The 56950-nt window shown below is 73.5% G+C and carries 49 protein-coding genes and 1 other RNA gene (2 of these 50 only partly in view); 19 read left to right on the top strand and 31 right to left on the bottom strand.

What is annotated here, in order from left to right; translation table 11 throughout:
• The 5 genes in view from coaD to ACT7CP_RS06675 are tightly spaced (at most 26 nt apart) and all read right to left on the bottom strand, a layout consistent with a single transcriptional unit that may run on beyond the window.
• Window positions 1-467 carry the 5' portion of a pantetheine-phosphate adenylyltransferase gene (gene coaD / locus ACT7CP_RS06695; RefSeq protein WP_445443837.1) on the bottom strand. The gene continues 25 nt to the left of window position 1, outside the view, so 467 of the gene's 492 nt are visible here — the first part of the coding sequence; it begins with the start codon at window positions 465-467; its stop codon lies off the left edge, out of view.
• Between the two features lie 26 nt (window positions 468-493).
• Window positions 494-2680, bottom strand: a complete 2187-nt coding sequence (locus tag ACT7CP_RS06690) for an ATP-dependent DNA helicase RecG (protein ID WP_445443836.1) — start codon at window positions 2678-2680, stop codon at window positions 494-496.
• Window positions 2677-5214 (bottom strand): transglutaminase TgpA family protein, encoded by a 2538-nt coding sequence (locus tag ACT7CP_RS06685; protein WP_445443835.1) that lies wholly within the window; start codon window positions 5212-5214, stop codon window positions 2677-2679. The genes ACT7CP_RS06690 and ACT7CP_RS06685 overlap by 4 nt, the downstream gene beginning before the upstream one ends.
• On the bottom strand, window positions 5211-6533 hold the full coding sequence (locus ACT7CP_RS06680) for a DUF58 domain-containing protein (RefSeq protein WP_445443834.1): 1323 nt from the start codon (window positions 6531-6533) through the stop codon (window positions 5211-5213). The genes ACT7CP_RS06685 and ACT7CP_RS06680 overlap by 4 nt, the downstream gene beginning before the upstream one ends.
• A 4-nt stretch (window positions 6534-6537) precedes the next feature.
• On the bottom strand, window positions 6538-7512 hold the full coding sequence (locus ACT7CP_RS06675; RefSeq protein WP_445443967.1) for an AAA family ATPase: 975 nt from the start codon (window positions 7510-7512) through the stop codon (window positions 6538-6540).
• Window positions 7513-7772: 260 nt separating this feature from the next.
• On the opposite strand from ACT7CP_RS06675, the gene rsmD reads away from it, so the two are divergent.
• A complete protein-coding gene (gene rsmD, locus ACT7CP_RS06670) occupies window positions 7773-8438 on the top strand; it encodes a 16S rRNA (guanine(966)-N(2))-methyltransferase RsmD (RefSeq protein ID WP_445443833.1) in 666 nt (221 codons plus the stop codon).
• On the opposite strand, the gene ACT7CP_RS06665 is transcribed toward rsmD, so the two are convergent.
• Window positions 8435-9544, bottom strand: coding sequence for a thiamine-phosphate kinase (locus ACT7CP_RS06665; protein ID WP_445443832.1), 1110 nt, complete (start codon window positions 9542-9544; stop codon window positions 8435-8437). The two genes, rsmD and ACT7CP_RS06665, sit on opposite strands and share 4 nt — an antisense overlap.
• A 24-nt stretch (window positions 9545-9568) precedes the next feature.
• Here ACT7CP_RS06665 and ACT7CP_RS06660 point away from each other — a divergent pair, with 24 nt between their 5' ends.
• The gene (locus tag ACT7CP_RS06660) at window positions 9569-10078 is read left to right on the top strand and encodes a DUF3515 family protein (RefSeq protein ID WP_445443831.1); all 510 of its coding nucleotides are present in this window, start codon (window positions 9569-9571) and stop codon (window positions 10076-10078) included.
• Here the strand turns inward: ACT7CP_RS06660 and ACT7CP_RS06655 are convergent.
• The 9 genes from ACT7CP_RS06655 to ACT7CP_RS06615 form a co-directional block, all read right to left on the bottom strand.
• A complete protein-coding gene (locus tag ACT7CP_RS06655) occupies window positions 10035-10889 on the bottom strand; it encodes a glycosyltransferase family A protein (RefSeq protein WP_445443830.1) in 855 nt (284 codons plus the stop codon). The two genes, ACT7CP_RS06660 and ACT7CP_RS06655, sit on opposite strands and share 44 nt — an antisense overlap.
• Before the next feature lie 177 nt (window positions 10890-11066).
• The gene (locus tag ACT7CP_RS06650; protein WP_445443829.1) at window positions 11067-12176 is read right to left on the bottom strand and encodes a D-alanine--D-alanine ligase family protein; all 1110 of its coding nucleotides are present in this window, start codon (window positions 12174-12176) and stop codon (window positions 11067-11069) included.
• Window positions 12177-12178: 2 nt separating this feature from the next.
• On the bottom strand, window positions 12179-13246 hold the full coding sequence (locus tag ACT7CP_RS06645; RefSeq protein ID WP_445443828.1) for an NAD(P)H-dependent glycerol-3-phosphate dehydrogenase: 1068 nt from the start codon (window positions 13244-13246) through the stop codon (window positions 12179-12181).
• Window positions 13239-13976 (bottom strand): lysophospholipid acyltransferase family protein, encoded by a 738-nt coding sequence (locus tag ACT7CP_RS06640; RefSeq protein ID WP_413963276.1) that lies wholly within the window; start codon window positions 13974-13976, stop codon window positions 13239-13241. The genes ACT7CP_RS06645 and ACT7CP_RS06640 overlap by 8 nt, the downstream gene beginning before the upstream one ends.
• Before the next feature lie 126 nt (window positions 13977-14102).
• Entirely contained in the window at window positions 14103-15473 is a 1371-nt protein-coding gene (murA, locus tag ACT7CP_RS06635) for a UDP-N-acetylglucosamine 1-carboxyvinyltransferase (protein ID WP_307501889.1), read from the bottom strand.
• The gene (gene leuD, locus ACT7CP_RS06630) at window positions 15474-16088 is read right to left on the bottom strand and encodes a 3-isopropylmalate dehydratase small subunit (protein WP_413963277.1); all 615 of its coding nucleotides are present in this window, start codon (window positions 16086-16088) and stop codon (window positions 15474-15476) included.
• A 2-nt stretch (window positions 16089-16090) separates the two neighbouring features.
• The gene (gene leuC / locus ACT7CP_RS06625; RefSeq protein WP_445443827.1) at window positions 16091-17560 is read right to left on the bottom strand and encodes a 3-isopropylmalate dehydratase large subunit; all 1470 of its coding nucleotides are present in this window, start codon (window positions 17558-17560) and stop codon (window positions 16091-16093) included.
• A 72-nt stretch (window positions 17561-17632) separates the two neighbouring features.
• On the bottom strand, window positions 17633-18472 hold the full coding sequence (locus ACT7CP_RS06620; protein WP_445443826.1) for a PP2C family protein-serine/threonine phosphatase: 840 nt from the start codon (window positions 18470-18472) through the stop codon (window positions 17633-17635).
• Window positions 18469-19503 carry a TerC family protein gene (locus ACT7CP_RS06615; RefSeq protein WP_445443825.1) on the bottom strand — a complete coding sequence of 345 codons (1035 nt, stop codon included), beginning with the start codon at window positions 19501-19503 and terminating at the stop codon, window positions 18469-18471. Before ACT7CP_RS06615 ends, ACT7CP_RS06620 begins: the two co-directional genes overlap by 4 nt.
• A 150-nt stretch (window positions 19504-19653) precedes the next feature.
• Between ACT7CP_RS06615 and ACT7CP_RS06610 the strand changes: the two genes are divergently transcribed.
• Window positions 19654-20328, top strand: a complete 675-nt coding sequence (locus ACT7CP_RS06610) for a TetR/AcrR family transcriptional regulator (protein ID WP_413963281.1) — start codon at window positions 19654-19656, stop codon at window positions 20326-20328.
• A gap of 35 nt (window positions 20329-20363) precedes the next feature.
• Here the strand turns inward: ACT7CP_RS06610 and ACT7CP_RS06605 are convergent, their stop codons facing one another.
• On the bottom strand, window positions 20364-21161 hold the full coding sequence (locus ACT7CP_RS06605; RefSeq protein WP_307501902.1) for an SDR family NAD(P)-dependent oxidoreductase: 798 nt from the start codon (window positions 21159-21161) through the stop codon (window positions 20364-20366).
• A 134-nt stretch (window positions 21162-21295) separates the two neighbouring features.
• On the opposite strand from ACT7CP_RS06605, the gene ACT7CP_RS06600 reads away from it, so the two are divergent.
• The 6 genes from ACT7CP_RS06600 to ACT7CP_RS06575 all read left to right on the top strand — a co-directional run bounded on the left by ACT7CP_RS06600 (window position 21296) and on the right by ACT7CP_RS06575 (window position 27987).
• Entirely contained in the window at window positions 21296-22666 is a 1371-nt protein-coding gene (locus ACT7CP_RS06600) for a bifunctional o-acetylhomoserine/o-acetylserine sulfhydrylase (RefSeq protein ID WP_445443824.1), read from the top strand.
• A gap of 76 nt (window positions 22667-22742) precedes the next feature.
• Window positions 22743-23954: a homoserine O-acetyltransferase MetX gene (gene metX, locus ACT7CP_RS06595; protein ID WP_445443823.1), complete on the top strand. Its 1212-nt coding sequence runs from the start codon at window positions 22743-22745 to the stop codon at window positions 23952-23954.
• 119 nt (window positions 23955-24073) lie between these two features.
• A complete protein-coding gene (locus ACT7CP_RS06590; RefSeq protein WP_413963285.1) occupies window positions 24074-24754 on the top strand; it encodes a response regulator transcription factor in 681 nt (226 codons plus the stop codon).
• Window positions 24755-24920: 166 nt separating this feature from the next.
• Window positions 24921-26075, top strand: coding sequence for a sensor histidine kinase (locus tag ACT7CP_RS06585; protein WP_445443822.1), 1155 nt, complete (start codon window positions 24921-24923; stop codon window positions 26073-26075).
• Window positions 26072-27304, top strand: a complete 1233-nt coding sequence (locus tag ACT7CP_RS06580) for a hypothetical protein (RefSeq protein WP_413963287.1) — start codon at window positions 26072-26074, stop codon at window positions 27302-27304. Before ACT7CP_RS06585 ends, ACT7CP_RS06580 begins: the two co-directional genes overlap by 4 nt.
• Before the next feature lie 26 nt (window positions 27305-27330).
• Window positions 27331-27987, top strand: coding sequence for a response regulator (locus ACT7CP_RS06575; protein WP_413963288.1), 657 nt, complete (start codon window positions 27331-27333; stop codon window positions 27985-27987).
• A 29-nt stretch (window positions 27988-28016) separates the two neighbouring features.
• Here the strand turns inward: ACT7CP_RS06575 and ACT7CP_RS06570 are convergent, their stop codons facing one another.
• Both ACT7CP_RS06570 and ACT7CP_RS06565 read right to left on the bottom strand, forming a co-directional pair.
• A complete protein-coding gene (locus tag ACT7CP_RS06570) occupies window positions 28017-29297 on the bottom strand; it encodes an MFS transporter (protein ID WP_445443821.1) in 1281 nt (426 codons plus the stop codon).
• 49 nt (window positions 29298-29346) lie between these two features.
• Window positions 29347-29664, bottom strand: a complete 318-nt coding sequence (locus tag ACT7CP_RS06565) for a thiamine-binding protein (RefSeq protein WP_413963290.1) — start codon at window positions 29662-29664, stop codon at window positions 29347-29349.
• Between the two features lie 208 nt (window positions 29665-29872).
• On the opposite strand from ACT7CP_RS06565, the gene ACT7CP_RS06560 reads away from it, so the two are divergent.
• Complete coding sequence (locus tag ACT7CP_RS06560) at window positions 29873-30556, top strand: YceI family protein (RefSeq protein ID WP_445443820.1); 684 nt, start codon at window positions 29873-29875, stop codon at window positions 30554-30556.
• Here ACT7CP_RS06560 and ACT7CP_RS06555 read toward each other — a convergent pair.
• Window positions 30553-31434 carry an ADP-dependent NAD(P)H-hydrate dehydratase gene (locus ACT7CP_RS06555; RefSeq protein WP_445443819.1) on the bottom strand — a complete coding sequence of 294 codons (882 nt, stop codon included), beginning with the start codon at window positions 31432-31434 and terminating at the stop codon, window positions 30553-30555. The genes ACT7CP_RS06560 and ACT7CP_RS06555 overlap by 4 nt on opposite strands.
• A gap of 142 nt (window positions 31435-31576) precedes the next feature.
• On the opposite strand from ACT7CP_RS06555, the gene ACT7CP_RS06550 reads away from it, so the two are divergent.
• A complete protein-coding gene (locus ACT7CP_RS06550; RefSeq protein WP_445443818.1) occupies window positions 31577-32656 on the top strand; it encodes an NADH:flavin oxidoreductase/NADH oxidase in 1080 nt (359 codons plus the stop codon).
• Between the two features lie 72 nt (window positions 32657-32728).
• Here ACT7CP_RS06550 and ACT7CP_RS06545 read toward each other — a convergent pair whose 3' ends face one another.
• The 3 genes from ACT7CP_RS06545 to ACT7CP_RS06535 all read right to left on the bottom strand — a co-directional run bounded on the left by ACT7CP_RS06545 (window position 32729) and on the right by ACT7CP_RS06535 (window position 36748).
• Complete coding sequence (locus ACT7CP_RS06545) at window positions 32729-33772, bottom strand: hemolysin family protein (protein WP_445443817.1); 1044 nt, start codon at window positions 33770-33772, stop codon at window positions 32729-32731.
• A complete protein-coding gene (locus ACT7CP_RS06540) occupies window positions 33765-35195 on the bottom strand; it encodes a hemolysin family protein (RefSeq protein WP_445443816.1) in 1431 nt (476 codons plus the stop codon). Before ACT7CP_RS06540 ends, ACT7CP_RS06545 begins: the two co-directional genes overlap by 8 nt.
• A gap of 113 nt (window positions 35196-35308) precedes the next feature.
• On the bottom strand, window positions 35309-36748 hold the full coding sequence (locus tag ACT7CP_RS06535; protein WP_445443815.1) for a GMP reductase: 1440 nt from the start codon (window positions 36746-36748) through the stop codon (window positions 35309-35311).
• Between the two features lie 186 nt (window positions 36749-36934).
• Here ACT7CP_RS06535 and ACT7CP_RS06530 point away from each other — a divergent pair, with 186 nt between their 5' ends.
• A complete protein-coding gene (locus ACT7CP_RS06530) occupies window positions 36935-40753 on the top strand; it encodes a multifunctional oxoglutarate decarboxylase/oxoglutarate dehydrogenase thiamine pyrophosphate-binding subunit/dihydrolipoyllysine-residue succinyltransferase subunit (protein ID WP_445443814.1) in 3819 nt (1272 codons plus the stop codon).
• Window positions 40754-40851: 98 nt separating this feature from the next.
• Here the strand turns inward: ACT7CP_RS06530 and ACT7CP_RS06525 are convergent, their stop codons facing one another.
• The 3 genes from ACT7CP_RS06525 to ACT7CP_RS06515 are packed head-to-tail and all read right to left on the bottom strand — an operon-like array spanning window position 40852 to window position 42325.
• Window positions 40852-41292, bottom strand: a complete 441-nt coding sequence (locus ACT7CP_RS06525; RefSeq protein WP_094115595.1) for a GNAT family N-acetyltransferase — start codon at window positions 41290-41292, stop codon at window positions 40852-40854.
• A gap of 35 nt (window positions 41293-41327) precedes the next feature.
• Window positions 41328-41570: a mycothiol system anti-sigma-R factor gene (rsrA, locus tag ACT7CP_RS06520; RefSeq protein WP_307501948.1), complete on the bottom strand. Its 243-nt coding sequence runs from the start codon at window positions 41568-41570 to the stop codon at window positions 41328-41330.
• On the bottom strand, window positions 41567-42325 hold the full coding sequence (locus tag ACT7CP_RS06515) for a sigma-70 family RNA polymerase sigma factor (RefSeq protein WP_413963298.1): 759 nt from the start codon (window positions 42323-42325) through the stop codon (window positions 41567-41569). The genes rsrA and ACT7CP_RS06515 overlap by 4 nt, the downstream gene beginning before the upstream one ends.
• A gap of 131 nt (window positions 42326-42456) precedes the next feature.
• Between ACT7CP_RS06515 and aroA the strand changes: the two genes are divergently transcribed.
• From aroA to ACT7CP_RS06500, 3 genes are read left to right on the top strand one after another with little or no spacing between them, the layout of a single operon-like run.
• Window positions 42457-43911: a 3-phosphoshikimate 1-carboxyvinyltransferase gene (gene aroA, locus ACT7CP_RS06510; protein WP_445443813.1), complete on the top strand. Its 1455-nt coding sequence runs from the start codon at window positions 42457-42459 to the stop codon at window positions 43909-43911.
• Complete coding sequence (gene rsgA, locus ACT7CP_RS06505) at window positions 43908-44972, top strand: ribosome small subunit-dependent GTPase A (protein ID WP_307501957.1); 1065 nt, start codon at window positions 43908-43910, stop codon at window positions 44970-44972. The genes aroA and rsgA overlap by 4 nt, the downstream gene beginning before the upstream one ends.
• Window positions 44973-45008: 36 nt before the next feature.
• Window positions 45009-45821: an inositol monophosphatase family protein gene (locus ACT7CP_RS06500; RefSeq protein ID WP_445443812.1), complete on the top strand. Its 813-nt coding sequence runs from the start codon at window positions 45009-45011 to the stop codon at window positions 45819-45821.
• Window positions 45822-45849: 28 nt separating this feature from the next.
• Here ACT7CP_RS06500 and ACT7CP_RS06495 read toward each other — a convergent pair whose 3' ends face one another.
• Window positions 45850-47334 carry an MFS transporter gene (locus ACT7CP_RS06495; protein WP_445443811.1) on the bottom strand — a complete coding sequence of 495 codons (1485 nt, stop codon included), beginning with the start codon at window positions 47332-47334 and terminating at the stop codon, window positions 45850-45852.
• A 239-nt stretch (window positions 47335-47573) separates the two neighbouring features.
• On the opposite strand from ACT7CP_RS06495, the gene ACT7CP_RS06490 reads away from it, so the two are divergent.
• From ACT7CP_RS06490 to ACT7CP_RS06480, 3 genes are read left to right on the top strand one after another with little or no spacing between them, the layout of a single operon-like run.
• Window positions 47574-48656 (top strand): extracellular solute-binding protein, encoded by a 1083-nt coding sequence (locus tag ACT7CP_RS06490; RefSeq protein WP_445443810.1) that lies wholly within the window; start codon window positions 47574-47576, stop codon window positions 48654-48656.
• Window positions 48656-49684, top strand: a complete 1029-nt coding sequence (locus tag ACT7CP_RS06485; protein ID WP_445443809.1) for an ABC transporter ATP-binding protein — start codon at window positions 48656-48658, stop codon at window positions 49682-49684. The genes ACT7CP_RS06490 and ACT7CP_RS06485 overlap by 1 nt, the downstream gene beginning before the upstream one ends.
• A 2-nt stretch (window positions 49685-49686) precedes the next feature.
• Window positions 49687-51498: an ABC transporter permease gene (locus ACT7CP_RS06480; protein ID WP_413963304.1), complete on the top strand. Its 1812-nt coding sequence runs from the start codon at window positions 49687-49689 to the stop codon at window positions 51496-51498.
• Between the two features lie 94 nt (window positions 51499-51592).
• On the opposite strand, the gene ssrA is transcribed toward ACT7CP_RS06480, so the two are convergent.
• The 5 genes from ssrA to prfB all read right to left on the bottom strand — a co-directional run bounded on the left by ssrA (window position 51593) and on the right by prfB (window position 56404).
• Window positions 51593-51968: a transfer-messenger RNA gene (gene ssrA, locus ACT7CP_RS06475) on the bottom strand.
• Between the two features lie 150 nt (window positions 51969-52118).
• Window positions 52119-52595 carry an SsrA-binding protein SmpB gene (gene smpB, locus ACT7CP_RS06470; protein ID WP_012037997.1) on the bottom strand — a complete coding sequence of 159 codons (477 nt, stop codon included), beginning with the start codon at window positions 52593-52595 and terminating at the stop codon, window positions 52119-52121.
• Window positions 52596-52661: 66 nt separating this feature from the next.
• Window positions 52662-53579 (bottom strand): permease-like cell division protein FtsX, encoded by a 918-nt coding sequence (gene ftsX, locus ACT7CP_RS06465; protein WP_413963305.1) that lies wholly within the window; start codon window positions 53577-53579, stop codon window positions 52662-52664.
• Entirely contained in the window at window positions 53576-55225 is a 1650-nt protein-coding gene (gene ftsE / locus ACT7CP_RS06460) for a cell division ATP-binding protein FtsE (RefSeq protein ID WP_445443808.1), read from the bottom strand. Before ftsE ends, ftsX begins: the two co-directional genes overlap by 4 nt.
• 75 nt (window positions 55226-55300) lie before the next feature.
• Window positions 55301-56404: a peptide chain release factor 2 gene (prfB, locus tag ACT7CP_RS06455; protein ID WP_445443807.1), complete on the bottom strand. Its 1104-nt coding sequence runs from the start codon at window positions 56402-56404 to the stop codon at window positions 55301-55303.
• A 75-nt stretch (window positions 56405-56479) separates the two neighbouring features.
• Between prfB and ACT7CP_RS06450 the strand changes: the two genes are divergently transcribed.
• A protein-coding gene (locus ACT7CP_RS06450; protein WP_445443806.1) for an MFS transporter crosses the window boundary here: on the top strand, window positions 56480-56950 show its start. It continues 843 nt past the right edge of the window; only the first 471 of its 1314 coding nucleotides appear in the window; the start codon lies at window positions 56480-56482; its stop codon lies beyond the right edge, outside the window.

Genomic DNA, 56950 nt, shown 5'->3' with positions numbered 1-56950 from the left:
GCCTCGGCGACGGCCAGGGGCACGTACGGGGTGACGTCGCCGCCGAGCGCCTCGACCTGGCGGACGAGCGAGCTGGAGACGTGGGCGTGCGCGGGATCCGGCAGGAGCAGCACGGTCTCGACGTCGGCGAGGTCGCGGTTGACGAGCGCCATGGGCGTCTCGTAGGCCACGTCGAGCTGCGACCGGACGCCCTTGACGAGCACGGACGCGCCGACCTGCCGGCAGTAGTCCACGAGGAGGCCGGCGCCCCACGAGTCGACGCGCACGGTGTCCGGGAGCCCGGCGTCGCGGATCACGCGCTCGATGAGGGCGACGCGCTCCTCGAGCGGGAGCATGGGCGTCTTGCCGGGGTTGTGCACGACCAGCACGATGAGCTCGTCGTAGAGGCGGGCGGCCCGGCGGACGACGTCGAGGTGGCCGAGCGTGACGGGGTCGAAGGATCCGGGGACGACGGCGATCCGCTGCATCCGGCCAGCCTAGGCCCGGACCCGGATCAGTTCTTGTCGAGGAACGCGCGCTCCTCGTCGTCCAGCCGGCGGGCGAGAGCGCGGGCGAGCGCCGGGTGCCCGGCGAGGTCCGGCGACGCCTCCAGCACGTCGTGCGCGTGCTCGCGCGCGGACTCGATGAGGTCGCCGTCCTGCGCCACGCGCAGCAGCCGGAGGGACGAGCGGCCGCCGGACTGGTTCGTGCCGAGGACGTTCCCCTCGCGGCGGAGCTCCAGGTCGACGCGGGCCAGCTCGAACCCGTCGAGGGTCGCGGCGACCGCGTCCACGCGCTCGCGCGCGACGGTCTCGGGCTCCGCGTGCGTGACCATGAGGCAGAGGCCGGGCACGCCGCCGCGGCCGACGCGGCCGCGCAGCTGGTGCAGCTGGGAGACGCCGAAGCGGTCGGCGTCGAGGATCACCATGGTCGAGGCGTTGGGCACGTCGACGCCGACCTCGATGACCGTGGTGGCGACGATGAGGTCGATGTCGCCCGCGGAGAAGGCGCGCATCACCCGGTCCTTCTCCTCCCCCGACATGCGGCCGTGGAGCACCGCGCGGCGCACGGATCCGAGGCGCGGGTGGGCGGCGAGGAGCGCGTCGACCTCGGTGACGGTCGCGAGCGCGGGGCGCGCGGGCGCGTCGTCCGGGGCGTCCGCGGCGGCGTCCTCGTCCTCCGCGTCGGGGTCCTGCGGGTCGATCGCGGGGCAGACGACGAACGCCTGGCGCCCCTTCTGGATCTCCTCGGCCGTGCGCTCCCACACCCGCTCGATCCAGCCCGGGTGCTCGTGCAGCGGGACCACGTACGACGCGATGGGCTGGCGTCCGCTCGGCAGCTCGGCGATGGTCGACACGTCGAGGTCGCCGAACACCGTCATCGCGACCGTGCGCGGGATGGGCGTCGCGGTGAGCACGAGGACGTGCGGCGGCGTGCCGCCCTTCCGGCGGAGCGCCTCGCGCTGGTCGACGCCGAAGCGGTGCTGCTCGTCGACCACGACGAGGCCGAGGTCGAGGAACTCGACGCGGTCGCCGAGCAGCGCGTGGGTGCCGACGACGATGCGCGCCTGCCCGCTGACGATGCGGAGGAGCGCGCGCTTGCGGTCCGCCGTCGTCAGCTGCCCGGTGAGGAGGGTCGGCATCAGCTCGGCCGCGAGGTCGGGGCCGAGGGACGCGGTGAGCGAGCGGAGGTGCTGGCTGGCGAGCACCTCGGTGGGCGCGAGGAGCGCGGACTGCCCGCCGGAGTCGGCGACCGCGAGCATCGCCCGGAGCGCGACGAGCGTCTTGCCGGAGCCGACCTCGCCCTGCACGAGCCGGTTCATGGGCCAGGTGCGGGCCATGTCCGCCGCGATCTCCTCGCCGACGAGCCGCTGGTCGCCCGTGAGCTCGAAGGGCAGCTGCGCGTCGAGGCGGGAGAGGCGGCCGCCGGGCGACGGGATCCGCGGGGTGGCGGGCAGCGCGCGCGCCGCCTGCCGTCGCTGCAGCAACGCCGTCTGGAGGACGAAGGTCTCCTGGAAGCGGAGGGCGTCGCGGCCGCGCTTCCAGTCGACGTCCTTCTCCGGCCGGTGCACGCCCTCGAGCGCCTCGCGATACGGGACGAGGCCGCGCTCGGCGCGGACGTCGGCCGGCACGGGATCCTCGAGGTCGTCGACCGCGTCGAGCGCGAGCGCCACGGACTTGGCGACCTGCCAGCTGGCCATCGACGCGGTGGCCGGGTAGATCGGGATGGGCATCTCGGCCCAGCGGCGCGCGGCGGCGTCGGGCTCGCCGCCGGAGAGCTCCGGTCCCTCATGCGCGTCGAAGAGCTCGTAGTCGGGGTGGGCGAGCTGCAGGGCGCCGCGGTAGTCGCTGACCTTGCCCGCGAAGATCCCGCGGACGCCCGGCACGAGGTCCTTGGCGCGCCACGCCTGGTTGAAGAAGGTGAGGGTGAGGAAGCCGCGGCCATCGGTGATCCTCACCTCGAGGATGCTGCCGCGCCGCGCGCGCATGGGGCGCTCGCGGACCTCCCGGACCTCGGCGACGATGGTGGCCTGCTGGTCGACCGGCAGCTCGGCGAGGGCGGTGAGCTCGCCCCGGCGGGCGTACCGGCGCGGCAGGTGCTCGAGGAGGTCGGCGACGGTGCGCAGCCCGAAGGCCTTCTGCAGCACGCCGGCGGTGCGGCCGCCCACGACGCCCGCGAGCGCGGCGTCGGATCCGGTCATCCCCCGAGTGTACGAGGGGCGTCCGACGTGGGGCGTCCCGCGGCGGTCGCCTCCGCCCCGGTGCCCACCGCCTCGTCGTCGCCGCGGGGGCGTCGCCGGACGAGCGAGCGCGGGGCCACGAGCGCGAGGACGCGGTCGAGGCGGCCCGCGCGGACGCGCAGCGCGTCGCCCAGCGCGACGAGGGCGCCCGCCTGCGCGGCGCCGGAGGCCCGGTCGACCGGCACGCCGGCCCGGGCGAAGCGCTCGCGCTCGCGGACGCCGACCAGCAGGGCGACCGGGTCGGCGAGCGACGCGTCGTCGTCGGCCAGGCGCCGGCCCAGCTCGCGGGGCGACTCGGTGTCGGGGACGCGGATCCCGAGGTCGACGGCCCGGTCCTCCGCCTCGCGCCAGGCGGTGCCGGCGGGCGCGTCCCCGGCCTCGAGCGCGCGGAGGCGGCCGCGGCGGCGCGCGCGACGGATGAGCGCCGGGGTCGCGAGCAGAGCCAGGACGAGGAGGACGAGGGCGGCGGTGCCAAGGGCGGCCCACGGGATCCGGACGGCGGTCGCGCCGCTCGCGCCGGGTGCGGCCGACGCGGTCGGGACCGGCGTGGCCGTCGCGGTCGGCTCCGCCGCGGCGGTGGGCGAGGCCGACGGGGTGGGCGCGGCGGTCGGGGCGGCGGAGGGCTGCGCGTACGGCGCGGCCTGGCCGCGGCCGGGGGTGGGCTCGAACGCGATCCAGCCGACGCCGGCGAAGTACAGCTCCGGCCAGGAGTGGAGGTCGTGGGATCCGACGCGGTAGGTGATGAGGTCGCCGTCGCGCGCGACCTGGTCGCCCGGGAGGTAGCCCACGGCCACGCGCGACGGGATGCCCGCCTCGCGCGCCATGATCGCCATGGCCGAGGCGAAGTGCACGCAGTAGCCGGACCGCACCCGCAGGAACTCCCCCACGACGTCGACGCCGCTGCCGTCGTAGCCCTGCTGGACGGGCGCCTCCTCCGAGTAGAGGAACTCACCTCCCCGGAAGAACTCCTGGAGGGCGATGGCCTGGTCGTACGGCGCGTCGAGCCCGGCGAGCACGTCGGCCGTCGTCGACGCGATGACGTCGGGGGTCCCGTCGGGGATCTGGAGGAACGGGCGCAGCTCGTCGTCGGTCACGGGCGCCACGTCCTCGAGCTGCTCGCGCGTGGGACGCGGCAGCTCGGAGCGGACGGTGTAGCTCTGGCGTCGGCTGTCGGAGTCGGACGAGCGGATCGCGAGACCCTGCTCCGACCAGCGCCAGGAGCCCTCGAGCCCGTCGACGCTCCGGGGCGCGTACGGCACCGGCAGCCAGGCGCTCGAGGAGCCCTCCACCTGCACGCGCGTCTCGACGTCCTCGACCGGCACGTCGGATCCCGCCCCGAGGTCGGGGCCGATCGCGTCGACCGTGTTCCCGTCCGGCGGGCGCAGGGGCGACGGCGCCCACTCCTCGCCCTCGAAGCGCGAGAGCGTCGTGACCTTGAAGTAGAGCGCCGTGGGCGACTCGGTGGTGTACCGGAGCGCCTCGACGTCGACGGGGCGGCGGAGGTCGTCGCCGAGGTCGAGGATCGGGTTGACGACGCGCGAGCCGCCCGCGCCCGAGCCGGAGGCCGCCGGGAACGTGGCGGACGTGAGACCCGGGACGATCGCGGGGACGACGAGCGAGAGCACGACGGCGCCGCCCGCGAGGGCGCCCGCCGAGGCGAGCGCCGTGCGCGCGGAGGCGGCGGCGCGCCCGGACGACGACCGCGCGCGCGGCACCGGGTCGGGGCGCGGACCGCCGAGCAGGCCGGATCCCCGCCACCCGCCCTCGCGGTCCGCGTCGCGCGCGTCGGCCGCGAGCACCGCGAACCAGGCGAGGACCGTCACGGCGAAGGACGCGAGGGAGAACTCGCCCACGAGCACGGCGCCGGGCACGGACACGAGGACGAGGAGCGGCAGGCCGGTGACCGCGGGCAGGCGGAGCGCGTGCGCGAGCACGTCGAGCACGACCGCGAGGGCGCCGACGGACGCGACGACCACGAAGACGATGGAGGCGATCGGCGGGACGGGCGCGGAGCGGCGGTAGATCTCCTCCCCCGCCTGCTGCCCCACCGCGACGAGCGTGCGCAGGGTCTCCGGGGTGGGGATCACGCCGAGCACGGCGGTGCCCCCGGCGAACACGAGCGTCACCAGGAGCACCAGGACCACGAGCCCGCCCGCCGACGCGAGGAGGCGCGGCACGCCCGCGGCACGGAGGAGCGCGGCGGATCCGAGGACGGCCGCGACGAGCACGACGCAGATGACGAACCAGGGACCCGGCTCGACGAGGAGGTGGAGGCTCGCGGCCGCGGCGAGGAGGGCCGCGCCGAGCGCGGCGGTGAGCGGCCAGCGGGCGGCGGCTCGACCGGCGCCCGGCGTCCGGCGGCCTCCGCCCGCACCGGATCCGTCCTCGTCGCGCCTCCGAGCGCCGGGCCCGCCCGCGCGCTCGCCCGGGAGCGGGCGCGGCTCGACGGCCCAGTGCTCGCGTCCGCCGAGGCCCACGGCGTCCAGGTCGGTCATCGGGCCATCTCCTCGGCGCGCGCGGCGCGCCACGCGGCGGCGGGGGTCGTGTCCTCGCCGAGGACGACGGTGCGCCAGCCGGCCTCGCGGAGGATCCGGACGGCCTCCCAGTCGTCGTGGCCGTCGACGCGCCCGGCGTGCGCGAGGAACGCGACCGCGGGGCGGCAGGCGGCGCCGAAGCCCGCGAGGCGACGGGCCTGGTGCTCGTCGAGGTGTCCGAGGACGGCGTGCATCGGCACGGCCCGGCGGCTCCGGCGGATCTCCGACAGGGCGTCCTGCACGCCGTCGCGCGCCGGATCGGGCGCGGCCGGGCGCACCTCGGCCAGGTGCAGGAGCAGCTCGGCCTCCGCCGCGGCGCCGTCGCCCGGGCGGGTGGCCGCGGCGCCGGATCCGCCCGCGGTCTCGACGAGCTGCACCGCGTATCCGCCGCGCTGCAGGTGCACGCCGACGGACGCGGCGAACGCGACCGCGCGCTCGAAGGCGCGGTCCGCGTCGCCGTCGTCGTCCGCGTGCAGGGGGAAGCCCGCGGCGCGCGTGTCGAGCAGCACCAGCGAGCGCGGGCTGGAGCGCTGCTCCTCCTGGCGCACCATGAGCTCGCCGTGGCGCGCCGTGGCGCGCCAGTGCACGCGGCGCATCGGGTCGCCCGCGCGGTACTCGCGCGTGCCGAGGTCGTCCTCGCCGCCGTCGGAGCGGCGCTGCACGCGCTCGGACTCGCCCTCGGAGGAGAGCTGCCCGCCGGGCTCGGCCGCGAGGTCCGCAAGGCGGGGCGTGACCACCAGGCGCGACGTGCCGCCCGCGACGTGCCGGAGCCCCATCAGGCGGAACGGGTCGTGCTCCTCGACGGCGAGCGGGCCCACCTCGTGGATCCCGCGCCGCTCGGGCGTGAGGTCGTAGCGGAGGACGGGACGGACCGACGACCGGCGGGATCCGCGCGCGAGGCCCCGCAGGGACGGCAGCTCCGCGGGCGGCGTCGCCCCCTCGGCGCCCGGCACGAGGTCGAGCACCCACGAGCGCGGGGTCGGCATGGCGCCGACGTTCGCCACGGACACCGTGACGGTCGTCGCCGTGCCGGCCTCCACGACGGTCGACGTGAAGGTGCGCTCGACGTGCAGCCGCACGCGCGCCACGACGAGCCACGCGGCGGCGAGCAGCGGCAGGGCGAGCACGGCCACGCCGATGAAGACGAACTCGCGCCGGCCCGCGATGAAGGCGCCCGCGAACGCGGCGACCCCGGCGGCGAGCAGGGCGATGCCGCGGAGGGTCGGATGCGGGACGGCCTCGATGCCGATCCGGCGCATCAGGCGCACGAGGGGCGGCACGGGCTCAGCGCGTCCGTCCCGCGGCGCTCAGCGGCACGGAGGTGGAGGCGACGATGCGCTCGAGGACCTCGACGACCGCCGCCTGCCCGCGACCGCCCTGCCCGAGGGCGCGGCCGGTCGCGACGAGCCGGTGCCCGAGGACGGGCGCCGCGAGGGCGTCGATGTCGTCGGGCAGCACGAAGTCGCGCCCGTCGAGCGCCGCGCGGGTCTTGGCGGCGCGGATGAGCTGGAGGGTGGCGCGGGGGCTCGCGCCGAGGCGGATCTCCTCGTGGCCGCGCGTGGCCTGCACGATCGCCACGGCGTAGCGCGAGACGGGGTCGGACACGTAGACGCCGCGGGCCGCGTGCATCATCGCGTCGAGCTCGTCCGCGTCGACCACGGGCCGGAGCTCGTCGAGCGGGCTGACCGTGTCGCGGTCCCGGAGCATCGCGAGCTCGGCGGCGGCGTCCGGGTAGCCCATGGAGATCCGGGCCATGAAGCGGTCGCGCTGCGCCTCGGGCAGCGCGTACGTGCCCTCCATCTCCACCGGGTTCTGCGTCGCGACCACGGTGAACGGCTGCTGGAGGCCGTGCGTGACGCCGTCGACGGTGACCTGGCCCTCCTCCATGCACTCGAGGAGCGCGGACTGCGTCTTGGGGCTCGCCCGGTTGATCTCGTCGCCGATGACGATGTTCGCGAACACGGCGCCCGGCTGGAACTCGAAGCGGTGGTCCGCCTGGCTGTAGACGGAGACGCCCGTGACGTCGGACGGGAGGAGGTCGGGCGTGAACTGGATCCGGTTGACCGTGCAGTCGACGCTCCGCGCGAGGGCCTTCGCGAGCATGGTCTTGCCGACGCCGGGCACGTCCTCGATGAGGAGGTGGCCGCCGGAGAGGAACACCGTGAGCGCCATGCGCGTGGCGTCGTGCTTGCCGGAGAGGACCGCGTCGACGTTGGCGAGGATCAGGTCGGCCAGCCGGCGCACCTCCGCGAGCGGCATGGCGTGGGCGGCGGACACGTGGGCCTGGCGCGCGGCGGAGCGGATGCGGGCGGGGTGCGAGCCCGATCCGGCGTGCAGGGGAACGGACTCGGACTCGGGGCTCGTCACGCAGATCCTCCAGCGTCGTGGGCGTGAGTGGAGCATACGTCAGGGATCCGGGAGCATCCGGCAGGGAGCCGGGCAGGGACAGGGCGGGTAGCGTGGGGGCCCGTGCACCCCGCTCCGAACGCCACCGTCCCGCGCCCCGGGGGCCCGCGACCGTGACCCGCATCGTCTCCGGCTACGCCGGGTCCCTCGTCCTCCGCGTGCCCAAGAGCGGCACCCGCCCCACGAGCGACCGCGTGCGCGAGGCCCTGTTCTCCGGGCTCGAGGCCCGGGACGCGCTCGACGGCGCGCGCGTGCTCGACCTGTACGCCGGATCCGGCGCCCTCGGCCTCGAGGCCGCCAGCCGCGGCGCGCGCGACGTCGTCCTCGTGGAGCGCGCCGTGCCCGCGGCCGCCGTGTGCCGGTCGAACGCGGCGCTGATCGAGCGGGTCGCGCCCCGCGACGCCGTCCCGCGGATCCGCGTGGCCGCCCAGAGCGTGCACGCCTTCCTCTTGGGCGACCGCGGCTCGTACGACGTCGCGTTCCTCGACCCGCCCTACGAGGCGGGCGACGCGGAGCTCGCGGACGAGCTGGCGGCGCTCGTCCCCCGCCTCGTCGACGGCGCGGTCGTCATGGTCGAGCGCAGCGCGCGGTCGGCCGAGCCGGCATGGCCCGCGGGGATCGCGCGCGACCGCCGGAAGGCGTACGGCGACACGGTCGTGTGGTGGGCGGTCGCGGAGGCGGCGGCACCCGCGGACGAGGAGCCGGCCGAGGCGCCGGCCGAGCGACCGGACGCGATCGACGGCGCGGAGCCCGACGCCGTGCAGCCCGCGGGCGCCTAGCGCGCGCCGTCCCAGTCGGCGTACGGGTCCCAGCCGCCGAGCGGCGTGCGCGGCCCGGCGTACGGCACGCCGTCGACCGTGACCGCCGGTCCCCCGGAGCCGGGCTCCGTGACGACGCCGATCGCCCGGAACGGCGCGGGCAGCTCCGCATCCGCGGGGAAGGCCGCGACGAGCGCGTGGTCCTCTCCCCCGGTGAGCACGAGGTCGAGGGCGACCGGCGGCAGCGAGGGATGGGCGGCGGCGACGCGGCGCGCGTCCTCCGCGAGGGCGGCCGAGCCCAGGTCGATCCCCGCGCCGCTCGCGCGCGCCATCCGGGCGAGGTCGAGGAGGAGGCCGTCGGACACGTCGAGCATGGCGGTCGCCCCGGCCCGCGCGGCGTCCGCGCCGGCGCCGAGGGGCGCGACGGGCGCCAGCTGCGCCTCGACCGCGGCGGGGTGGGCGGCGCGCAGGGCACGGGCGAGGCCGGCGTCGGGCACGGGCTCCCCGCCCGGCCGGTCGCTCCGCGCGTGGTCGAAGAGGAGGCGGACGCCGGCCGCGGCCATCCCGAGGGTCCCGGCCACGGCGATCACGTCGCCGGGGCGCGCGCCGGAGCGGAGCACGGGGTCGCGCCCCTCGAGGTCGCCCGTGGCGGTCACGGTGATCGCCAGCGCGTCGGAGACGGACAGGTCGCCGCCCACGACGCCGCAGCCCGGCGCCTGCAGCCGGCAGCCCTCGCGGAGGCCGTCGGCGAGGGCCTCGAGGTCGGCGACGCGGGTGCGCGCGGGCGCCGCGATCGCCACGAGGAGCGCCGACGGCCGCGCGCCCATGGCGGCGACGTCGGCGAGGTTGGAGGTCGCGGCGCGCCGCCCGAGGTCGTGGAAGGACGACCAGGCGAGGCGGAAGTCGGGTCCCTCGATCATCATGTCGGTCGTGATCACGAAGCGGCCGTCGGGCGCCCGCACGACCGCGCAGTCGTCGCCGGGTCCCACGTCCGCGGCGTCGGCGGCGGGCAGGTGCGGCAGGATCCGCGCCAGGGTCGCGAGCTCGCCCGCGCTGCCGAGCGTCGCGGCGTCCGCGGCGCCCCCGTCGGTCGGATCCGCGGCGGAGGGCGTCCCAGGAGTCGTCACGACTGCCACGGTAGCCTGACCGCGATGAGTCCCCGCCGCCCCGCCCGCGCCCTGCGCGCCGCCGCCGTCGCCGCCGCCGCGTGCGGCATCGCCCTCGCCGTCGCCGGATGCGCCCCCACCGTCTCGCTCGAGGCCGCCCCGGGCGCGACGGATCCGCTCTGCGCCGACGTGGTCGTCCACCTCCCCGCCGAGCTCGGCACCGCGCCGCTCCGCGAGACCGACGCGCAGGGCACCGCCGCGTGGGGCGACCCGCAGAGCACGGTCATCCTCCGCTGCGGCGTCGCGACGCCCGGCCCCACGACCGACGCGTGCATCAGCTACGACGACGTCGACTGGGTCGAGGACGACTCGCGCGCGCCGAACATCCGCTACACGACCTTCGGCCGCACGCCCGCCGTGGAGGTCGTCATCGACTCGACGCAGGCCAGCTACACCGCGCTCACGGACCTCAGCGGCGTCGTCTCGGTCATCCCGCAGACCGCCGCGTGCGTCAGCGCGCAGGACCTGGGCGACGCGCCGCCTCCGGGGAGCTGACCGGCAGCTGGCCCGTCGCGGACGGCACCGGATCCCCGGGGCGCTCCTCGAGCGACCCACCGCGCGTGCCACGCCGCACGCGTCGCTCCTCGAGCGCCAGCCGTCCCGCCCGCCGCCAGCGCCGCCCCGGCGCCTCCTGCGGCCAGTGCAGCGTGAGCGAGGTCACGCCCCGGCTCATCCGCAGCGGCAGCGTCGACGGGCGGGTGAGCGGCCGCATGCTGATCCTCATCCCGAGGCGCGGGTCGAGCACGATGCGCCGCTCCGGCCCCAGGTGCACGGACAGGTCGATGTCGTCGTGCAGGTGCGTGCCCGCGCGGTGCACGTCGTCGCGCACGGCGAGCCAGGCGTCGCGGCGCAGCGCGAAGTTGGACCCGAACAGCGGCGGGTGCCCGAGCGCGAGCGTGACCGAGGCGAAGTAGGCGCCGAGGTAGGCGGCCGCCGCGACCCGGCGGAGCGCGCGCGGCCCGTCCAGGAAGCGCGCGGCGCCCGTGACGGCGACCACGTCGGGACGCGCGGCGAGCACGTCGCCGAGCCGCTCGATCCAGTCGGCGGGCGGCACGCAGTCGGCGTCGAGGCGGGCGATGACGTCGTGCCGCGCGGCGTCGTACCCGGCGGACGCGGCCGCGGGGATCCCCACGACCGGCTCGTGCACGACGCGGGCGCCCGCCGCCCGCGCGACCGCGGCGCTGTCGTCGCGCGACGCGTTGTCGACCACCACGATCTCGTCGGGCGCGACGCTCTGCCCGGCGAGGGCCGCGAGGCACGCGCGGAGGTGCCCGGCGTCGTCGCGCACGGGGATGACGACGGACACGGACGGGCGAGCCGCCGCCGAGGTCCCGCGATCGCCTCCGCCGGAGCGGACGAGCGGCGCGGACCGGGCGTCCGGATGGAGGCGGGGCCGGGCGACGGATCGTCCTACGAGCATGCGCCCGAGCCTAGGCGCATCGCCGCGCGGCGACCGGGCCGCGGCGACGAGCGATCCAAGGCCTCAGGCGCGGGCGCCATCCGCCTCCCACGCGAGCGCCACGTCGAGCAGCCGCGAGATGAGGTCCGGGTAGGCGAGGCCCGACGCCTGCCAGCAGGCGGGGAACATCGAGATGGGCGTGAAGCCGGGCATCGTGTTGACCTCGTTGAGCACGAAGCCGTCGGCCGTGAGGAAGAAGTCCACGCGCGCGAGCCCGCGGCCGTCGACCGCCCGGAACGCCCGGATCGACAGCTCCTGCAGCTCGGCGAGCTCCGCGTCGGTCACGTCCGCCGGGCACACCAGGTCGATGCCGTCGGCGCCGAGGTACTTGGCCTCGAAGTCGTAGAAGTCGCGGCCCGACACGACGATCTCGCCCGCGACCGAGGCGCGCGGCGCGCGGCCGGGCCCGTCGTCGAGGATCGCGCACTCCACCTCGCGGCCGACGAGGCCCGCCTCAACGAGCACGCGGTCGTCCTCGCGGAACGCGGTCTCGAGGGCGGCATCGAGCGCACCCGGCTCCGCGACCCGGCTGACGCCGACGCTCGATCCCGCGCGCGCGGGCTTGACGAAGGCCGGCAGCGCGAGCTCGGCGGCGCGCGCCCGGACGACCGCGGGATCCGCCTGCCACTCGTGCCGCGACACCGTGATCCACGGGGCCACTGCGATGCCGGCGGCCTGCAGCACGGTCTTCGCGAAGTGCTTGTCCATGCCGAGCGCCGAGGCGAGCACGCCCGACCCGACGTAGGGCAGCCCGGCGAGCTCGAGCATGCCCTGGACGGTGCCGTCCTCGCCCTGCGTGCCGTGCAGGATCGGGAGCACGACGTCGACCCGGCCGAGCGACCGCTCCTCGCCGTCCGCGTCCCGGACCCGGAGCTCGCGCGAGGACGCGTCCTCGGGCCAGCGCACGCGCGTGCCGTTGTCGGCGACCTGGGGCAGCGCCTCGGCGTCCAGCGCGAACGCCGCGGCGTCGTCCTCCTGCAGCGTGAAGGCGCCGCGCGGCGTGATCCCGACGGGGACCACCTCGAAGCGCTCGCGGTCGATGGCGCCGAGCACGCCGCTCGCGGTGGCGCAGCTGATGGAGTGCTCGCTGGAGGTGCCGCCGAACAGCAGCACCACCCGGATGCGGTCGGTCATGGTCACTCTCCCTGGGGGGTGTCGTCGTCGGTGGTCAGGTGCGGGGCGATGTCGCGCGGCGACAGGGTGCCCGCGAGCACCTGGGCCACCTGCTCGACGATCGGCATGAGGACGCCCCGCTGGCGCGCGAGCTCGAGCACGGGCGCGACGGAGGAGAGGCCCTCGGCCGTCTGCTGCATGCTCGTGACCACGTCGGTGAAGCTGTACCCCTGGCCGAGCAGGCGGCCCGCGGTGTTGTTGCGGGACAGCGACGACTCGCACGTGGCGATGAGGTCGCCGAGCCCCGCGAGCCCCGCGAGCGTCTCGGCCCGGGCGCCGTACGCCACGGAGAAGGCGGTCATCTCGGCGAGGCCGCGCGTGATGATCGACGCCTTCGTGTTCTCGCCGTACCCGACGCCGTCGACGATGCCGACCGCCACCGCGATGAGGTTCTTGAGGACCCCGCCGAACTCGGTGCCGATGACGTCGGTGTTGACGAACGAGCGGAAGTAGGGGCTGCGGGCGATCTTGGCTACGCGCTCCGCCGTGGCCTGGTCGGCGGAGGACACGACGACGGCGGTCGGCTGCTCGCGCGCGATCTCGAGCGCCAGGTTCGGCCCCGAGGCGACGGCGATCCGCTCGGGCCCGATGCCGAGCACCTCCTGGATCACCTCGCTCATGCGGAGGCCCGTGCCCTTCTCGACCCCCTTCATGAGGCTGACGACCACGGCGTCGGATGGGATGAGGTCGCGCGCGGCCTCGAGGTTCGCGCGGAGCGTCTGGCTCGGCACGGAGACGAACACGTCGGTCGCGCCCGCGAGCACGCGCTCGAGCGAGGCGTCGGCGGTGAGGCGCCGAGGCAGGTTGACGCCCGGCAGGTAGTCGCTGTTGCGCTTCGCCTCGGTGATCTCCCGGGCGAGCTCGGGCCGACGGGCCCACATCACGACGTCGCTGCCGCCGTCCGCCATGACCTTCGCGAAGGTGGTGCCCCAGCTGCCGGCGCCGAGGACGACGATGCGGCGCCGCTCCCCGTCCGCGGAGTCGGGACCCGGGGCGGGGACGGGGCGGGGGCTCGCGGTCGCGTCACTCAAAACGGCCGGTCTCCTTCTGGTTCTTGGAGCGGGGATCCCACCGTTCGGCGGGCGCGGTCTCGCCGCGCAGCTCCTCCACGAGCTGCGTGATGGCGGCCATGACGACGGCGGTCGCCTCGGTGAGGGTCGCGGAGTCGAGGCTCCGGTCGCGGAAGCGCGAGAGGTCGACGGGCTCGCCGATGACGACCTGGATCGTCTTCCGCCGGAACAGCCGCACGCGCTTCGAGTAGCGGCCCATGAGCTCCTGCGTGCCCCAGTGGGCCGCGGGGATCACGGGGATGCCGGCCTGCAGGGCGAGGCGGACGGCCCCGGTCTTCCCCCGCATGGGCCAGAGGTCGGGGTCGCGCGTGAGCGTCCCCTCGGGGTAGACGACGACGATGCGGCCGTCGCGCGCGAGCTCGGCGGCCGACTCGAGGGCCTGGCCGCCGCGGACGCCGCCGTCGCGCTGCACGGGGATCTGGCCGGAGCGGCGGAGGAACCAGCCCACCACGGGCACGTCGAAGAGCGAGGCCTTGGCGAGGAAGCGGGGCAGGCGCCCGAGCTTCCACGCGACGGCGCCCATGACGACGGGGTCGATCTCGCTGTAGTGGTTCGGGGCGAGCACGTAGGAGCCCGTGCGCGGCAGGCGCTCGGGGTTCCGGATGTCGAAGCGGACGGACGCGTTCAGCACCGGCAGGACGAGCGCCGCGAGCACCCAGAAGATGGACGGTCGGGCCTTCTCGTTCGCCATGGCGTCTCCAGTCCGGTCGCGGTCGTCGTCGGTCGCCCGCCGGGTGTCGTCCGCCCGGCGGCGGACCGGGCGCGTCCGGAGGGACGCGCCCGGTCGGCGGAGGCGGCGCGGGCGCCGCCGGCGAGGCTATCCCTCGTAGGAGAAGTCCGCGCCGAGCTGGCGCAGCTTCCCGATGAAGTCCTCGTAGCCGCGGGAGATGATCCCGACGTTGCTGACGGTGGACCGGCCCTCGGCCGTGAGCGCGGCGATGAGGTGGCTGAACCCGCCGCGGAGGTCGGGCACGGTGATGTCCGCGCCGTGCAGGTGCGTGGGACCGGTGATGACCGCGGCCTGCTCGAAGTCGCGACGCGCCACGCGGCGCTCGTGGCCCTCGAGGCCCTCCTTGTGCACGACGATGTCCGCGCCCATCTCGTTGAGCGCGTCCGTGAAGCCGAAGCGGTTCTCGTACACGGTCTCGTGGATGATCGAGACGCCGGGCGCCTGCGTCAGCGCCACGACGAGCGGCTGCTGCCAGTCCGTCATGAAGCCGGGGTGCACGTCGGTCTCGATGACCACGGGCTTGAGGTCGCCGCCCGGGTGGTAGAACCGGATGCCGTCCTCCTCGATGTCGAACGCGCCGCCGACCTTCCGGAACACGTTGAGGAACGTCATCATCTCGGCCTGGCGCACGCCGCCGACGAAGATGTCGCCCTGCGTGGCGAGCGCCGCCGAGGCCCAGCTCGCGGCCTCGTTGCGGTCGAAGAGCGCGCGGTGCGTGTAGCCCTCGAGGCGGTCGACGCCCTCGATGAGGATCACGCGGTTGGGCTCGACGGAGATGATCGCGCCCATCTTCTGCAGGATCGCGATGAGGTCCATGATCTCGGGCTCGATCGCCGCGTTCTTCAGCTCCGTGATGCCCTTGGCGCGGACGCCCGTGAGGAGCACCTGCTCCGTCGCGCCGACGCTCGGGTAGGGCAGCTCGACGTTCGCGCCCGTCAGGCCGTTCGGCGCCGTGAGGCGGATGCCGCTCGGGAGCTTCTCGACGACGGCGCCGAAGGCGCGCAGGGCGTCGAGGTGGAAGTCGATGGGGCGGTCGCCGATGCGGCAGCCGCCGAGGTCGGGGATGAACGCCTCGCCCAGCCGGTGCAGCAGCGGGCCGCAGAAGAGGATCGGGATGCGCGAGCTGCCCGCGTGGGCGTCGATGTCCGCCATGTGGGCGCTCTCGACGTCCTTCGGGTCGAGGATGAGGTCGCCCTCCTGCTCGCCCTTGCGGAGCGTGACGCCGTGCACCTCGAGGAGCCCGGAGACGACGCGCACGTCGCTGATGTCGGGCACCGAGCGCAGGAGGCTGGGGCTCTCGCCGAGGAGCGACGCGACCATGGCCTTGGTGGCCAGGTTCTTCGCCCCGCGGACCTCGATGCGGCCGCGCAGCGGGATGCCGCCGTTGATGACGATGGAGTCGGACAGGAGACCCACCCGCTCTCCGGCCTTCTTGGCGTCGCTGACTAGTGAGTTCATTCAGTTCTCCAGAGCTGCCGGCCGGGCCGGCAAGGTGCGCGGGCGCCATGAGGCCCGATCGTGTTCGAAGGTGGTGATGGCGTCCTCATCCCGGAGGGTGAGGGCGATGTCGTCGAGCCCCTCGAGGAGCCGCCACCGAGTGTATTCGTCGATCTCGAACGGGACCGTCAGGCCGGGTGCCGTGGCGACCCGCTCGACGAGATCGACGGTGAGGTCGAGTCCGGGCTCCGCGTCCATCGCGGCCCACAGCCTCTCGACGTCGTCCTCGCTCACGAGTCCCGTGAGGAGGCCCTGCTTCCCGGAGTTGCCGCGGAAGATGTCGCCGAACCTCGGGCTGAGCACGGCCCGGAAGCCGTAGTCGCGCAGCGCCCACACGGCGTGCTCGCGGGACGAGCCCGTGCCGAAGTCCGGGCCGGCCACGAGCACCGTGGCGCCCTGGTAGACCGGCTGGTTGATGAAGAAGTCGGGATCCTGGCGCCACTGGAAGAACAGGGCGTCCTCGAAGCCGGTCTTGGTGACCCGCTTGAGGAACTGCGCCGGGATGATCTGGTCGGTGTCGACATTCGAGCGCTTGAGGGGGACGGCGGTCCCGGAGACGCGGCTGACGGGCTCCATGCTCAGGCCCCCTGTCCGACGGCGGCGGCCTGGCGGATCGACGCGGCGTCCACCACGCCCTCCTCCTGCAGGTCCCACGGGCTCGAGAGCGTGCCGCGGATGGCGGTGGCCGCCGCGACGAGCGGCGACACGAGGTGCGTGCGCCCGCCCTTGCCCTGCCGGCCCTCGAAGTTGCGGTTGCTGGTGGAGGCGCAGCGCTCCCCCGGCGCGAGCTGGTCGGGGTTCATGCCGAGGCACATCGAGCAGCCGGCGAAGCGCCACTCGGCGCCGAAGTCGGTGAAGACCTTGTCGATCCCCTCGGCCTCCGCCTCCAGCCGCACGCGCGCGCTGCCCGGGACGACCATGACGCGGACGCCCTCGGCCTTGGTGCGGCCGCGCACGATCTCGGCGGCGGCCCGCAGGTCCTCCACGCGGCTGTTCGTGCAGGAGCCGATGAACACGGTGTCGACCGCGATCTCCTTCATGGGCGTGCCCGGGGCGAGGTCCATGTAGGCGAGCGCGCGCTCGGCGGCGGCGCGCTCGTTCGGGTCGGCGACGTCGGCGGGATCCGGCACGGGCTCGCTGAGCGAGACGCCCTGGCCGGGGTTGGTGCCCCACGTGACGAAGGGCTCCAGGGTGTCGGCGTCGAGGAAGACCTCGGCGTCGAACACCGCGTCGTCGTCGGACGGCAGCGTGTCCCAGTACGCGACGGCCTCGTCCCAGTCGGCGCCCGTGGGCGCGTGCGGGCGGCCCTTCAGGTAGTCGTACGTGGTCTGGTCGGGGGCGACCATTCCGGCGCGAGCGCCCGCCTCGATCGACATGTTGCAGATCGTCATGCGGCCCTCCATGGAGAGCGAGCGGATGGCGCTGCCGCGGTACTCGAGCACGTAGCCCTGCCCGCCGCCCGTGCCGATCTGCGCGATGACCGCGAGGATGATGTCCTTCGCCGTGACGCCGGGGCGCAGCGTCCCCTCGACCGTGACGGCCATGGTCTTGAAGGGCTGCAGCGGCAGGGTCTGCGTGGCCATGACGTGCTCGACCTCGCTCGTGCCGATGCCGAAGGCCATGGCGCCGAACGCGCCGTGCGTGGACGTGTGCGAGTCGCCGCAGACGACGGTGATGCCCGGCATCGTGAGGCCGAGCTGCGGACCGACGACGTGGACGATGCCCTGCTCGATGTCGCCCAGCGAGTGCAGCCGGATCCCGAACTCCTCGGCGTTCTTGCGGAGGGTGTGGATCTGCGTGCGGCTGGTGAGGTCGGCGATGGGCCGGTCGATCCCGATGGTCGGCGTGTTGTGGTCCTCGGTCGCGATGGTGAGGTCCGGGCGGCGCACGGGGCGGCCGGCGAGCCGGAGGCCGTCGAACGCCTGCGGGCTCGTCACCTCGTGGACGAGGTGGAGGTCGATGTAGAGGAGGTCGGGGGTCCCGTCCTCGCCCTCGGCGACCAGGTGGTCGGCCCACACCTTCTCGGCCAGGGTCTTCGCAGGCTGCACGCGGCTCTCCTCATGGCAGGGGCGCGAGGGTGCCCTCGCGCATCATGGGAGTCTAACGCCGGGGGTTCCCGGCTATTCCTCACCCGACGGCGCGCCCGCGGACCCGTCGCCGGACGGCCCGTCCTCGGCCGCGTCCCGGGCATGCGCCTCGATGACCACGACGGTCACGTTGTCGCGTCCGCCGGACGCGAGCGCCTGCGCGACGAGCGCGTCCGCCGCGCGGTCGACGCCGCCGCCGTCCGCGTGCGACAGGTGGAGCACGGCGGCGATGGCCTCGTCGTCGAGCTCCTTCGTGAGCCCGTCGGAGCAGATGAGGAAGACCTGGTGGTCGGCCACGCGTAGCAGCCACTCGTCGGCCGCGACCTCGTCGTGGGATCCGACCGCGCGCGTGATGAGGTTCCGCACGGGGCTCCGCTCGGCCTCGGCGCGCGTCATGCGGCCCTGGTCCACGAGCTCCTGCACGGCCGAGTGGTCGACGGTCACCTGCTGCAGGCGCCCGTCCGTCCACGCGTACACGCGCGAGTCGCCCACGTTGAAGACCATCCAGAGCGGCTCGCCCTCGTCCGAGCGCACCAGCGCGACGCCCGCGAGCGTCGTCCCGGCGACCGTGCCGGGCGGGTCGTCGCCCGTGATGAGGTCGCCGATGGCGTCGTTGGACGCGTCGACCGCCTCCACGATGAGGTCGCGCGTGACGGGGGCGTCGCCGGACAGTCCGCCGAACGTCTCCACGAGCGTCGCGCTCGCGCGGTCGCCGAACGCGTGCCCGCCCATGCCGTCGGCGACGAGCCAGACGGGAGGGTCGGCGAGGAGCCCGTCCTCGTTCACGGCGCGCACGCTGCCCACGTCGGTGCGGGCGGACCAGGACACGTCGATCCGCCGGCCGCCGAGGACGATGGTGCGCGCCTCGGTCACCGCCCGGGCCGCTCGTCGTCGCCGGGCTCGACGGAGGCGGGCGGCGTCGCGGAGACCAGCGTCCCGTCGGCCCGCATCTTGATGAGGCTCGCGACCGTGGCGACCAGCATGGACGCGAGGATCACCACGAGGCTCACGACCGTCGGGATCTCCGGCGCCCACTCGATGCCCTCGCCGCCGTTGACGAACGGCAGCGTGTTCTCGTGCATGGCGTGCAGCACGAGCTTCACGCCGATGAAGAAGAGGATGAACGCGATCCCGTACTTGAGGTACACGAGCCGGTCGAGCAGCCCGCCGAGCAGGAAGTAGAGCTGGCGGAGGCCCATGAGGGCGAAGATGTTCGCGGTGAAGACGATGAACGGCGACTCGGTGATGCCGAAGATCGCGGGGATCGAGTCGAGCGCGAAGATCAGGTCCGTCGTGCCGATCGACACGAACACGATGACCATCGGCGTCAGCACCTTGCGGCCGTCGATGACGGTGCGCACCTTCGAGCCGTCGAAGTCGGGCGCGATGTTGAGGCGCCGGCGGAGGAAGCGGATGAAGACCGAGTCCTCGCTCTCCTCGTCCTCGTCGCCCACGGCCTGCTTGATCGCCGTGTAGAGCAGGAACGCGCCGAAGATGTAGAAGATCCAGCTGTAGCTCTCGATGAGCTCGGCGCCCAGCAGGATGAAGATGCCGCGCAGCACGAGCGCGATGATGATGCCCACCATCAGCACCTCCTGCTGGTACTTCCGGGGCACGCTGAACCGGCTCATGATGATGACGAACACGAACAGGTTGTCGATGCTGAGGCTGTACTCGGTCAGCCAGCCCGCCAGGAACTGGCCGGCGTGCTCGGCGCCCGCGACGAACAGCATGATGACCGCGAAGACCAGCGCGAGCCCGACGTAGAAGGCGACCCAGAGGGCGGACTCCTTGGTCGACGGCACGTGCGGGCGCCGGTAGACGATCAGCAGGTCGGCGACGAGGACGAGGACGAGGACGGTCAGCGAGACGATCTCGAACGGGAGGGGGAGGACCAGGGGCACGCGGGAGCTTTCTGCAGCACGGGAGCGGCACGGACATGCCTCGTCGAAACTACATGGCGGCCGACGGGTTGTTCACAATTCCCCCATCCGGGGCATCCGGCCGTCGGCCCCGCATTACGTTGGTCGCTCATGACACGAGAGGGACGCCCCATGGCCGCACCGGCGAACGAGCTCGATGCACCCGACCGCGGCGGGGACGACGCCTCCCCGCGCCGCCGCGGGCCCCGCACCTCGGGCGACGCGCGCGCCAGCATCATCGACGCGGCCCGCATGCTCTTCATCGAGTCGGGAGCGGACCGCGTGAGCGCCCGCCGCATCGCCGCCGCCGCCGGCGTCGACCCGAGCCTCGTCCGGTACTACTTCGGCTCCCTCGAGGCCCTGCTCGAGGAGGCGCTCCGCCCGTCGGAGGACCTCGTCGCCCCCTACCTCCGGCTGCGCGAGCTGCCCGTCGAGGAGCGCGGCGCGGCCCTGGTGGACGCGGCGCTGCACACGTGGGAGCACCCGGTGGGGTCGACGATCATGCGCTGGGTCACCGTGAGCAGCGACCACGACAGCAGCGCGTACAAGCGCTTCGTCGAGGCGGCACCGCAGCACTGGATGGGCGCGCTGCCCGCGGACACCCCGCCCGAGGAGGTCGACGTCCGCAACTCCCTCGTGGGCGCGGCGCTCGGCGGCATCGCCATCACGCGGTACATCTGGCGCAGCGAGCCCATCGCGAGCATGTCGCGGGAGACGGTCGTGGCGCTGCACGGGCCGGTCGTCCAGGGCTTCCTCACCGGGCCGCTCCCGGAGGTCCCGGTCGCCGGGTCGCCCGCCGCGGCCTGACGCCGGAGCCGGAGCGCGCGCGCTCCGGCTCCGGATCAGCCGCGGTCGGTGAGCTCCTCGCGCACGGCGAGCGGCTTCCGCGTCAGCTTGTGGGGCGCCGCCTGCGCCACGGGCTTGAGGGTCAGCAGGTCGACGTTCACGTGCGGCGGCAGCTCGACCGCGTGCACGATCGCCTCGGCGACGTCCTCGGCGGACAGCGGCCCCGGCACGCCCTCGTACACCGCGTCGGCCTTGGCCCGGTCCCCGCCGAAGCGCACGAGCGAGAACTCGTCCGTGCGCACCTGGCCCGGCGCGATCTCGATGACCCGGATCGGCTCCCCCGCGAGCTCGAGGCGCAGCACGCCGAGCATCGCGTGGGCGGCCGCCTTCGCGGCGTTGTAGCCGCCGCCGCCCTCGTAGGGCACGTGCGCCGCGATCGAGGTCACGGTGACGACGTCGGCGCTCCCGCCCTCCGGCACGCCGGCGCGCAGGAGCGGGAGGAGCGCGCTCGTCACGCGCTGCACCGCGAGCACGTTGATCTCGTACATCCAGGCCCAGTCCTCGGCGGATCCGCCCTCCACCGTGTCCGTGCCCACCGCTCCCCCGGCGTTGTTCACGAGCGCGTGCACGTCGCCCGTCTCCCGGAGGTGGTCGCGGAGCGCGTCGACGTCGGCCTGCACCGTGAGGTCGGCCACCGCGTACGTCGCGCCCGTCTCCTCGGCGAGCGCCCGCAGGCGGTCCTCGCGGCGGGCGACGCCCACGACGTCCCACCCCCGGCTCCGGAACAGGCGGACGGTGGCAGCGCCGATCCCCGAGCTCGCACCCGTGACGACGACCCTCTTGCTGCTGGACATGACCCCAGCGTAGGGAACCCGCGGCCGGTCGGGTTACGCCCCGCGACGGCCCGCGTTGACCGCCCGACGGCCCGGTTCCTACTGTCGAGGTGCGCCCGCACGGGCGGCACCGACGCACGAGGAAAGGCACGACGATGAGCGACCACGACGAGGACCGGGCAGCGGGCTGGCGCTTCGAGACGCAGCAGATCCACGCGGGGGCCGCGCCGGATCCCGTCACGAACGCGCGGGCGACGCCGATCTACCAGACCACGTCCTACGTCTTCAAGGACTCCGCGCACGCGCAGGACCTCTTCGCGCTGGCCGAGTTCGGCAACATCTACACGCGGATCCAGAACCCGACGCAGGCCGTCGTGGAGGAGCGCGTGGCGGCGCTCGAGGGCGGCACGGCGGCGCTCCTCGTGGCCTCGGGCCAGTCGGCGTCCACGTTCGCCGTGCTCAACATCGCGCAGGCGGGCGACCACATCGTCTCGAGCTCGTCGATCTACGGCGGCACGTACAACCTGTTCAAGTACACGCTCGCGAAGCTCGGCATCGAGACGACGTTCGTGGAGGACCAGGACGACCCCGAGGCGTGGACCCGGGCCGTGCGTCCCAACACCAAGCTCTTCTTCGCGGAGACCATCGGCAACCCGCGGATCAACATCCTCGACATCCGCGCCGTCGCGGACCGGGCGCACGCGGCGGGCGTCCCCCTCATCGTCGACAACACCATCGCGACGCCGTACCTCATCCGCCCCTTCGAGCACGGCGCGGACATCGTGGTGCACTCCGCCACCAAGTTCCTCGGCGGGCACGGCACGGTGATCGGCGGCCTGGTGGTCGACGGCGGGCGCTTCCCGTGGTCGGAGCACGCGGAGCGCTTCCCCGGCCTCACGACCCCCGACGCGTCGTACCACGGGGTGACCTACACCGAGGCGCTCGGCGACGGGATCGCCTACGTCATCAAGGCGCGCGTGCAGCTGCTGCGCGACCTCGGCGCGTCCATCGCCCCGGCGAGCGCGTGGCAGCTCATCCAGGGCATCGAGACGCTGAGCCTCCGCATCGAGCGGCACGTGCAGAACGCGCAGGCCGTCGCCGAGTGGCTGGACGCGCACGAGGACATCGCGAACGTCTACTACGCGGGCCTCCCGACGAGCCCCTGGTACGCGGCGGCGAACCGCTACGCGCCGCGCGGCGTGGGCGCCGTCCTGTCCTTCGAGCTCAAGGGCGGGGTGGACGCCGGACGCGCGCTCGTCGACTCGCTGCAGCTCTTCAGCCACCTGGCGAACATCGGCGACGTGCGGAGCCTCGTGATCCACCCGGCGTCCACCACGCACGCGCAGCTGACGCCCGAGCAGCAGCTCACGGCGGGCGTCACGCCCGGGCTCGTGCGCCTCTCGGTCGGCCTCGAGAGCATCGACGACATCATCGAGGACCTGGCGGCCGGCCTCCGCGCCGCCCGTGCCGTCAAGGACGCGGCCATCGACTCCTCGCTGCAGGGCGCGCTGGCCGACGGAGCGTGACGGCGCGCGCGTCCGCGCCGGCACCCGGGACGTAACACTCGGGCGCCGGCGCGCCCCGGGTGCTTCACTGAGCGGGATGGACTGGCAGACACCCGAGGACACCGTCCCGTCGAGCCTCGTGACGGACGCGCAGATCCGTTCCCTGATCGGCCGCCCGCCGGCGTCGGGCGCGTGGCGCGAGGGCGACCCCGTCGCCGACCGCCTCTTCGCCTCGGTCGGCGGCATCGACCTCGAGGCGGGCGGGCGGATCCCGTCCGTGCGCGTCGCGTACGAGACCTTCGGCGAGCGCGACGCCGACGGGCGGAACGCCGTGCTCGTCCTGCACGCCCTCACCGGCGACAGCCACCTCCGCGGGCCCGCGGGCCCCGGGCAGCCCACGGGCGGGTGGTGGTCGGGGATCGTCGGCCCCGGCCTCGCGATCGACACCGACCGCTGGTTCGTGGTCGCGCCCAACATGCTGGGCGGCTGCCAGGGCACGACGGGCCCCGCGTCCCTCGCCCCCGACGGCGCGGAGTGGGCGGCGCGCTTCCCGTACGTCACCATCCGCGACCAGGTCGCCGTGCAGGTCGCGCTCGCCGACGCCCTCGGCATCGACCGGTGGGCCGCGGTGGTGGGCGGGTCGATGGGCGGCATGCAGGCGCTCGAGTGGGGCGTCGGCCACCCCGACCGCATGCGGCGGCTCGCGATCCTCGCGGCCCCCGCCATCTCCAGCGCCGACCAGATCGCGCTCAACTCGGTCCAGGCCGAGGCGATCCGCATGGACCCCGCCTACCGCGACGGCGACTACCACGACGCCGCCGACGGGGACGGCCCGCACCGCGGTCTCGCCCTGGCACGGCGGATGGCGCTCCTCAACTACCGCAGCCCCGACGAGCTGAACCAGCGCTTCGCCCGCTCGTGGCAGAGCGGCATCAGCCCGATGGGCGACGAGGGCCGGTACGCCGTGGAGTCGTACCTCGACTTCCACGGCAACAAGTTCACCCGGCGCTTCGACGCGACCAGCTACATCCGCCTCATCGACGCGATGAGCTCGCACGACGTGGGGCGCGACCGCGGCGGCGTGGAGGCGGCGCTCGGGCGGGTCCGGGCGGCGACGCTCGTGGTGGGCATCGACAGCGACCGCCTCTTCCCCGTCGCCGACCAGCGCCTCGTCGCCCGGCACGTGCCGGGGTCGATCGACGGCGGCGAGGTCGTCGTGATCTCCTCCGACTACGGCCACGACGGCTTCCTCATCGAGAGCGAGGCCGTGGGCCGCGAGCTCGCGCGCCTGCTCGCCGCCGACGCCTGACGGCGCCCCAGTCCGGGGGTGAGTTCGGCCCCCGCCGTCGCCCGGCAGATCATGCGTTCCTATGCTTCCCCTGGGAGCACGCCGCCGCCTCCGGGCACCGGCGTACGAGGGGAGCACCGATGAGCCGACGTCCGCTGCACGCGACGGGCCAGGGCCAGCGGGTCCGGGTGGCCCTCGTCGACGACCACGTCCTGCTGCTCGACGGGCTGAGCGCGCGCCTGTCCCGGCCGCGGACGGGCGTCGAGGTCGTGGCGACCTCCCCCACCTGGAGCGGACTCGTCCGCGACGAGCGCTTCCCCGACGCCTTCGACGTGGTGGTCCTCGACCTGGCGCTCCGCGACGACGTGCCCGTGGCGCAGAAGATCCGGACGCTCACGGGCGCCGGCCTCACCTCCGTCCTCCTGAGCACGCACGCCGACCCGTCGACCATCCACGGCGCGATGCGCGCGGGGGCGTCCGCCGTCGTGCCGAAGGCCGAGTCGTCGGAGGAGCTCATCGCGAGCATCCACGCCGCGGCCGACGGCACGCCCCGGCAGACCGCGCTCGTGCAGCAGGCCATGCAGGACTTCCACGCGGAGGAGGATCCGCGCCTCGGCCAGCAGGAGCAGCGCGCGCTCGTGCTGTACGCGGGGGGACGGTCCATCCGCGACGTGGCCGAGGCCATGAGCACCACCGAGGAGACCGTCAAGTCGTACATCAAGCGCGGGCGACGGAAGTACCTGCACGCGGGGACGGACCTCGGCACCAAGCTCCTGCTCCGGCGCCACGCCATCCGGCACGGCTGGATCGCCCCGGAGTAGCGGGGCCGCCATCCTCGCCCGCGGCCGCCCGGCCGGTCATCGTAGGACATGGGCATGATGCGAGCGGCCGATCCGCCGACGTGCATGCTGCTCCGGGCACCCGCCTAGGATCGGAGGCACACCGAGCGCACGCCACCGGCGTCGGCGCACTCCGAGCGGGGACCCTTTGGATCGCATGAAGCGCGAGCGCGAGCGCCTGCTGCAGCGTACGGCCCGCGTCTACGGGCTGAGCTTCACGGCGGTGGCCGCCGCGTGCATCGTGCTGCCGGGCGAGATCCCGCTCCCCGTCGCCGCCGCGAGCGTCGCCCTGCTCGCCGTGCTCGCCGTCGTCCAGTGGCGCCTCGGCACCGACCCGCGCGTGCCGTGGATGGTCGTCGCCGTCGCCCTCGGGCTCGCCGCCATGGTCGTCGCGCAGCTCGGCGGGCGGAGCGCGTCCTCGCTCACGGCGCTGACGCACATCTCCGCGGGAGCTGTCGGCTCGCTCGCGCTGCTGGAGTCCATCCGGCCGGGACGCCTCCGGGTCGTCGTGGCCGCCTTCGTGCTCACGAGCGTCGTGGCGGTCGGCGCGTCCTGGGCGACGCCGGCCTTCCCCTACGTCATCCTCATCCACGTGTTCGGCTGGCTGCTGGCCGCGATCCTCGGCTACTGGCTGAGCGTGGCCGTGCGCCGCGTCGGCCGCCGCATCACCGACATCGGCCGCGCCCACCGCGCCGAGCGCATGGCGAGCGAGCTCGAGGCGCAGCGCCGCCAGGGCGCCCGGCTCCTCCACGACACCGTCCTCGCGACGCTCACCCTCCTCGCCCACTCCGGCGTCGGCGTCACGCCGCAGGCCATGCGCCAGCAGGCGGCCGACGACGCGCGCCTCCTCCGCCAGCTGCGCCTCGGCGCGAACCCCACGCCGCAGGCGTCGGGCGGCTACACGCTGGAGCCGGTCGAGCAGTCGGTGCTCGGCAACACGCTGGAGTCGGTCAAGCAGCGCTTCGGGCGGATGGGGCTCGAGGTGAGCTGGCACGGCACCGGGCAGGTGCTCCTGCCGAGCGACATCCTCGACGCGTTCCTCCTGTCCCTCGCGGAGTGCCTGGAGAACGTCCGGCGGCACGCGGGCGTGACGGAGGCGCACGTCACGATCACGGACGACGACACGACCGTGCGGGCGATGGTCACCGACGCCGGCGTCGGCTTCGACCTCGCGCACGTCGACCAGGCCAAGCTCGGGTTCAAGGAGTCGGTCGTCGCCCGCCTGGCCGACGTGGGCGGCAACGCGCGCCTGTTCTCCTCCCCCGGCTCCGGCACCACGGTCGTCCTCGAGGTGCCCAAGTGAGCCGCCCCGCGGAGGAGGCGCGCCCGCGGACGAGCCGGCGCATCCGCCTGCCCGCCGGCACTCCGGCGCAGCCCACCTCCATCGGCCTCGGCTACCTCGGCGCGGGATCCGCCGTCGTCTGCGCCATCGCGATGGGGTACGGCCTCGTCCGCTTCGCGGTCGACTACCGGACCATGCCCGCGCCGGGGCTCACGACCACGGCGTGGATCCTGCTCGTCGCCCTCCTGGTCGTCGCGGTGGTGGCGGTGCGCGCCCTCCGCGACCGCATGCCCGGTGCGCTGATGGCGGTCTTCGTGGCGGGCCTCGGCGTCGTCGTCGCCCTCGACCTCGTCGCCGTGTGGCCCCTCGGCGACGTGATGCAGCACGCGACCGCCGGCGTCGCGGCGGGCGCCGCCCTCCTCACCACCGTCACCTACCGCCCCGCGCGGGAGGTGCTCGTCGTGGACGCGGTCCTCGGCGTCGTCCTGCTCCTCGTGTTCCTGTTCGCGGATCCCGTGCGCCCCGCCGACCTCGCGCCCGAGATCTCGGCCATCGCCCGCGCGGTCGTGCCCGCGGCCTTCGGCGTCGCGGTCGTCCGCGGCTTCCGGCGCGTGACGGAGATGGAGCTCGACCGCGTGCTCGTGCAGAGCACCGTGTCCGCCCCGCGCTACGCCGTCGGCATGCTCGCCTCCGAGGAGCTCGCCCGCCTCGACCTCGCAGCGGAGCAGCTGCTCGACGACGTCGCCAACGGGCGGGAGCCGCTCCCCCTGTCGCCGCTGGCCGCCTCCCGCGCGGCGTCGCTGGCGACCGAGCTGCGGCTGCACCTCATCGAGGGCCGGCGCGAGACCTGGCTGCACCACGCCATCACCGAGTCGGAGTTCCTCGGCCCGGACGTGACGCTCAGCGACCCCAGCGCCCTGGCCGGCCTCCTCGACCGCCGCCAGCGCGACGGCCTGCTCTCGGCGGTCTGGCTCCTGCTCACGTCGACGGAGCGGCGCACCGGCGTGCCCGGGGTCGCGGTGCAGCTCGCGCTCGGGCCCCTGCGCGGGCGCCCGCCCGGCGCGCAGCCCGTGCCCCTGCGCCGCGCCGTCGTGCCCATCGCCATCACGACGACGGGCCTGCCGCGGACGCGACTGGACCCCTCGACGTGGGATGCTGTCGACAAGGTCGGCACGCACACGGAGAGCACCCGGGGCGCCAGCCTCCTCATCACCATCGACTGCGTCGTGGACAACCCCGCCGACCGGTGAGGGCCCGCACTAGGACCGGAGAGCACGTGTCAGCTGAAGACCGACCGATCACCCTCGCCATCGTGGACGACCACCGGATGCTGCTCGGGGCCCTCACCGAGTGGATCCGCAACGCCGCGTCCGACATCGAGATGGTCGCCGCCGTGTCCACCTGGCCGGAGCTCCTGACCCACCCGAACTTCCCGGTCGACGTCGTGCTCCTCGACCTCGACCTCAAGGACAACCTGCCGATCTCGCTCAAGCTCTCGACGCTGAAGACCACGGGCGTCAAGACCGTGCTCATGAGCACCTACTCGGAGCCCAACGTGGTGCGCGAGGCCCTCGCCTCCGGCGCCCTCGGCTACCTCGTGAAGAGCGAGGACGCCAGCATGATCGTCGACGCCATCCGCCTCGCGGCCGACGGCCAGTCGTACATCTCCTCGGAGCTCGACCTCGCGATCAACAGCACGGACGTCGGCGGCGTGCCCAAGCTCAGCGCGCAGGAGCGCCGGGTCATGGCGCTCTACGGCGGCGGCGAGCCCGTGAAGTCGGTGGCGTACAGCCTCGGCATCTCGGAGGAGACGGCGAAGTCGTACCTCAAGCGGATCCGCGAGAAGTACCGCGTGGCGGGCTTCGACGTGGGCACGAAGGTGGCGCTGCGGAAGCGCGCCATCCAGGACGGGATCCTGCTCCAGGGCGAGTAGGCGCAGGACGGCCCGCCCGCCCGCCGGTCTCAGCCGCCGATGCCGATGGGCTGCGTGGTGGGTCGCGGCCCGTCGACCGGTCGACGCGCCCCGCGGCGGCGCCGGTCGAGCCCGAAGCTGGCCAGCGCGATGAGGAGCCCGGCGATGCTGAGCCCCACGCCCACGAGCGCGGGCGACGTGTAGCCGAGCCCCGCCGCCACGGTCACGCCGCCGAGCGCGGCGCCCACCGCGTTCCCGGTGTTGAGCGCGGAGTGGTTGAGCGCGGCGGCGATCGACTGCGAGTCGTGGGCGACGTCCATCAGCCGGATCTGGATCCCGGGCGACAGCGCCGCCGCCGACCCGCCGATGAGGAACAGGAAGGCGAAGAGGCCGACGGGGCTCGACGCCGTGAGGACCAGGCCGACCAGCGACGCGATGAGCAGGCCGAAGAGCGACAGCAGCGCGAGCTTCACGTCGCGGTCCGCCCACCAGCCGCCCGCGAGGTTGCCGACGGTCATGCCGAGGCCCACCACCACGAGCGCGAGCGGCACCGACCACTCGGGGAGGCCCGTCACCTCCGTGACCATGGGGGCGACGAACGTGTAGACGGCGAAGAAGCCGCCGAAGCCGATGGCGCCGATGAGCAGCGCGAGCCACACGTGGAGCCGGGTGAACGCCCGGAGCTCGCGCCGGAGCGTGGCCTCCGGGTTCCCCGCCTGCGCGGGAACGGCGAGGAAGACGGCGACGAAGGTGGCCGCGAAGATCGCGGCGACCACGAGGTAGGCGATGCGCCAGCCCGCGTTCTGGCCGATCCACGTGACGATGGGAACGCCGATCACGTTGGCGATCGTCAGCCCGGCGAGGACGAAGGCGACGCCGCGGGCGCGCTTGCCCTCCCCCATCAGCTGCGCGGCGACGAGCGAGGCGATGCCGAAGTACGCGCCGTGCGGCAGGCCCGCGACGAAGCGCGCGAGGACGACGAGGCCGAAGCTCGGCAGCACCGCGCTCAGCACCGTGCCGAGCGTGAACGCGAGCAGCAGCCAGAGCAGCAGCTTCCGGCGCGGCGCCCGGGCGGACGCGGCCGCGATGGTCGGGGCGCCCACGACGACGCCGAGGGCGTACGCGCTGATCAGCGTGCCCGCCTGGGCGTTGGCGGCCTCCGTCGAGCGCGCCGCCACCTCGGGGAGCAGGTCCGCGGCGAGCTGCGGCAGCAGCCCCATCGCCACGAACTCGGTCGTGCCGATGGCGAACCCGCCCATCGCGAGGGCGAGCAGGGCGACGCGGACGCGGGCCGGCGACAGGGTCGCCCGCCCGGAGGAGGGGGGATTCACCCGACGAGCCTACCGGCGGCGCGCGAACGCCCCGGCGGGCGCCCCGGCGTCAGGCGTCGCTGCCGCGGGCCTCGAGCGCCTGCTCCAGGCGGTCGAGCTTGCCGGTCAGCTCGCCCTCGTAGCCCGGGCGGATGTCCGCCTTCAGCACGAGCGACACGCGGGTGCCGAAGGGCGCGACGGCCTCGGTCGCGCGGCGGACGACGTCGAAGCACTCGTCCCAGGTGCCCTCGATCGTGGTGAACATGGCGTCGGTGCGGTTCGGCAGGCCGGACGCGCGCACGACGGCGACCGCGGCGGCCACGGCGTCGTGCACGGAGGCGTCGGGCGCGCCGCCCCCGCTGGGGGCGACGGAGAAGGCGACGAGCATGGGGACCCCCGGAGGATCGACGGCGGCGGGGATCCGGGCGGCGCCCGGCCGTCGGCCGGCTGTGCGACCAGGGTACCGACGGCGGCGCCCCTGTGGACGGTCGCCCGCGCGGGGCCGGCATCCCCGCGAGACTCCCCGGGTACTTGAACGTTCAAAATACGGGTCGGCCGCCGCGCGGAGGCCCGCATCGCACCGGAGGAGCACGGCCATGGAGAAGAAGACCAAGATCATCATCGGGGTGGCGGGCGGCGTCGTCGTGCTCGCCGGCGCCTTCGCGGCGTTCGGCGGACCCCTCTACAAGCAGCTCGCCGGCACGCCCGACGCGGCCCCGTCGCTCGCGGCCACGGCCGGCACGGGCGCGGCGCTCGGCGACCTGTCGGGCGACTGGACGGTCGGCGGATCCTCCTACGCGGGCTACCGCGTGGACGAGGTGCTCAATGGCACGCCCGTCACCGTGAACGGCCGCACGAGCGACGTCACGGGCACCGTGACCGTCGCGGGATCCCAGGTGACGGCGGGCAGCATCGACGTCGACGTCACCACCATCGCCACGGACCAGCCGCCCCGCGACGCGTACTTCCAGGGCGAGGCGATGGACACGAAGTCCTTCCCGCGGGCCACGTTCACGCTCACGCAGCCGATCGCCGCGAACGGCGTCGAGGCGGGCGTGCCGCAGACCTACGAGGTCACGGGCGACCTGGCCCTGCACGGCGTGACCAAGCCGGTGACGGCGGAGGTCCAGGCGTCCTTCACCCAGGACGCGGGGCAGATCGTCGGATCCATCCCCATCACGTTCCAGGACTTCGGCGTCGAGGCCCCGAGCCTCGGCTTCGTCACGGTCGAGGACCACGGGTCGGTCGAGTTCTCGCTCGACGTCACCCCGCAGGGCTAGTCCTCCCGCACCCCGGCGAGCACGTCCCGCACGGCCCTCGGCATCGCCTCGGCGACGTCGAGGGCCGTGATCGGTCCGCCGTCGGACGCGCGCTCCCCCGCCCGTCCGTGCAGCCACGCCGCCGCGGCGGCGACGCCCGCGACCTCGACGAGCGGATCCCGGGCGCCCGCCACCCGCTCCGACGCCCCCGCGAGCAGCGCGCCGAGGACGCCGCCCAGCACGTCCCCCGACCCGGCCGTCGCGAGCCACGGCGTCCCCGCGCGGACCGCGATGCGCGCGGATCCCCCGACCACGAGCGTCGTCGCGCCCTTGAGCAGCACGCACACCCCGAGCTCGCGCGCCGCCCGCTCCGCCCAGCCCGGCGCGTCGGCGGCGATCTCCTCGGGCGACGCCTGCAGCCCCGCGCCCTCCAGGAGCCGCGACAGCTCGCGGAAGTGCGGCGTGACGACCACCGGGCCGGTCGCGCGGCCGACGAGGTCGAGCGCGCCCGCGTCGACGACGGACGGCAGGCCCTGCGCGAGGGCGGCGACGATCGCGTCGGTCGCCGCCTCGTCGCGGTGCGCGGCGTCCATGCCGGAGCCGACGAGCCACGCCTGCACGCGCCCGTCGGCCGTCACGACCTCGGGCCGGCGGGCGAGGACCGACGCGGAGGCCCCCGCGGGCCCGAGGTAGCGGATCATGCCGACGCCCGTGCGCGCCGCGGCCTCGACGCCGAGCACCGCGGCGCCCGGGTAGCGGTCGGAGCCGGTGCGCACCCCGAGCACGCCGCGCGTGTACTTGTCGTCGTCGTCCCGCGGGAGGCGGACGGCCCGCCGGGTCAGCTCCCCGTCCTGCCGGATCCAGCCGTCGGGGACATAGTCGTCGTGCGCGTCGCTCATCCCCTCACGATAGGCGCGCGGGAATACCGCGTCCCCGCGCGGCCTTCACGTCACGAGGCCGACGTCGCCCTCCGCCCGACCCCGCGCGCCGCGCCCCCGTCCCGACCGGGAGGTGCGCGGCCGCCCGCCTGGAAGGATCCCCATGACCACGTCCCCGCTCTTCGAGCCGATCACCGTCCGCGGCGTCACCGCGCGCAACCGCATCTGGGTCGCGCCGATGTGCCAGTACAGCATCGACGCGCGGGACGGCGTGCCGGGCGCCTGGCACCTCGCGCACCTCGGCTCCTTCGCCCGGGGCGGCGCGGGCCTCGTGATGGCCGAGGCCACGGGCGTGAGCCCCGAGGCGCGCATCACCCCCGAGGACACGGGCATCTGGGACGACGCGCAGCGCGACGCGTGGAAGCCCATCGTCGACTTCATCCACGAGATGGGCGCGGTCGCCGCGATCCAGCTCGCGCACGCCGGCCGGAAGGCCTCCACCTACTCGTTCTCGGGTCGCGGCACCATGCCCGCCGAGGAGGGCGGCTGGGAGACCGTCGCCCCGTCCGCCGACCCGTTCCCCGGGTACGGCACGCCCCTCGCGCTCGACGCCGACGGGATCCGGAAGGTCGTCGACGACTTCGCCGCGGCCGCCCGCCGCTCGGTCGACGCCGGCTTCGACGTGCTGGAGATCCACGCGGCGCACGGGTACCTCATGCACCAGTTCCTCTCCCCGCTCAGCAACCACCGCGACGACGAGTTCGGCGGCAGCCTCGAGAACCGGGCGCGCCTGCTACTCCGCGTGATCGACGCCGTGCGCGCCGAGGTCCCCGACGTCCCGCTCCTGGTGCGCTTCTCCGCCACCGACTGGGCCGGCGACGCGGGCTGGGACGAGGCGCAGACCGCCACCGTCGCCGGCTGGGCCGCCGAGCACGGCGCCGACTTCTTCGACATCTCCACGGGCGGCAACACGACGGGCGTCACGATCCCCGTCGGCCCCGGCTACCAGGTGCCCTTCGCCGAGTACGTGAAGGACCACGCGAAGGTCGCGCTCAACGCCGTCGGGCTCATCACCGAGCCCGCGCAGGCCGAGGTGGTCGTCGCCGAGGGACGCGCGGACGCCGTGATGCTCGGCCGCGAGATGCTCCGCGACCCGCACTTCGCGCTCCGCGCCGCGCACGAGCTGGGCGTCGAGATCGACTACTGGCCCAAGCAGTACGACCGCGCGCGCTGGGCCGCCTGACCGGGCGTCCCCTCCCGCACGCACGACGGCGCGGCACCCTCCCGGGTGCCGCGCCGTCGTCGTCTCCGCGGGTCAGGCGCGCCGGGTGGCGTCCTGCACCTCGCCGACGAGCTCCTCGATGATGTCCTCGAGGAACAGGACGCCCGTGGTCTCGCCCGCCTCGGTGAAGGCGCGCGCGAGGTGCGCGCCGGAGCGGCGCATCATCGCGAGGGCGTCCTCGAGCTCGGTGCCCTCGAACACCGAGACGAGCTGGCGGACCCGCTTGGCCGGGACGGGCCGCACGAACTCGTCAGCCTCGTCGAGGTCGATGACGTCCTTGAGGTGCAGGTAGCCGGACGGCTCGCCCGCCTCGTCCACGAGCACGTAGCGCGAGAAGCCGTGGCGGGCGACGGCCCGCTCGACGTCCGACGGGGACGCGGTCTCGGGCAGGCTCACGAGCGCGCCGAGCGGGATGGCGATGTCCTGCACCTTCTTGCCCGTGAACTCGAAGGCCGCGGTGAGCGCGCCCGCCCGGTCCTCCAGGAGCCCCTCGCGCGTCGACTGGTCGACGATGCCCTGCACCTCGTCCAGCGTGAACGCGCTCGCGGCCTCGTCCTTCGGCTCCACCTTGAACAGCCGGAGCACGGCGTTGGAGATCGCGTTGAGCGCCACGATGAGCGGCTTCACCACGCGCGCGATCCCGACGAGCGGCGGCGCGAGCAGCAGGGCCGCCCGGTCCGGCACCGAGAACGAGATGTTCTTCGGGACCATCTCGCCGAGCACGACGTGCAGGAACGAGACGATCAGGAGCGCGATGACGAAGGCGATCGTGGAGATCGCCTCCTCGGGCAGCCCGGTCGCGCCGAGCGGGATCTCCAGCAGGTGGTGGATCGCCGGCTCGGAGACGTTGAGGATCAGCAGCGAGCAGACGGTGATCCCGAGCTGCGTGGTCGCGAGCATGAGCGTCGCGTGCTCCATGGCGTAGAGCGTGACGCGGGCGGCGCGGCTGCCCTCCTCCGCGCGCGGCTCGATCTGCGACCGCTTCGCGGAGATGACCGCGAACTCGGCGCCGACGAAGAAGGCGTTGACGGCGAGCAGCACGACGAGCGCGATGATCCCCCCGGCGTACTCACCCACGGGACGGCTCCTTCCTGCTGGCGGCGCGTTCCGCGTCCGCCTGGCGGCCCGCCTCCCGATCGGCCTGACGCGCCTCCTGGCGGTCGGCCTGGCGCTCGGCGCGCGTGGTGCCCACCGCGGTGGCGACGGGCTCGGGGAACGGCGTGAAGCGGATCCGGTCGATCCGGCGGCCGTCGAGGCGCTCGACCCGCAGCGTCCCCGTCTCGAGGCCCAGCTCGTCGCCCACGACGGGCAGGCGGCCGAGCTCGCTCATGACGAAGCCGGCGGCGGTCTCGTACGGGCCCTCGTCGGGGATGCGGAGGCCGGTGCGCTCGACGAGCTCGTCCGGCCGGAGCATGCCCGGGAAGGTGAGCGAGTCGCGGGAGCGGACCACGCCCGCCCTCGTGCGGTCGTGCTCGTCGGCGAGCTCGCCGACCAGCTCCTCGACCAGGTCCTCGAGGGTCGCGACGCCCGCGGTGCCGCCGTACTCGTCGACCACGACCGCCATCTGGAAGCCGCGGCCGCGGAGCTCGCCGAGCAGGTCGTCGAGCTTCATGGTCTCGGGGACGCGGATCGCCTCGGACTGCAGCGCCGTGACGGGCACGAGCGACCGCTTCTCCCGCGGCACGGCCACGGCCTGCTTCACGTGCACGAGCCCGATGACGTCGTCGACGCCGTCGTCCGTGACGGGGAAGCGCGAGTAGCCCGTGGTCATGGCCAGCTCGATCACCGTCTGCGCGCTGTCGGTGCGCTCGACCGACTTCACGCGGAGCCTCGGCGTCATGACGTCGGACGCGGTGAGGTCGGCGAAGCGCAGCGTGCGGCTGAGCAGCATCGCCGTGTCGTCCTCGAGGAGGCCGGCGAGCGCGGAGCGGCGGACGAGCGAGGAGAGCTCCTCGGCCGAGCGCGCGCCCGACAGCTCCTCCTTGGGCTCGATGCCGACGAGCCGCAGGATCCCGTTGGCGCTGTTGTTGAGCAGCAGCACCGCGGGCTTGAACACGGTCGTGAACAGCGCCTGGAACGGGATGACGAGCTTGGCCGTCTCCCGCGGCAGCGCCAGCGCGAAGTTCTTGGGGACGAGCTCGCCGATGATCATCGACAGGAGCGTCGCCACGACGAGCGCGACGACGGTCGAGACCGGCGAGACGAGCCCCTCGGCCAGGCCGGCGGCCGTCAGCGGCTCCGCGAGCAGGCGGCTGATCGCCGGCTCCATCGTGTAGCCGGTGAGCAGCGTCGTGAGGGTGATGCCGAGCTGGGCGCTCGAGAGGTGGGTCGAGGTGATGCGCAGCGCCCGGATGGGCGGGCCGAGGCGCTTCTCACCGCGCTCCTGCCGCTTCTCGAGGTCGGAGCGGTCGAGGTTGACGAGCGCGAACTCGCTGGCCACGAAGAGGCCGGTGCCGAGGGTCAGCAGGAGACCGACGGCGAGGAGGAGCCATTCATGCACGGGAGCGGCCCCCGGGCGCCGGGCGCGCGGCCGGCCTCAGGTGGTGGGTCGCGCGGGGACAGGGCGTATGAGCAGGAGGGGGGTCGTCCATCGTCCGTCGATCATATCGGGGCTCACCAGCCCACCGGCAGCGGCTTGCCCTCCTCGTAGCCCGCCGCGGACTGGATCCCGACGGCCGCCCGCTCCGCGAACTCGGCCCGCGTGCGCGCCCCGGCGTAGGCGAACGCGCTGCGGACGCCGGAGGTGATCGTGTCGAGCAGGTCCTCGAGGCCGGGGCGCAGCGGGTCGATCCGGATCCGGCTCGTGGAGATCCCCTCGGCGAAGAGCGTCCGCCGTGCGAGCTCGAACGCCTCGCGCCGGCCGAAGCGCTCCTGCACCGCGCGGGTGGACGCCATGCCCCAGCTCTCCTTGGCGAGGCCGCCGTCGTCGTCCACGAGGATGCGCCCGGGCGACTCGACCGTCCCGGCGAACCAGGACCCGATCATCACGCTCGCGGCGCCCGCGGCCAGGGCGAGCGCGACGTCCCGCGGGTACCGCACGCCCCCGTCGGCCCAGACCAGCGCACCGTCCGCGCGCGCCGCCTCCGCGGTGTCGAGCACGGCCGAGAACTGCGGGCGGCCGACGGCGGTCATCATGCGCGTGGTGCACATGGCGCCGGGTCCCACGCCGACCTTGACGATGTCCGCGCCCGCCCGCACGAGGTCGCGCGCGCCCTCGGCCGTCACGACGTTGCCGGCGACGAGCGGCACGTGCGGGTCGAGGGCGCGCACGTCGCGGACGGCGCGCAGCATCGCCTCCTGGTGGCCGTGTGCCGTGTCCAGCACGAGCACGTCGACGCCGGCCGCGAGCAGCGCGCGGGCCCGGCCGACCGGATCCCCGTTGACGCCGACCGCCGCGCCCACCGCCAGCCGGCCGTGCGCGTCGACGGCGGGCGCGTAGACGGTGGAGCGGAGGGCGCTGCGGCGGCTCAGCGTCCCGACCAGCCGGCCGTGCGCGAGCACGGGCGCGAAGTCGATGCCCGCGGCGTGCATGAGGTCGAAGGCCGCGCGGCCCGTGGGGACGTCGTCGGCGTCGAGGGAGGCCAGCGCGCCGTGCGGCAGGTCGCCGAGCCGCATCCCGTCGGGCACGCCGGCGAGCTGGGTCCCCTCGAGGCACCCGAGCATGCCGCCGTCGGCGTCGCGCAGGACGATCCCGTGGCCCGCGAGCGGCGGCAGGAGCTCGCGCGCCTGGCCGACGGTCGCGTCGGCCGGCAGCTCGAGCGGCGAGTCGTAGGCCACGGGCTGGTCCTTGACCCGGTGGATCGCGGCGTCCAGCTCCTGCGGCCGGAGGTCCTGGGGCAGGATCCCGATGCCTCCGCGTCGCGCGAGCACGGCCGCGAGCCGGGGCCCGGTGACGGAGCCCATGTTGCTCGCGACGACCGGGATGGTGCACGGCGTCCCGTCCCCCGGGGCGAGGTCGACGTCCATCCGGCTGCCGACGTCGGACCGGCCCGGGCTCAGGAACACGTCCGAGTACGTCAGGTCGTGCGCGGGAGCCTCTCCGGTGAACCTCATGCCCCGACGGTAGACCGCCGTCCGCGCGCGCACCAGGGCCGGGCGCGCCGGGCGGGAGCGTCCGCCCGACGCGCCGCTCCCCTCGGCCCGACCGGGGGAAGGTTTAGGCTGGGTCATCGTGGACGCGCGGACGCGAACGGGCCGCGCGAGGCAGACGACCAACAGCAAGAGAGCGGGCGATCAACTGTGTCGAGCCAGGTGACTGGTACGGGGACCGATGACGGTTCCACGGGCGACTTCGGAGCCAACGAGTGGCTCGTCGACGAGATGTACGAGAGGTTCGTGGTCGACAAGGACTCGGTCGACCGCAGCTGGTGGCCGATCCTCGAGAACTACCACAGCACCGTGATCGAGGGCCGCGAGGAGACGCCGGCCACCGGCGACGACACCGCGGAGCCGCAGATCCCGGAGTCGGACGAGACGACCGCTCCCGCCGCGACCAACACGGGGACCCCGGCGCCGACGCCCGCCCCCGCGTCGGCCGGCCAGCCCGACGCGGCGGCGCAGCAGCCCGCGGCCGGCGGCCAGCCCGCCGCGCGCACCACGAGCATCGCCCCGAAGCAGCAGCCCATCCCCGCCCAGGCCCCGGCGAAGGCGCCGGCCAAGAAGGGCGCCGAGCCCACCCCGCCCGGCGAGGACGAGGTCACGCCGCTCCGCGGCATGGCGAAGAGCCTGGCGACCAACATGGACGCGTCGCTCACCATCCCGACCGCGACGAGCGTCCGCACGATCCCGGCGAAGCTGATGATCGACAACCGCATCGTCATCAACAACCACCTCAAGCGGGCCCGCGGCGGCAAGGTCTCCTTCACGCACCTCATCGGCTGGGCGCTGATCCAGGCGCTCAAGGAGTTCCCGAGCCAGAACGTGCACTACGACGAGGTCGACGGCAAGCCGAGCGTCGTCTCCCCGGCGCACATCAACCTCGGCATCGCCATCGACATGCCGAAGCCGGACGGCACCCGCGCACTCCTCGTGCCGAGCATCAAGGGCGCCGAGGCGATGACCTTCGGCGAGTTCCTCGTCGCGTACGAGGAGCTGGTGAAGAAGGCGCGCGGCAACAAGCTCGCCGCGGGCGACTTCGCCGGCACCACCATCTCGCTCACGAACCCGGGCGGCATCGGCACGGTCCACTCCGTGCCGCGCCTCATGAAGGGCCAGGGCGCCATCATCGGCGCCGGCGCCCTCGAGTACCCGGCCGAGTTCCAGGGGTCCTCCCCCAAGACGCTCGTCGAGCTGGGCATCGGCAAGACGATCACGCTCACGAGCACGTACGACCACCGCGTGATCCAGGGTGCCGGCTCCGGCGAGTTCCTCAAGATCGTGCACGAGCGCCTCATCGGCCAGCACGGCTTCTACGAGGACATCTTCGCGGCGCTCCGCATCCCGTACGACCCCATCCAGTGGGCCACCGACATCAACGTCGACCTCTCCGAGCGCGTCTCCAAGACCAGCCGCGTGCAGGAGCTGATCAACTCCTACCGCGTGCGCGGCCACCTCATGGCCGACTGCGACCCGCTCGAGTACCAGCAGCGCACGCACCCCGACCTCGACATCACGAACCACGGGCTCACGTTCTGGGACCTCGACCGCGAGTTCGTCACGGACGGGTTCGGCGGCCGCCGCCAGGCGCTCCTGCGTGAGATCCTCGGCATCCTGCGCGACTCGTACTGCCGCACCATCGGCATCGAGTACATGCACATCCAGCAGCCCGACGAGCGCCGCTGGATCCAGGGCAAGGTCGAGCAGCCCTACGCGAAGCCGACGCACGACGAGCAGATGCGCATCCTCTCCAAGCTCAACGAGTCGGAGGCCTTCGAGACGTTCCTGCAGACGAAGTACGTCGGGCAGAAGCGCTTCAGCCTCGAGGGCGGCGAGTCCACCATCTCGCTCCTCGACACGCTGCTCCAGGGCGCGGCGGACCACGGCCTCGACGAGGTCGCGATCGGCATGGCCCACCGCGGCCGCCTCAACGTGCTCACCAACATCGCGGGCAAGAGCTACGGCCAGATCTTCCGCGAGTTCGAGGGCACGCAGGACCCGCGCACCGTGCAGGGATCCGGCGACGTCAAGTACCACCTCGGCACCGAGGGCACCTTCCGCGGCGTCCACGGCGAGGAGATGCCCGTGTACCTCGCGGCGAACCCGTCGCACCTCGAGGCCGTCAACGGCGTGCTCGAGGGCATCGTCCGCGCGAAGCAGGACCGGAAGCCCATCGGGACCTTCTCCGTCCTGCCGATCCTCGTGCACGGCGACGCGTCCATGGCCGGGCAGGGCGTCGTGTTCGAGACGCTCCAGCTCTCGCAGCTGCGCGCGTACCGCACGGGCGGCACGGTCCACATCGTGATCAACAACCAGGTCGGCTTCACGACCCCGCCGTCGGAGTCCCGCTCGTCGGTGTACTCCACCGACGTGGCGAAGAGCATCCAGGCGCCGATCTTCCACGTGAACGGCGACGACCCCGAGGCCGTCGCGCGCGTCGCGCACCTCGCCTTCGAGTTCCGCCAGGAGTTCAAGAAGGACGTCGTCATCGACCTCGTCTGCTACCGCCGTCGCGGCCACAACGAGGGCGACGACCCGTCGATGACGCAGCCCCTCATGTACAACCTGATCGAGGCGAAGCGCTCGGTGCGGAAGCTGTACACGGAGGCGCTCGTCGGCCGCGGGGACATCACGCAGGAGGAGTACGACGGGGCGCAGAAGGACTTCCAGGACCGCCTGGAGCGCGCCTTCGCCGAGACGCACGCGGCGCAGACCTCGTCCATCCCCATCCAGACGGACGACGCCGGCGCGGTCTCCGACCTCGAGCGACCCGACTCCCAGCAGGACGACGGCCACGGCGAGCCCGAGACGACCGGCGTGTCCGAGTCCGTCATCCAGGCGATCGGCGACGCGCACGACAACCCGCCGCAGGGCTTCTCCGTGCACCCGAAGCTGCAGGCGCTCATGCGCAAGCGGCTGGAGATGAGCCGGAGCGGATCCATCGACTGGGCCTTCGGCGAGCTCCTCGCCATCGGCTCGCTGCTGCTGGAGAACACCCCCGTCCGCCTCGCCGGGCAGGACTCGCGCCGCGGCACCTTCGTGCAGCGCCACGCGGTGCTGCACGACCGGGACAACGGCCAGGAGTGGCTGCCCCTCGCGAACCTCAGCGACCGCCAGGCGCGGTTCTGGATCTACGACACGCTGCTCAGCGAGTACGCGGCGATGGGCTTCGAGTACGGCTACTCCGTCGAGCGGCCCGACGCGCTCGTGCTCTGGGAGGCCCAGTTCGGCGACTTCGCCAACGGCGCCCAGATCGTCATCGACGAGTTCATCTCCTCGGCCGAGCAGAAGTGGGGCCAGCGCTCGAGCGTCGTGCTGCTGCTGCCACACGGCTACGAGGGCCAGGGACCGGACCACTCGTCGGCGCGCATCGAGCGCTTCCTGCAGCTGTGCGCGGAGCAGAACATGACCGTCGCCCGGCCGTCGACGCCCGCGTCGTACTTCCACCTGCTGCGTCGCCAGGCGTACTCGCGCCCCCGCCGCCCGCTCGTGGTCTTCACGCCGAAGGCCATGCTGCGGCTGCGCGGCGCGACGAGCGACGTCGAGGCCTTCACCTCGGGCCGCTTCGAGCCGGTCATCGACGACGTCCGCATCCAGGACCGCGGCGCCGTCCGCCGCGTGCTCCTGCACTCGGGCAAGGTGCACTACGACCTGCTCGGTGAGCTGGAGAAGCGCCAGGACGCGTCCGTCGCGCTCGTGCGGCTCGAGCAGTTCTACCCGTTCCCCGAGGAGCAGGTGCGCCGTGTCGTCGCGTCCTACCCGGACGCCGAGGTGGTCTGGGTCCAGGACGAGCCCGAGAACCAGGGCGCCTGGCCGTTCGTGCACGTGGAGCTCGGCCGGGTCCTGCCCGACCGCCCCGCGCGCGTCGTGTCACGCCCGGCCGCGGCCTCGCCCGCCGCGGGCTCGAGCAAGCGCCACGCGACCGAGCAGGCGGACCTGATCGCGCGCGCCACCGCCGAGTGACGCGCGCGGGCGCCGCCCCCGCATGACGAGAGGCCCGGTCCCCCAGGGGATCGGGCCTCTCGTCGTGCGGGGGCGGCGCGCCGCGGTCGGATCGCGCGTCAGCCGAGCTTCGAGTACCGGATGCCGGACGCGTGGTACCCGCGGCGGGCGTAGAAGCGCGTGACGTTGTCGCGCGCGGCCGCCGAGGTGGCGAGGAAGCGCGTCGCGCCGTGCTCGCGCGCCCACGCCTCGTAGTGGCGGATGAGGTCGGAGCCGATGCCGCCGGCCTGCCGGCCCTCGCGGACCACGAGGATGATCAGCTGGGCGATCGGCTCGTCGTCGGCGAGCCCCCACATGAGGTGGCCGCCCGCGAGCCCGGCGATCTCGCCGGCGTCGTCGCGCACCACCCACGTCTCGTGGCCGGCGGCGGCGGTCATCCGCGACAGCCGCGCCGCGACGCGCTCCTCGTCGACCTCGTAGTCGAGCAGCCTCAGCAGCTCGACGATGACGGTCAGGTCGGACGGGGAGGGCGTCCCGAGGGACTGGATGGCGTTGGTCACATGCCGAGATTAGCGGCCGCGCCGACGCGCTCCGGTCAGTGCGTGGCCTGGATCGCCCGGAGCTTCTGCATGACCTGCGTGCGCAGGTCCTCCGGCGCGGCCTCCGTGCACGCGCGGCGCACGGTGTCGCGGAGGACGACGCCCACGCGGTGCTCGCGTGCGCAGTCGGGGCAGTTCGCCATGTGCTCGCGGATGTCCGCGGCGTCCGCCTTGTCGAGCTCGTGGTGCAGGTACTCCTCGAGATCCTTCTTGGCCTTGTCGCAGCCGCAGTCGCTCATTTGGTCGCTCCAGTGAGGTGCGCGGTGGAGATGCCCCGCTCGCGCGCGTAGTCGGAAAGGAGGCCCCGCAGCATCCGTCGGCCGCGGTGCAGGCGGCTCATGACGGTGCCCACGGGGGTCTTCATGATGTCGGCGATCTCCTGGTAGGAGAAGCCCTCGACGTCCGCGAAGTACACGGCCATCCGGAAGTCCTCGGGGATGGACTGCAGCGCGTCCTTGACGGTGCTGTCCGGGAGGTGGTCGATCGCCTCGGCCTCGGCCGAGCGCGTGGTGGTCGCGGTGGCGGAGGTGGCCCCGCCGAGCTGCCAGTCCTCGAGCTCGTCGATGGTGCCGTTGTACGGGTCCCGCTGCTTCTTGCGGTAGTTGTTGATGAAGGTGTTCGTGAGGATCCGGTACAACCAGGCCTTGAGGTTCGTGCCCTGCTTGAACTGGTGGAACGCCGTGTAGGCCTTCACGAAGGTCTCCTGCACCAGGTCCTGCGCGTCGGCGGGGTTGCGCGTCATGCGCAGGCCCGCGGCGTACAGCTGGTCGATGAACGGGAGCGCCTGCTCCTCGAAGAGCTCGCGGTTGTCGCCGGGCTGGGCCGCGCGCGGCTCCTCCGCCTCGGCGCGCTCCGCCTCCTGCTGGTCCGCGGCCTCCTCGGTGGAGAGCACGACGGCCTCCACGAGCTCCGCGGGCGCGGCCGACGCGACGGGGGCGTCGCCCCCGGCGGTGGGGGCCTGCGCGTCGTGACTGGTGTTCCCTGAATTGGCCATCAAGGCAGATTCTACGGCGCGCACGAGCTCGGCGGACGGGGCCGCCGGTGCTGTCCTCGTGATCACGGGGGTGTCCTTCCCGGCCCGGGATCCGGGCCTGCCGGACGCGTGCCCGGTACTCTGGTGAACCCATGGAGATCTTCAGGTATTCCGGTCCCACCTTCAGCCCGTACGACGACGACCGGACGACCCAGCCGGTGCCGACGGACGACGGCCCCTGGGTCGCGCCGGTCGCCGAGGGTCCGCTGGACGCGACCGTGCCGCTGCCCGGGTCCAAGAGCCTCACGAACCGCGAGCTCGTGCTCTCCGCGCTCGCCGACTCCCCCTCCGTCCTCCGCAGGCCGCTGCGCTCCCGGGACACGCGCCTCATGGTCGAGGCGCTGCGGTCCCTCGGCACCGTGATCGAGGAGGTCGAGGGCGACGGCGCCTTCGGGCCCGACCTCCGCATCATGCCGGCCGAGCTGGCGGGCGGCATCACGATCGAGTGCGGCCTCGCGGGCACCGTCATGCGCTTCCTGCCGCCCGTCGCCGCGCTCGCGCTCGGCCCGGTCTCCTTCGACGGCGACCCGAGCGCCCGCCGCCGCCCCATGTCGGGGACCATCGAGGCGCTCCGGGCCCTCGGCGTCGACGTCAACGACGACGGCCGGCGCGCGCTCCCCTTCAGCCTCTACGGGACGGGCGCGGTGCCCGGCGGCGAGATCGCCATCGACGCGTCCGCCTCCAGCCAGTTCGTCTCCGGCCTCCTGCTCGCCGCGCCCCGGTTCACCGAGGGGCTGCGGCTCCGGCACACGGGCGCGAGCCTGCCGAGCATGCCGCACATCGAGATGACCATCCGCACGCTGGCGGAGCGCGGCGTCGTCGTGGAGAGCCCGGAGCCCGGCCTCTGGATCGTGCCGCCGGCTCCCATCGCCGGGCGCGAGGTGCGCATCGAGCCCGACCTCTCCAACGCCGCGCCGTTCCTCTGCGCCGCCATCGTCGCCGGCGGCCGCGTCGCCGTCCCGGGCTGGCCCGCGGAGACGACCCAGGTCGGCGCCGACCTCGCGCACCTGCTGCCGAGGTACGGCGCCACCGTCACGCGCGAGGGCGACGCCCTGGTCGTCGACGGGGGGCCCGGGCTCCGTGCGGGCGGCCGGATCCCCGGGGTCGACCTCGACCTCAGCACGGGCGGGGAGCTCGCTCCCGCGCTCGTGGCGCTCGCCGCCCTCGCGGACGGGCCGAGCCGCATCACGGGCATCGGGCACCTCCGGGGGCACGAGACCGACCGCCTGGCCGCGCTGGCGGCGGAGATCACGGCGCTCGGCGGGTCCGTCACCGAGCTGGCGGACGGGCTCGCGATCGAGCCGGCGCCCCTGCACGGCGGCCCGTGGCGCGCCTACGAGGACCACCGCATGGCGACGGCCGGGGCCATCATCGGCCTCGCCGTGCCGGGCGTGGAGATCGACGACATCGGCACCACCGCGAAGACGCTCCCCGAGTTCCCGGAGCTCTGGGTCGGCGCCCTCCTCGGGCGCGCTCCCCGCGCCGTCGTCGACCCGCTCGCACTCGGCGGACTCACCGGCCCCGGCGCGCTCGGCGGGCTCCTGTGAGCTGGCTCGCGGATCCCGAGGAGGATGACGGCGTCTGGGACGCCTACGACGAGTCCTCGGTGCGGGTCCGGCCGAACCCCAAGGGCAACAAGCCGCGGAGCAAGCAGCGGCCCGGGCACACGGACGCCGTCGAGGGGCGCGTGCTCAACGTCGACCGGGGCCGCTTCGGCGTGCTGGTCGGCGAGGACACGCCCGAGGAGCACACGCTCACCGCGACGCGCGCCCGCGAGCTCGGCAAGAAGGCCGTCGTCACCAACGACCGGGTCGACATCGTGGGCGACACCTCGGGCGACGAGGGCAGCCTCTCGCGCATCGTCCGGATCGCGCCCCGCCGCACGCTGCTGCGGCGGAGCGCCGACGACTCCGACGCCGTGGAGCGCGTGATCGTCGCGAACGCCGACCAGATGCTCATCGTCGTCGCGGCCGCCGAGCCCGAGCCGCGCGCGCGCCTCGTGGACCGGTACCTCGTCGCGGCGTTCGACGCGGGGATCCAGCCGATCCTCTGCATCACGAAGGCCGACGTCGCCGATCCCGCGCCCTTCGCCGCCCACTTCCGCGTGCTCGACGTGCCGATCGTGCTGAGCCGCTCCGACGACGTCCCGCTGGACGAGCTGCGCGCCCTCCTCGCCGACCGCACGACCGTCGCCGTCGGCCACTCGGGCGTCGGCAAGTCCACGCTCGTCAACGCGCTCGTGCCCGCCGCCAAGCGGGCCACCGGCGTCGTCAACCAGGTCACGGGCCGCGGACGCCACACCTCCAGCTCCACGGTCTCGATGCGGGTCGAGACGGGCGAGGGCCGGCACGGCTGGATCATCGACACCCCGGGCGTGCGCTCCTTCGGCCTCGGCCACGTGGATCCGGCGAACATCCTCCGGTCGTTCGCCAGCTACGCGCACCTGCCCGAGGGCGAGCCGCCGGGCGGGATCCCGCTCACGGAGGCGCACGACTGGGAGATCGTCGACCGCGTGGAGGCGGGCGAGCTGGGAGATGCCGGACGCGAGCGCCTGCACTCCCTGCAGCACCTGGTCAGCAACCGGTCGGACGCGGGCAAGGGCGAGTGACCGGCGGCCCGGGGGCCGATCGCTAGGCTCGACCCCGTGGCCTCCGAACCCCTGCACTCCCTCTCGTCCGACCTCCGGCTCGCGCGGGAGCTCGCCGACATGGCCGACGAGATCTCGCTCGACCGCTTCCGCTCCGCCGACCTCGCCGTCGAGACGAAGGCGGACTCCAGCTGGGTCACCGACGCCGACCGCTCCGTCGAGCGGGCGATCCGCGCGGGCATCGCCGACAGCCGCCCGCACGACAGCGTGCTCGGCGAGGAGTACGGCACGTCGGGGTCGTCGTCCCGGCAGTGGATCGTCGACCCCATCGACGGGACCTCCAACTACGCGCGCGGGGTGCCCGTCTGGGGCACGCTCATCGCGCTCGCGGTCGACGGGGTCCCCGTGGTGGGCGTCGTGAGCGCGCCCGCCCTCGGTCGCCGGTGGTGGGGCGCGACGGGCCTCGGCGCGTACGTCGACGACACGCTCGGGCAGGCCACGACGTCCCAGGAGCGGCGGATCCGCGTCTCCGACGTCGCCCGGCTCGAGGACGCCTCGATGAGCGTCGCGGGCGTGCAGCGCTGGCGCGACGCCGACCGCCTCGACGAGCTGCTGGACCTGTCCGCGCGCGTCAAGCGCTCGCGGGACTTCGGCGACATGTGGGCCTACATGCTGCTCGCCGAGGGCCTCCTCGACATCGCGGGCGAGCACGACCTCAAGCCCTACGACATGGCCGCGCTCATCCCCGTGATCGAGGAGGCCGGCGGCCGCTTCACCTCCGTCGACGGCGAGACCGGGCCGTGGCACGGATCCGCGCTGGCCACCAACGGGCACCTGCACGACGCCGTGCTGGCGGTCGTCGCGCGCTAGCCGCGCCCGCCGTCGGGCCCCTGGTGCCTCAGGCCGTCGCGGTGCGCTGCCGGCGGCGCTGCCGGAGGTCGACGAGCCCGAGCGCGAGCGCCACGGCGACCAGGGCGATCGTCACGAGGAAGCCGTTCCGGAACCCGTCGTGGTACACCGCGAGGCCCGCGTCCGTCTCGCCCGCGGCCTCCGCGTAGAGCGTGCTGAAGAACATCGCCGAGGCGGCCGCGACGCCCACCGCGGTGCCGACGCGCTGGCCGACCTGCGCCATGGAGCCGGCCACGCCACCCTCGGTCACCGGGATCTCGGCGAGCGTCAGCGTCTGGTTCGGCGAGATGACGAAGCCCGCGCCGACGCCCGCGACGAGCATCGCCGCGGCCATGGCCCAGGGGGTCGCCTCGCGCGGGGTGAGGATCGCCGCGAGCAGCAGCAGCGTGATGCCGACCGCCACGATCGCCAGGCCGATCACCACGAGCTGGCGGCCGAGCCGGGAGACGAGCCGTCCGCCGATCCACGCGGTCACCGCGGAGGACAGCGCGAACGGGATGCCGACCATGCCGGCGAAGACGGGCGCGAGGCCGAGGCCCTGCTGCAGGTAGAGCGTCGTGAGGAGGAAGACCGCGGGGATCGCGGCGAAGTAGGCCGTGGCGATGAGGATCCCGTTGCGGTACGACGACAGCCGGAAGAGGTCGAAGTGGACGACGGGCGAGCGTCCGCCCGCCGCGTAGCGCCGCTCCCATGCGACGAAGAGACCGGCCGCGACGGCCGCGACCGCGAGCGACAGCCACCGGCGCGGGTCGTCGTCCGGGCCGCCCGTGGTGAGCACGAAGGGCAGCATGAGCGCGAAGGTGGCGACGCCGAGGAGCACGACGCCCACGGGATCGAGGCCCACTTTCCCCGCGGGCCGCGCCTGCCGGCGCGGCAGCAGCTTGAGCGCGAAGAGGATCGCCGCGATGCCGAGCGGGATGTTCATCCAGAACAGCAGGCGCCAGCCGTCCTCGGGCCCGCCGAGCTGGATGAGGAGCCCGCCGACCGTGGGGCCGAACGCGGTGGAGACGCCGACGACCGCGCCGAACAGGCCGAACGCGCGTGCCCGCTCCTCCCCCTGGAAGAGCTGCTGGATGAGGCCGAGCACCTGCGGCATCTGGATGCCGGCCGCCACGCCCTGCAGGATGCGCGCCACCACGAGCGTCCTCACGTCGGGCGCGACGGCGCAGAGCGCGCTCGCGAGCGTGAAGGCGCTGAGGCCGATCACGAACATGAGGCGGCGGCTCCGGATGTCGCCGAGGCGGCCCGCGGGCACGAGCGCGAGGCCGAACGCGAGCGCGTAGCCCGCGACGATGAGCTGGAGGTCGGTGGACCCCGCGCCGAGCGACTCCTCGATCGACGGCAGGCCGACGTTGACCTTCGAGAGGTCGAGGATCGTGAGGGCGGCGACGCCGACGCAGACCCAGAAGGCCTGCCAGCGCGTGCGGTCCTCGTCGGCGGTCGGGGTCGGGCCCGTGGTGGTGCGTCCGGTCATGCGATATCGAATCCCATACACGGGCTATGTATTCCCGCTCCCGCGAGCGGGGGCGACCTGCCCTCGACCAGCCTCCTCCTCATCCGGGGAGATGGGGTCGGTGTCCCTATGCTGAACAGCGAGCCAACAGCGACCTCCGGATCCGGCGGCCGAGGTCCCCGCTCATAGGGTGGGGACTTCGTGCCGGAACGGTGCGATCGCCCGCGAGCACACCGACGTGCTCCCTCCGAGAGGACACCATGAAGAACCGCTCCCGCCGTCTCACCGCCTCCCTCGCCGCCGCCGTCGCGGCCGGGCTCGTCCTCGCCGGGTGCGGCTCGTCGGGTGACAGCGGCCCGGCGGATCCCGCGGCGTCGCCCGCCTCCGGGGACACCCTCATCGTCTACACGAACTCCAACGGCGACGGCCGCGGCGACTGGGTCACGGCCGAGGCGGCGAAGGCGGGCTTCGACATCCAGATCGTCGGGCTCGGCGGCGCGGACCTCGCCAACCGCATCGTGGCGGAGAAGAACAACCCCGTGGGCGACGTGGTGTTCGGCCTCAACAACATGTACTTCGAGAACCTCAAGGCGGAGGACGCCATCACCGCCTACACGCCCGCGTGGTCGGGCGAGGTCGACCAGGCCGCCGGCGACCCGGAGGACGGCGCGTACTGGCCGCTCGTGGAGCAGGCGATCGTCACCGTGCACGACGCGAAGCAGACCTCGGGCGGCGACGTGCCGAAGGACGCCACCGACCTCTACTCCTCGGAGTACGAGGGGAAGTACGAGGTGAACACGCGCCTCGGCGAGGCGACCCCGCAGCTCATCCTCGCGGGCCTCCTGGCGCCGTACGAGGACCCGGACGGCGACCTCGGCATCAGCGACGAGGGATGGAAGGTCGTCGAGGACTACTTCGCCAACGGCTCGCCCTCCGTCGAGGGCACCGACCTCTACGCGCGCCTGTCGCGCGGCGAGGTGTCCTTCGGGACCCTGCCGTCGAGCGGCATCGCGGCGCGCGACGCGCAGTACGGCACCACCACCGAGGTCGTCCCCGCGAAGGCCGGCGTGCCGTTCGTGACCGAGCAGATCGCCGAGATCGCCGGCACGAAGAAGGAGGAGCGCGCCCGGGCCTTCATCGACTGGTTCGGCGGCGCCGACGTGCAGGGCGCGTTCGCGGAGGAGTTCTCGAGCTACCCGGTCAACACCGTCGCCCGGGAGAAGGCGCTCCCCGCCGTGACCGAGCTCATCGAGTCGCTGGAGAAGCAGGACGTCGACTACGGCTTCGTGCGCGAGCACATCGCGGACTGGGTCGAGAAGACCGAGCTGGAGTACCTGCCCTGATGATCCGCTTCGACGACGTCGAGGTGCGCTTCGGCGACCAGGTGGCGATCCCGGGGCTCGACCTGGAGATCCACGAGGGCGAGTTCTTCACCCTCCTCGGGCCCTCCGGATGCGGCAAGACGACGGCGCTGCGGACCCTCGCGGGGTTCGTCGAGCCGAGCCGCGGCGACATCGTGATCGACGGGCAGGTCGCCACCCGGCTGCCGAGCGAGAAGCGCCGCGTCGGGATGGTGTTCCAGAACTACGCGCTCTTCCCGAGCATGTCGGTGCGCCAGAACATCGCGTTCGGCCTCACCGTGCGGAAGGCCGGCAAGGCGGAGACCGACCGGCTGGTGCGCGCGATGGCCGACCAGGTCGAGCTGAGCGACGCCCAGCTCGACAAGAACGTCGCGGAGCTCTCGGGCGGCCAGCAGCAGCGCGTGGCCATCGCGCGCGCGCTCGTGCTCGAGCCGCGGATCCTCCTGCTCGACGAGCCGCTGTCGAACCTCGACGCGAAGCTCCGCGTGCAGCTGCGCGAGCAGCTGAAGGGGCTGCAGTCGCGGCTCGGGATCACCACGGTCTACGTCACGCACGACCAGGAGGAGGCGCTCACGATGAGCGACCGCATCGCCGTCTTCGACGCGGGGCGGATCGAGCAGGTCGGCACGCCGGAGGACATCTACGACCGGTCCGCGACCGAGTTCGTCGCGACCTTCGTCGGGGCGATCAACGCCCTCGGCACCGCGACCGTCGCGCGCCTGCGCGCGGCCGGCGCCTCCGGCCTCGACTCCTCGGACCGCGCCTACGTGCGGCTCGAGCGCGTCTCCGTGCAGGCGCGCGACGCCGTCCCCGTCGACGCGGGCCGCGTGCGGCTCGACGGCGTGGTCGCCGAGCGCTCGTACCACGGCTCGTACAGCACCTACCGGGTCGACCTCGGGGACGAGACCGTCGACGCGCTCGTCGCCGAGACGGGGGCGCCGCCGCTGGCCCCCGGCACCGAGGTCGCCGTGGGCATCGACCCGTCCGCGATCCTCCGGTACCGGTCGTAGCCGTGCGCACCCCCGTCCGCGCGCTGCTGCGCTCCCCCCTCGGCGTCGTGGTGCTCATCGCCGCGCTGTGGTTCATCGTCACGTTCCTCGTCTTCCCGAACGCGAACCTCCTCGTCACCACGTTCTTCCCCGACGGGTCGTTCAGCGGCCGGGCGCTGGAGAAGCTCGTGAGCTCCGACCGGGCCATGCGCAGCGTCGGCAACAGCCTGCTGCTGGCCGTCACGCTCGCCGTCACGGTGAACGTGGTCGGCATCTTCATCGTGCTGGTCACCGAGTACTTCGTGGTGCGCGGATCCCGCGTGCTCTGGCTCGGCTACGCCACGACGCTCATCTACGGCGGCATCGTGCTGGCCGCCGGCTACAACTTCATCTACGGCCGCTACGGGTTCGTCACGGCGATCGCGCAGCGCGCGTTCCCGGACCTCGACCCCGACTGGTTCAGCGGCTACTTCGCGGTCGTCATCGTGATGACCTTCGCGACCACCACGAACCACATGCTGTTCCTCCGCTCCTCCCTCGCGGCCATCGACCACCAGACCATCGAGGCGGCCCGCAGCATGGGCGCGGGCACCGGCCGGATCCTCTTCCGCATCGTGCTGCCGGCGCTGCGCCCCATGATCTTCGCGGTCACGGTCCTCACGTTCCTCACCGGCCTCGGGGCGCTCACCGCTCCCCTGGTGCTCGGCGGCACGGGCTTCCAGACGGTCGCGCCCATGATCGTCACGTTCTCCAAGAGCTCCAGCTCCCGGGACCTCGCGGCGCTCCTCGCGATCGTGCTGGGCGTCGCGACGATCGTGCTGCTGGCGATCATGAACCGCGTCGAGAAGTCGGGCGTGTACTTCTCGGTCGCCAAGGTCGCGACGCCGCTGCAGAAGCAGCGCATCCGGAACCCCGTGGTCAACGCCGTCGTGCACGTGGTCGCCTACGCGCTGTTCGTCGTCTACGCGCTGCCCGTGCTCCTCATCGTGCTCTTCTCGTTCCTCGACTCGAAGAGCGTCCAGACGGGGACGATCACGCTCGACTCGTTCACGCTCGGGAACTACGCGACCGTGCTCGGCTCCCCGGACGTGCTCCGGCCGTTCGTCGTGAGCCTCGTGTACAGCGCGCTGGCCGCCGTGATCGTCGTGGCGGGGCTCCTGTTCGTGGCCCGGCTCGTGCAGCGGAACCGGAACTGGGCCACGGCGACGATCGAGTACCTGCTGCACATCCCGTGGATCCTGCCGACGATCCTCATCGCGCTCGCGCTCCTGCAGACCTTCGACCGGCCGCAGCCGCTCATCGGCGGGCAGGTGCTCACGGGCACGACCTGGCTGCTGCTCGTGGCGTACATCATCGTCAAGGTGCCCTTCACGCTCCGGCTGCTGAAGGCGGCGTTCGCGAGCGTGCCGCAGTCGCTCGAGGACGCCGCGCGGATCCTCGGGGCGCGGTCGCTCACGACGTTCCGGCGCGTGCTGGTGCCTCTCGTCATCCCGACGGTCGCGGCGATCACGGCGCTCAACTTCAACAGCCTGCTCGACGACTACGACGCGGCGGTATTCCTCTACCAGCCGCTGTACGAGCCGCTCGGCATCGCGATCAAGGCGAGCACGGAGGGCGAGGCGAACCTCGACTCGATGAGCATCACGTTCGTCTACACGGTGCTGCTCATGATCATCATGGGCCTCACGATGTACCTCGTGTACGGGCGGTCGGGTGGCCGGAAGCGGCGACGCGGCCGGACGGGATCGCCCGCGCTGGAGACCACGGCGCCGGCCCTCGCGACGTCCGACCCGGGCGCCCCCGCCCCGGCCGCGCCGCGCGCGCCGGTCGGCTGACCGGGGACGCAGAAGAGGCCCCGTCCTGGTGGACGGGGCCTCTTCTCCGCCGGACGGATCCGGCCTCTCGACGAGCGTGGGACATGCGACGCGATGGTGGAGATGCGGGGAATCGAACCCCGGTCCACTGCTGTAAGCCTGCGCCTTCTACGGGTGTATCCAGGAAAGGCGTCCTACTCGGCCCCGGAACTTGCTCCTGGCGTCTGATCCGACGGGCCCAGCCTCAGTTCGAGTCCCGCGCGGCCCTGAGGCACGACCGCGCAGCGAGCTCCCTAATCTGACGCCGACTTACCGGATAGAGAGCATCACCGGGTCGACGGTCCTGTTAGTGCGCTCGCTTAGGCAGCGAGAGCGAAGGACGACTGCTTGTTATTGGCAGTTGTATTTTGCAGAGAGCGTTTACGAGATAGCCCTGCATCCTCGACCCGCTTCTCGCAGTTTTGCAGGCAATGTCGAAACCGATCATCCCCATGCACGACCGTGCACCTGCTGGTGCCCGAGCCGGGTCGCATGTTCCACGCTGTCGAGTTGTCAATCGCGGCCGGAGCGAACCCCGACCAGCCCTCAATGATAGCCGACCGGAGGCGGCCGCACCACCCGTGAGGACGGGCGGGCGCCTACTACTCGCCGAGCCGGCGGTGCGACGACATGGCGCGGTCCGCCTCGCGCTTGTCCTGGCGCTCGCGGAGCGTCTGGCGCTTGTCGTACTCCTTCTTGCCCTTCGCGATGGCGAGCTCGACCTTGGCCCGGCCGTCCACGAAGTAGAGCTGGAGCGGGACGACCGTGTAGCCGCCCTCCTTCACCTTGGAGTGGATCTTGAGGATCTGCTCCTTGTGCAGGAGGAGCTTCCGCTTCCGCCGCACGGGGTGGTTGTTCCAGGTGCCCTGGTTGTACTCGGGGATGTGCACCGCGTCGAGCCAGGCCTCGCCGGCGTCGACGAACGCGTAGCCGTCCACGAGCGAGGCGCGACCCTGGCGGAGCGACTTGACCTCGGTGCCGGTGAGCACGAGGCCCGCCTCGTAGGTCGACTCGATGGTGTAGTCGTGGCGCGCCTTGCGGTTGGTCGCCACCACCTTCTCGCCACGTTCCCTGGGCACGGTGGACTCCTCGATGATCGGGGGTGGAGTGCCCGGAACCGGGCAGCCCATCAGCCTACCGGAGGATCAGATCCGCAGGTAGCGGCTGATGGCGAAGTTCGCGGACACCGCCGCCAGCACGACGCCGACCCCCAGCAGGATGGGCACGACGAGCAGCGCGTCGTCCATGTTCACGAGCGATATAGACGTGAGCCTCGAGCTCAGGAAGCCCTGCACGAAGAACCGCACCAGCGCCACCGTCGCGGCGCTCGCGAGCACCGACCCGATGAGGGCGGCGAACACGCCCTCGAGGATGAACGGGGTCTGGATGAAGCGGTTCGACGCCCCGACCAGCCTCATGATGCCCAGCTCCCGTCTCCGCGAGAACGCGGACAGCCGGATGGTGGTGGCGATGAGGAGCGCGGCGGCCACGAGCATGAGCCCCGCGATGCCGACGGCGGTGAGGCTGGCGGCGTTGAGGATCGAGAAGATCTGGTCGAGGTACTGCCGCTGGTCCGTCACGTTCTCGACGCCCGCGAGCCCCGAGAGGCTGTCGCTCAGGATGTCGGACTTCGACGGGTCCTTGAGGTTCACCCAGAACGCCTCGTTGAGGAACTCGGGCTGCACCAGCTCGGTGACGGGATCGCCCTTGAACTGCTCCTGGAAGTTCGCGTACGCCGTGTCCTGGTCCTCGAAGTAGTACTTGTCGATGAACGGGGCGAGCGTGTCGCTGTCGAGGCGCTCCTCGACTGCGTCGATCTGCTCCTGCGTGGCCTTGCCGTTCACGCACGTCTCGCTCGGCACCGACGTGTCGGTGCAGAAGTCGATGGCGACCTGCGCGCGGTCGTACCAGTAGTTCTTCATCTGGCCGATCTGCATCTGCAGCAGGACGGCGGCGCCCACGAACGTGAGCGAGATGAAGGTGACGAGCACGACCGAGACGACCATGCTGACGTTCCGACGGAGGCCGTGGCCGACCTCGGAGAGGACGAGTCCGAGTCTCATCGCGTGGGCCCCACATCCTGTGCACCGGTGTCGTCCGGCGACTCGCCGCGGCCACGGAGGCCCAGCTTCTCGGCCAGTCCGAGCTCGGCGAGCTCGGCGTCGTCGCGTCCGTCCGCGGGCGCGGCACCGCCCTGCCCGTCGGACAGGTCGGGGAGGCGGATCACGCCGGTCCCCTCGGGGAGCCGCCGGATGGATCCGGTGCTCGGGGCCGCGGGGGCCGCTCCCCCGCCGTTGCGCCGGCTGGGCTGCGTCGGCGGGGCCGGTGGGGCGTCGTCGACGACGGGCGCCTCGGCCGCGACGGGCGACTCGTCCCGGATCACCGGGATCGCGCGGGACGGCGCCTGCTCGACGGGCTCCCGGCGGACGGGCTCGGGACGCACGGGCTCCGGGGGTCCGGGCTGCGGGCGGTCCTCGGGGACCGGGACGGGTCGGTCGCGGTCGGCCTCGCGCTCGGGCGCGGGATCCACGCGTGCGGCCTCGGCGAACGCCGACGGCGCGTAGGCCGGAGCGTCCTCCCGGGGTGCTCGCGCGGGCTCGTCGGCCCGGGGCGTCGGCGCCTCGCGTGCGGGCTCCGCCTCCCGGGCGGGCGCGGTGGCGGGGACGATCGGCGCGGCCTCCGCGTCCGACGCGGCGGGCGCGGGCGGCGTCACGGGCGCGGCGACGGCGGCCGGAGCCGCGGCGCTCTCCGCGGACTTCCGCGGCGCCTTCCTGGCGGCCTTGGCGGCGGCGGCCTCGCGGGCCGCCTCCTCCTTCGCACGCGCCTTCTCGTCGGCGCGGCGCTGCTTGTCGCGGCGTGCCTGCTCGCGGCGCTCCGCTCCGGAGGCGGGCTCCGCGGGCGCGGTCGATCGCACGGGCGCCGGCAGCGGCGCCGCGGGCACGAAGACCGGCGTGGGCGCGGCGACGGGCGGGTGCTCCGGGTTCACGCCGACCGGGTTCTCGGCCGTCCGGGGCAGGTCGATCGCCGACGTCTGGTACTGGCCGCCGAGCTCGTCGCGGACGACTTCGCCGCCGATCAGCTCGATGACGCGCTTCTGCATCTGGTCGACGATGCCGGAGTCGTGGGTGGCCATGATCACGGTGGTGCCGTTGGCGTTGATCCGCTCCAGCACCTGCATGATGCCCGCGCTCGTGAGGGGGTCCAGGTTGCCGGTCGGCTCGTCGGCGAGGAGCACGGCGGGCTTGTTGACCACGGCGCGCGCGATCGCGACGCGCTGCTGCTCGCCGCCGGAGAGTTCGTGCGGGAGGCGCTGCTCCTTGCCCTGCAGGCCCACCATGGCGAGGACGTCGGGGACGGCCTCCTGGATGAAGCCGCGTGACTTGCCGATCACCTGGAGGGTGAAGGCGACGTTGTCGAACACCGACTTGTTGGGGAGCAGCCGGAAGTCCTGGAACACCACCCCCAGGCTGCGCCGGTAGTACGGGACCTTGCGGCTCGATAGCTGGTTCAGCTGCTGGCCCAGGACGTGGATCGTGCCCTGGGTGGGCCGGTCCTCCTTGAGCACGAGACGCAGGAAGCTGGACTTGCCGGACCCGGATGCGCCGACGAGGAAGACGAACTCCCCCCGCAGGATCTCGAGGTCGACGGAGCTCAGCGCCGGTCGGGGGTTGCCGGGATACACCTTGGATACGTGGTCGAACCTGATCATGTCGGTACGACCCTAGGCACGGGACCGGTCAATCGCCGCATCGACTCACCGCGGGGAGCGGTCCGCCGCACTCTCTCAGGCGCGCTCGGGCGACTTCCGCCAGCGGATCCCCGCGGAGATGAAGCCGTCGAGGTCGCCGTCGAAGACGTTCGACGGGTTGTTGACCTCGTGCTCCGTGCGGAGGTCCTTGACCATCTGGTACGGCGCGAGCACGTAGCTGCGCATCTGGTCACCCCAGCTCGCCGTGATGTTGCCGGCGAGCTCCTTCTTCGTGGCCGCCTCCTGCTCGCGCTGCACGAGGAGCAGGCGCGACTGCAGCACCCGGAGGGCGGCGGCGCGGTTCTGGATCTGGCTCTTCTCGTTCTGGCAGGTGACGACGATGCCCGTGGGCAGGTGGGTGATGCGCACCGCGGAGTCGGTCGTGTTCACGGACTGGCCGCCGGGGCCGGAGGAGCGGAAGACGTCCACCCGCATGTCGTTCTCGGGGATCTCGATGGACTCGGTCTGCTCGATGAGCGGCACGACCTCGACGGCCGCGAACGACGTCTGGCGCTTGCCGGCCGAGTTGAAGGGGCTCATGCGCACGAGACGGTGCGTGCCGGCCTCGACCGACAGCGTGCCGAAGGCGTAGGGGGCGTCGATCTCGAAGGTCGCCGACTTGATGCCCGCCTCCTCCGCGTAGGACGTGTCGAGCACGGTGGCGCGGTAGTCGTGCTGCTCAGCCCAGCGCAGGTACATGCGCATGAGCATCTCGGCGAAGTCGGCCGCGTCGACGCCGCCGGCGCCCGCGCGGATCGTGACCACGGCGGGGCGCGGATCGAACTCGCCGTTGAGCAGCGTCTGCACCTCGAGCTCGTCCATGATCTTCGTGATGCCGTCGAGCTCGACGACCGCCTCCTCGGCGGACTCCTCGTCGTCCTTGGCCATCTCCACGAGCACGTCGAGGTCGTCGAGGCGGCGCTGCAGCTCATCGATGCGCTTCAGCTCGGACTGGCGGTGGCTCAGGTCGCTCGTGACCTTCTGGGCCTTCTCGGTGTCGTCCCAGAGGTCCGGCTCGCCCGCCTGGGCGCTCAGCTCCTCGACCTCCTGCTGCAGGCGCTCGACGCCGACGACGGAGCGGATGTTGGAGTAGGTGTCGCGCAATTCTGTGATCCGCGAAGAGAAGTCCTGGTCGATCATGGTGCCGCCCAGCCTACCGTCCGGGCCGTCACGGCCGTCCGGGGACGGGTGCGCCCGCGCGTAGGCTCGGGGGCGATGTCGACCCCCGAGACCCCCTTCTCCCTGCGCGCGGTCGCGCTCCCGGCGCTGCTCCCCGCGCTCCTGTTCTCCATCGGCGAGGGGGCGATCATCCCCATCATCCCGATCGTGGCCGGCAGCCTCGGCGCCTCGCTCGCGATCGCCGCCTTCATCGGCGGCATGATCATGCTCGGCGAGCTGGTGGGCGACATCCCGAGCGGCTCCGTGGTGAGCCGGATCGGCGAGCGGACCGCGATGATCGGCGCGGCCTTCGTCTCCATCGGCGGCCTGGTGCTGTGCCTCCTCGCGCCGAACCCGCTCGTGCTCGGCGTGGGCGTCTTCCTCATCGGCGTCTCGACCGCGGTGTTCGCGCTGGCCCGGCACGCCTTCATGACGAGCTTCGTGCCGCAGGCGTACCGGGCCCGCGCGCTGTCGACGCTCGGCGGCACGTTCCGCGCGGGGTACTTCGTGGGTCCGTTCCTCGCGGCC

The sequence above is a fragment of the Clavibacter rahimiani genome (assembly GCF_052654495.1).
Note: the sequence above shows the minus strand (reverse complement) of the source record. Positions and strands in the feature narration are given on the sequence as shown.

Bases quoted from the DNA above. Each gene is read 5' to 3' on its own strand.
- ACT7CP_RS06605 (WP_307501902.1), bottom strand. From the start codon at position 21,161: ATGTCCAGCAGCAAGAGGGTCGTCGTCACGGGTGCGAGCTCGGGGATC.
- ACT7CP_RS06610 (WP_413963281.1), top strand. From the start codon at position 19,654: ATGGCCGCACCGGCGAACGAGCTCGATGCACCCGACCGCGGCGGGGAC.
- ACT7CP_RS06535 (WP_445443815.1), bottom strand. From the start codon at position 36,748: ATGAGGTTCACCGGAGAGGCTCCCGCGCACGACCTGACGTACTCGGAC.
- ACT7CP_RS06675 (WP_445443967.1), bottom strand. From the start codon at position 7,512: ATGCCGCTCGCGGAGGTGCGCCGGCTGGCCGACCTGATCCTCGCCAAC.
- ACT7CP_RS06490 (WP_445443810.1), top strand. From the start codon at position 47,574: ATGAAGAACCGCTCCCGCCGTCTCACCGCCTCCCTCGCCGCCGCCGTC.
- leuD (WP_413963277.1), bottom strand. From the start codon at position 16,088: ATGGAGCCCGTCAGCCGCGTCTCCGGGACCGCCGTCCCCCTCAAGCGC.
- ACT7CP_RS06565 (WP_413963290.1), bottom strand. From the start codon at position 29,664: ATGCTCGTCGCCTTCTCCGTCGCCCCCAGCGGGGGCGGCGCGCCCGAC.
- ACT7CP_RS06590 (WP_413963285.1), top strand. From the start codon at position 24,074: ATGAGCCGACGTCCGCTGCACGCGACGGGCCAGGGCCAGCGGGTCCGG.
- metX (WP_445443823.1), top strand. From the start codon at position 22,743: ATGGACTGGCAGACACCCGAGGACACCGTCCCGTCGAGCCTCGTGACG.
- ACT7CP_RS06650 (WP_445443829.1), bottom strand. From the start codon at position 12,176: ATGACCGACCGCATCCGGGTGGTGCTGCTGTTCGGCGGCACCTCCAGC.
- ACT7CP_RS06515 (WP_413963298.1), bottom strand. From the start codon at position 42,325: ATGGCCAATTCAGGGAACACCAGTCACGACGCGCAGGCCCCCACCGCC.
- ACT7CP_RS06555 (WP_445443819.1), bottom strand. From the start codon at position 31,434: ATGAGCGACGCGCACGACGACTATGTCCCCGACGGCTGGATCCGGCAG.
- ACT7CP_RS06550 (WP_445443818.1), top strand. From the start codon at position 31,577: ATGACCACGTCCCCGCTCTTCGAGCCGATCACCGTCCGCGGCGTCACC.
- ftsX (WP_413963305.1), bottom strand. From the start codon at position 53,579: ATGAGACTCGGACTCGTCCTCTCCGAGGTCGGCCACGGCCTCCGTCGG.
- ACT7CP_RS06660 (WP_445443831.1), top strand. From the start codon at position 9,569: ATGAGTCCCCGCCGCCCCGCCCGCGCCCTGCGCGCCGCCGCCGTCGCC.
- prfB (WP_445443807.1), bottom strand. From the start codon at position 56,404: ATGATCGACCAGGACTTCTCTTCGCGGATCACAGAATTGCGCGACACC.
- ACT7CP_RS06640 (WP_413963276.1), bottom strand. From the start codon at position 13,976: ATGGCGAACGAGAAGGCCCGACCGTCCATCTTCTGGGTGCTCGCGGCG.
- rsrA (WP_307501948.1), bottom strand. From the start codon at position 41,570: ATGAGCGACTGCGGCTGCGACAAGGCCAAGAAGGATCTCGAGGAGTAC.
- murA (WP_307501889.1), bottom strand. From the start codon at position 15,473: ATGAACTCACTAGTCAGCGACGCCAAGAAGGCCGGAGAGCGGGTGGGT.
- ACT7CP_RS06560 (WP_445443820.1), top strand. From the start codon at position 29,873: ATGGAGAAGAAGACCAAGATCATCATCGGGGTGGCGGGCGGCGTCGTC.
- ACT7CP_RS06690 (WP_445443836.1), bottom strand. From the start codon at position 2,680: ATGACCGGATCCGACGCCGCGCTCGCGGGCGTCGTGGGCGGCCGCACC.
- ACT7CP_RS06485 (WP_445443809.1), top strand. From the start codon at position 48,656: ATGATCCGCTTCGACGACGTCGAGGTGCGCTTCGGCGACCAGGTGGCG.
- ftsE (WP_445443808.1), bottom strand. From the start codon at position 55,225: ATGATCAGGTTCGACCACGTATCCAAGGTGTATCCCGGCAACCCCCGA.
- aroA (WP_445443813.1), top strand. From the start codon at position 42,457: ATGGAGATCTTCAGGTATTCCGGTCCCACCTTCAGCCCGTACGACGAC.
- ACT7CP_RS06600 (WP_445443824.1), top strand. From the start codon at position 21,296: ATGAGCGACCACGACGAGGACCGGGCAGCGGGCTGGCGCTTCGAGACG.
- ACT7CP_RS06685 (WP_445443835.1), bottom strand. From the start codon at position 5,214: ATGACCGACCTGGACGCCGTGGGCCTCGGCGGACGCGAGCACTGGGCC.
- ACT7CP_RS06495 (WP_445443811.1), bottom strand. From the start codon at position 47,334: ATGACCGGACGCACCACCACGGGCCCGACCCCGACCGCCGACGAGGAC.